Source organism: Streptomyces sp. NPDC001970 (assembly GCF_053594115.1).
This window is the reverse complement of sequence record NZ_JBSFDW010000003.1, coordinates 106955-162876: the sequence shown is the minus strand read 5'-3', so window position 1 is coordinate 162876 and position 55922 is coordinate 106955. Positions and strand designations below refer to the sequence as shown.

The following is a 55922-nucleotide window of genomic DNA, read 5'->3' as shown; positions in this document are numbered from 1 at the left end:
AACCGCTCCGAGATCCGCGACATCTTCCGCACGAAGATGGCGGACTGGGGCCGCCCTGCCCCCGACGGTCTCACCGACCGGCCCGAGGAGCTGGCCGAGGCTGCGCGGCTGCATCTGCGGGAGAAGTTCCTCCGCGCGAAGGTCGCGATCTCCGGGGCCAACTTCATGGTCGCCGAGACCGGCACCCTGGTCGTGGTCGAGTCCGAGGGCAACGGCCGGATGTGCCTGACCCTGCCCGAGACGCTGATCTCGGTCGTCGGTATCGAAAAGGTGGTGCCGACCTGGCAGGACCTGGAGGTGTTCCTCCAGCTCCTGCCCCGCTCTTCCACGGCCGAGCGCATGAACCCGTACACGAGCATGTGGACGGGGACGTCGGACGGCGACGGCCCGCGGACCTTCCATCTGGTGCTGATCGACAACGGCCGCACCGACACCCTCGCCGACACGGTGGGACGGCAGGCGCTGCGCTGCATCCGCTGCTCGGCCTGCCTGAACGTGTGCCCGGTGTACGAGCGGGCGGGCGGGCACGCCTACGGGTCCGCCTACCCCGGCCCGATCGGCGCGATCCTCACGCCCCAGCTGCGGGGCACGGACAGCGAGGTGGACGCCTCGCTCCCGTACGCGTCGTCGCTGTGCGGCGCCTGCTACGAGGTGTGCCCGGTCGCCATCGACATCCCCGAGGTGCTGGTGCATCTGCGGGAACGGGTCGTCGAGGGCGGTGAGGTGACACGGCACGGCACGAAGGTCACGCTCCGCCCGGCGAAGGGTCACGCGGCGGAGCGGGCCGCGATGCGCGCGGCCCGCTGGACGCTGGACCACCCCGGCGCACTGCGCGCGGCCCAGCGCGTCGCCTCCCGTACCCGCCGGCTGCATCCGAAGCGGCTGCCGGGACCCGGCCGGGCCTGGTCCGACACCCGGGCCGTGCCGGTGGTGCCGGCCGAGTCGTTCCGCGACTGGTGGCAGCGCACGCGCGGTACCGAAGGGAGCGGCAAGTGAGCAGCAGGGACACGGTCCTCGGGCGGCTGCGCCGTGCGCTGGCGGACGTGCCGCGCGACGAGCGTCCAGAGGACGTACCGGTCGTCCGCGACTATCTCCGCGTCCACGGGGAACGCACGCCCGCGCAGACCGCGGACCTTCTCGCCGAGAACCTCGCGGACTACCGCGCGCTCGTGCACCGCGTCGCCTCTGCCGACGACCTGCCGGACCTGATCGGCCGGCTGCTGGCGGAGCGCGGGACCCGCACGGTCGTGGTGCCGGACGGGCTGCCGGAGGAGTGGCCGGCCACGGCGGTGGCGAACGGCATCGAGCTCGTGCCGGACACGCCGGGCTCCACGCCCGCCGAACTCGACACGGTGGACAGCGTGGTCACCGGCTGTGCGGTGGCCATCGCCGAGACCGGCACCATCGTCCTGGACGGCGGCGCGGCCCAGGGCCGCCGCCGGATCACGCTCGTGCCCGACCACCACATCTGCGTCGTACGCGTCCCGGAGCAGCTCGTCGACTCGGTGCCGCAGGGCCTGGAGCGCCTGGACCCGGCGCGCCCGCTGACCTGGATCAGCGGCCCGTCGGCGACGAGCGACATCGAGCTGGACCGGGTGGAGGGGGTCCACGGGCCCCGGACGCTCGAAGTGATCCTGGTCGAGGGCTGAGAGACTCCGTGCTCCTCTCGGTCGGTTCGCGGGCCCGAATCCGCCGGACGCAGCCGAGGCGGGCCGCCCCCATGCCTGGCGGCAGCTGCACAAGGTGGCCGGGATATTGCTGCGCCGGCGGCTGTGCACCATCTGCCCTGAGGAGCAGCTGCTACTGTGCCGGCGCGCCGGGGCGAAGCCCGATCTCGCGGAAGTCACCAAAGAAGCCCGAGCCCTCGGCGCGACGGGAGCCGTTGAGGTTGATGATCGCGCCATCATCGTGGAGGGACTGGACCAGCCGCCGCGCTACTTCCTTCGGCGCGGTTACGGCTACCAGTGCCACGACCGAGCGAAGCCTCACCACTACCGCCGGCACGGCCGCGCCCCCATCGGCTGGAAGGCGGAGAACGGAACTCCCACGCCATGAACTTCAGCACCTGGCCCCGACTGCTCGTAGTCGATGTCGAAGGCAACGGGCTCAACCCGCCGGACCTGGTCGAGGTCGCCGCACTGCCCGTAGGCGAGGGCAAGCCGGACACGAACATGGCCAGCGCATGGCTGATCCGCCCGCCTCGGCCCGTCACCCCCCTCGCGGCCCGCATTCACGGCCTGACGAACCAGGTCCTGGAGAGTGCGCCCCGATGGGAGGAAGTCGCCGGCCAGGTGCAAGAAGTCCTCGGCGACGTGTGGATCTGCGGCCACAACGTGAGCGGCGATTACCGCGTGCTGAAAGCTCACCTGCCGAAATGGGAGCCGACCGGAGTCATCGACACGCTGCGCCTGGCCCGGAACACGTACGCGGGCCTGCCCTCCTACGGGCTCGATGCCCTGATCGAGCACACTCGGCCGGATCTGACTCACGCGCCCGCTGTCGGACGGCACCGCGCCACCTACGACGCCTACGCCACGGCGCAGCTTCTCACCGCCATGGCCAACCGCTACGAGACCTGGGACCAGCTCATTGCCGTGGCCGTTCCGCCCGGCATGCCCGGCGCCCCCGAATCCGAAATGGATGCAACCCTGTGGTGACGACACCATTCCGCATTGGCGTGCTCGGAACCCACTCCACCGGCAGGACGACGCTACTGAAGCGGATCGAGAGGGAACTGCGCGGCCACGGTGTCACCGTGGCCCGCACCGGCCGTCTCGCAAAGCGCCGGCTGACATCGGCCTGCCGAAGATGCAGCACCACACAGAGACGTCCACCGTCCGGTGGGGTTCGTACCACCCACCGGGCCGCAGACGGCGGACTACGGGGGCGGGGCCGTGCAGGGTCGCCCCCGCAGAAATCGGCTGCCCGCGCCGGGTGACGCCGTACCCACCGATCTCGAAGAGGCGAGCCCGGAGGGCCCCGACCCCCACCCACCGACAGCAGCCGCACCCAGCCCGTCTGGGGGTCCCCCACGCCGCAGGGCGTAGGGGGCACTTGAGGACGGACACACCGGACGCCCATCACGGCACCGGGCACACCGCCCACCCCACACCCCGCACGGCCGGAGGCACCCCGCACCCCGCACCCCACACCCCGGCCCAGAGCGCTACCCCGCCCCGTACACCGGCTGCGGTGGCTCCGACTCCGCCAGGAGTTTCAGGGCCGCCTCCCCCGCCTCCGCGGCGGTCCAGCGGGAACCCTTGTCCGCGGTGGGGCCCGGGCGCCAGCCCTCCATCACGGTGATGCGGCCCGCCTCCGCCCCGAAGACGCGGCCCGTGACGCCCGCCGACGCCGTCGCGCCGAGCCAGACGACGAGCGGCGAGACGTTCTCGGGGGCCATCGCGTCGAAGGCCCCCGCCTCCTCCGGCGCCGCCATCGTCTCCGCGAAGGTCTGCTCGGTCATCCGTGTCCGTGCCGCCGGGGCGATCGCGTTGACCTGGACGCCGTAACGGGCCATCTCCGCCGCCGCGACGAGTGTGAGGCCGACGATGCCCGCCTTCGCCGCGCTGTAGTTGCCCTGGCCGACCGAGCCGAGCAGGCCCGCCCCGGAGGAGGTGTTCACCACCCGTGCGGCCGGCTCGCGGCCCGCCTTCGCCTCGGCCCGCCAGTACGCCGCCGCGTGCTTCAGCGGCAGGAAGTGCCCCTTCAGATGCACCCGCATCACCGCGTCCCAGTCGTCCTCGTCCAGGTTGACCAGCATCCGGTCGCGCAGGAACCCGGCGTTGTTGACGAGGGTGTCGAGCCGCCCGAAGGTGTCGAGCGCGGTCGCCACCAAGGACGCCGCGCCCTCGGCGGACGCCACGTCGCCTCCGTGCGCCACCGCTTCGCCTCCCGCCGAGCGGATCTCGTCGACGACCTGTTCCGCGGGGGTGCGGGACGTGCCCGAGCCGTCCGGGCCCACTCCGAGGTCGTTGACCACCACCTTCGCGCCCTCGGCGGCGAAGGTGAGGGCGTGGGCCCTGCCCAGCCCGCGACCGGCGCCGGTCACGATCACGACGCGTCCCTCAGTGATTCCGGTCATCACGTTCTCTCCTCACGTCACCGGTCGGCATTCGCCGCGTCCAGGAACGCGGGGCGCTCGCCGCCCCCGTGCACCAGCAGCGACGCCCCGCTCACGTACCCCGCCCGATCCGACGCGAGGAACACGGCCGCGTCCCCGATCTCGTCCGGTTCGGCGAGCCGGCCCAGCGGCACGGTGCGGCCGACCGCCGCGATCCCCGCCTCGTCGCCGTAGTGGAGGTGCGACAGTTCGGTGCGCACCATGCCCAGCACCAGGGTGTTCACCCGGACTTCGGGCGCCCACTCGACGGCCATGGAGCGGGCCAGGTTCTCCAGGCCCGCCTTGGCGGCCCCGTACGCGGCCGTGCCCGGCGAGGGTCGCGTACCGCTCACGCTGCCGATCATCAGGAGCGAGCCGCGCGCCGCGCGCAGGTGCTCGTACGCGGCCAGGGACGCGGTCATCGGCGCCACCAGATTGAGCTGCACCACCCGCGCGTGGCGCTCGGCGTCCCCCTCGCCGAGCAGCCGGTACGGCGTCCCGCCCGCGTTGTTGACGAGGGCGTCGAGCCGCCCGTACCGGCGCCCGACATCGGCGAAGAGGTCCGAGACGGCCGCCCCGTCGCGCAGGTCGACGGGCATGAACTCCGCCTTGCGTCCGCCCGCTTCGACCGGGGCGTCCGGCGGTCTGCGGGCGCAGACGACGACCTCCGCACCGGCCGCAAGGAACGCCCGCGCGATCCCCGCGCCGACGCCCCGCGTGCCGCCGGTGACGACGGCGACCCTCCCGTCCAGCTCCATCGGCTGCTACCTTCCTGACGCAGCATCACCTAACAAATGTTTGGTGGAAAGGTAGCTGATCCGCTCATGGGTGTCTCCACCTCAGGCCCGGAGAAGGGCGTATCCGTCGTCACGGTCGACTTCCCGCCCGTCAACGCCCTGCCCGTGCAGGGCTGGTACGACCTCGCGGACGCCGTCCGCGCGGCCGGCCGCGACCGGGAGATCCGCTGCGTCGTCCTCGCCGCCGCGGGCCGCGGCTTCAACGCGGGCGTCGACATCAAGGAGCTCCAGCGCGACGCGGGCACGCACCGCGCCCTCATCGGCGCCAACCACGGCTGCTACGAGGCCTTCGCCGCGGTCTACGAGTGCGAGGTGCCCGTCGTCGCCGCCGTGCACGGCTTCTGCCTCGGCGGCGGGATCGGGCTCGTCGGGAACGCCGACGCGATCGTGGCGTCCGAGGACGCCACCTTCGGGCTGCCGGAACTGGACCGCGGCGCTCTCGGCGCGGCCACCCATCTCGCCCGGCTGGTGCCGCAGCATCTGATGCGCGCCCTGTACTACACCTCACGTACGGCCACGGCCGCCGAACTGCATGCCCACGGTTCGGTGTGGAAGGTCGTCCCGCGCGAGGAACTCCCCACCGCGGCCCTGGAGCTGGCGCGCGAGATCGCGCGGAAGGACGGCCATCTGCTCCGGCTGGCCAAGGCCGCCATCAACGGCATCGACCCCGTCGACGTACGCCGCAGCTACCGCTTCGAGCAGGGCTTCACCTTCGAGGCGGGCCTCAGCGGGACCGCCGACCGCGTCCGCGACACCTTCGGCAAGGAGGCGTGATCCATGGCCGACAAGACCATGTCCGTCGATGACGTCATCGGGCGGCTGCGCAGCGGCATGACCCTCGGCATCGGCGGCTGGGGCTCGCGGCGCAAGCCGATGGCCCTGGTGCGAGCGCTGCTCCGGAGCGGGATCACCGACCTGACCGTCGTCTCGTACGGCGGCCCCGACGTGGGCCTCCTCGCCGCGGCGGGCCGCATCCGCAGGCTCGTGGCACCGTTCGCGACGCTCGACTCGATCCCGCTGGAGCCGCACTTCCGCGCCGCCCGCGAGCGCGGCGCCTTCGAGATGACCGAGCTCGACGAGGCCATGTTCATGTGGGGCCTGCACGCCGCGGCCAACCGGCTGCCGTTCCTGCCCGTGCGGGCCGGACTCGGCTCGGACGTCATGCGGGTCAACCCCGGGCTGCGGACGGTGACATCGCCCTACGACGACGGGGAGGAGTTCGTCGCCGTACCCGCCCTGCGCATGGACGCGGCCCTCGTCCACATGAACCGCGCCGACCGGCTCGGCAACGGCCAGTACCTCGGTCCCGACCCGTACTTCGACGACCTCTTCTGCGAGGCGGCCGACGAGGCGTACGTGTCGTGCGAACAGCTTGTCGAGACGGCCGAGCTGACCAAGGACGCCGCCCCGCAGACCCTCCTCGTCGGCCGGCACAGCGTCACGGGCGTCGCCGAGACCCCGAACGGTGCGCACTTCACCTCCTGCGTGCCCGACCACGGGCGCGACGAGGCGTTCCAGAAGCTGTACGCGACCACGCCGTGGGAGGACTTCGCCGGGCGCTTCCTGTCCGGCCCTGACGAGCACGCCTATCAGTCGGCCGTCCAGGCCTGGCACGAGGAGCAGCGATGACCGTCTCTCGTTCCGAGTACTGCGTGATCGCCTGCGCCGAGGCCTGGCGGGACGACGGCGAGGTGCTGGCCAGTCCCATGGGCCTGATCCCCTCCATCGGCGCGCGCCTCGCCAAGCGCACCTTCTCGCCCGATCTGCTGCTCACGGACGGCGAAGCGATGCTCGTCGGCCTCGACGGCACGGTCGAGGGCTGGCTGCCGTACCGCCGCCACCTCACGATGGTCACCGGCGGGAAGCGGCACGTCATGATGGGCGCCGGCCAGATCGACCGGTACGGCAACCAGAACATCTCCTGCATCGGTGACTGGGCCCGACCGGCCCGCCAGCTGCTCGGTGTGCGCGGAGCGCCGGTCAACACCCTCAACAATCCGGTCAGTTACTGGGTGCCGCGGCACTCCACCCGTGTGTTCGTCGAGAAGGTCGACATGGTGAGCGGTGTGGGGTACGACAACGCGGCGGGTGCTCGCTTCCACCGCATCCCGCGGGTGGTCAGCGACCTCGGGGTCTTCGACTTCGCGACGCCGGACCGGTCCATGCGGCTGGCCTCCCTGCATCCCGGGGTGACGGTGGAGCAGGTGCGGGAGGCGACCGGATTCGGGCTGGTGATCGATGACGACGTCCCGTGCACGCGGGAGCCGACCGCAGCCGAACTGACGCTGATCCGCGACGTCATCGACCCGGACGGGATGCGCGACCGCGAGGTCAGGGCCTGATGGAGACCGCGCTCACCAAGCTCGTCGGCGTGCGCCACCCCATCGTCCAGACCGGCATGGGCTGGGTCGCGGGCCCTCGACTGGTGACCGCCACCGCCGAAGCCGGGGCGCTCGGCATCCTCGGCTCCGCGACCATGACCACCGGGCAGCTCCGACAGTCCGTGCGCGAGGTCAAGTCCCGTACGGACGCGCCCTTCGGCGTCAATCTGCGCGCCGACGCCGGGGACGCACGGGAGCGGGTGCGGATCATCATCGACGAGGGCGTACGCGTCGCCTCCTTCGCCCTGGCCCCCTCGCGCGAGCTGATCGCCGAGCTCAAGGACGCGGGCGTCGTGGTCATCCCGTCCATCGGCGCCCGCCGCCACGCCGAGAAGGTCGCAGCGTGGGGCGCGGACGCGGTGATCGTGCAGGGCGGCGAGGGCGGTGGCCACACCGGGGACGTCGCCACGACCGTGCTGCTGCCGCAGGTCGTGGACGCCGTGGAGATCCCCGTGGTCGCGGCGGGAGGTTTCCACGACGGGCGAGGTCTGGTGGCGGCGCTCGCCTTCGGGGCGGCGGGCGTCGCCATGGGCACCCGTTTCCTGCTCACGTCGGACTCGACGGTCCCGGACGCCGTCAAGGCCCGTTATCTGGCGGCGTCGGTGAGGGACATCACCGTCACGACGGCCGTCGACGGCCTGCCGCACCGCATGCTCCGTACGGAACTCGTCGACGCGCTCGAACGGTCCGGCCGCACCCGGGCCCTCCTGCACGCCGTCCGCCGGGCTGCCCGTTTCAGGAAGCTCTCGGGACTGTCCTGGGCCGCAATGATCCGTGACGGGCTCGCGATGAAACACGGCAGGGACCTGTCCTGGAGCCAGGTCCTGCTCGCCGCGAACACGCCGATGCTCCTGAAGGCCTCCATGGTCGAGGGCCGCACCGACCTCGGCGTCATGGCGTCCGGGCAGGTCGCGGGCCTGATCGAGGACCTCCCCAGCTGCGCGGAGCTGGTCGCCCGCGTGATGTCCGAGGCCGACCACGCACTCCGCGCCCTACCGCCCCTTCCGAGTCCGTCCGCCGACTGACGACGAACAACCGGCCGCACCGCACCGCACCCGACCGCCGACTGACGACGAACAACCGGCCGCACCGCACCGAACCCGACCGCCGACCGACGACGAACAACCGGCCGCACCGCACCGAACCCGACCGCCGACTGACGACGAACAACCGGCCGCACCGCACCGCACCCGACCGCCGACCGACGACGAACAACCGGCCGCACCGCACCGAGCCCGACCGCCGACTGACGACGGACACCCAGGCCCACCACACCGAACCCTTCCGGCCATGGAGGACGGACACCCGGGCCCACCGAACAGCACCGGGCACCGCACGCCCCGGCGGGCGGGCCCGACGGGTGCGCCTAGCGGCCCGCGGCCCGGTGGTGGCGGCCGGTCTGCGTGCGCCGACCCGACCCCGTACCGCCGCCCTGCTGCGGACGCGGCGCCCGGCGCCGCGACCGCGCGGACCGCGCCGCCGTCTGCTGCGGCTGCGGCTGCTGCGGCACCTCGATGGTGACGGCCACACCCGACGGCTCGCGGGCCCCGGTCAGCCGTGCCAGCTCCTCGTCGCTGGACTTGATCATCGCCGTGCGCGGGCTGATGCCCGCATCCGACATCAGCCGGGCCATCTCGCGCTTCTGGTCGGGCAGGACCAGCGTGACGACGCTGCCCGACTCGCCCGCCCGCGCGGTGCGCCCGCCCCGGTGGAGATAGTCCTTGTGGTCCATCGGCGGATCGACGTTCACGACGAGGTCCAGGTCGTCGACATGGATGCCACGGGCCGCCACATTGGTCGCCACCAGCGCGCTGACCTGCCCGTTCTTGAACTGGTCGAGGGTGCGGTTGCGCTGCGGCTGCGACCGCCCGCCGTGCAGGCCCGCCGCCCGTACGCCGCTGGCGAGCAGCCGCTTGACGAGCCGGTCCACGGACCGCTTGGTGTCCAGGAACATGATGACCCGGCCGTCACGGGCCGCTATGCGCGTCGTGACCGCCTTCTTGTCCGTCTCGTCGGCGACGTACAGCACGTGGTGGTCCATCGTGGTCACGGCGCCTGCGGACGGGTCGACCGAGTGCACGACGGGGTCGGTCAGGAACTGCCGTACGAGCCGGTCGATGTTCCGGTCCAGGGTGGCCGAGAACAGCATGCGCTGCCCGTCCGCCTCCACCTGCTTCAGCAGGGCGGTGACCTGCGGCATGAAGCCCATGTCGGCCATCTGGTCGGCCTCGTCCAGCACGGTGATCGCCACCTGGTCGAGCCGGCAGTCGCCGCGCTCGATGAGGTCCTTGAGCCGGCCGGGCGTCGCCACGACCACCTCGGCGCCGCGCCGCAGCGAGCCCGCCTGCTTGGTGATCGACATTCCGCCGACGACCGTGGCGAGCCGCAGGTTGACGGCCGTCGCGTACGGGGTGAGGGCATCGGTGACCTGCTGGGCGAGCTCCCGCGTGGGCACGAGGACCAGGGCGAGCGGGGCCCCGGACTCGGCCCGCCGCCCGGCGGTGCGGGCGAGCAGCGCGAGACCGAAAGCGAGGGTCTTGCCCGAGCCGGTGCGCCCGCGTCCGAGCAGGTCACGCCCGGCGAGCGAGTTCGGCAGCGTGGCGGCCTGGATCGGGAAGGGTGCGGTCACCCCCTGCGCGGAGAGGGTCTTCAGCAGCGCCGCGGGCAGTTCCAGCTCGTCGAACGACGCGACGGCGGGCAGGGCGGGCGTGCTGGTTTCCGGCAGCGTGAATTCCTGCGGAGGCGTCACGGCACGGCGCACACTGCCGGAGCGTTTGGCCGAGCCGTTCGCGGAGCCCTTTGCGGGACTCTTGGCAGAGCTCTTGGCGGACCGTCGCGCGGGCTGTTTCGACGGCTCGTTCGCGGACCGGTTCGCGGAGGAGCCCGCGGACCTGTCCACGGGCTCGTTCGCGGTGCGCTTGACGGGTCGCGTCGCCGGTCGCCGGCGTGCGGGACTTTCGGAGCGAGTCATTCGGGAATGCCTTCCTGGGCCTGAGGACAGCACAAGCCGGGGCCCGCACCGCGAAGGTGCGGGCCCCGGCTGCGTGGTACGCGTCCGGGTGTCAGGCCGGGACGATGTTCTCCGCCTGCGGGCCCTTCTGGCCCTGCGTGACGTCGAAGGTGACCTTCTGGCCTTCCTGGAGCTCACGGAAGCCCGAGGAGGCGATGTTGGAGTAGTGCGCGAAGACGTCGGCGCCGCCGCCGTCCTGCTCGATGAAGCCGAAGCCCTTTTCCGAGTTGAACCACTTCACGGTTCCAGTGGCCATGTCATTCTCCCGATAGGTAAGAGGTCCCATCCGGAGAAAGCCGGAAAAACAGTAATGCGCCCAGCGGATCATTTCCCGTCAGGCGCACATAAAGTTCATGGGTACCAAAACTGCAACGTCGAGAACTGTAGCACGCCCGGTCGCCGTGCGGGATCACGAAACGGCGGAGCCGCGGCAGGTCTTTATTGTCATGAACACCATCGAAGCCGCCGCCGGCCTCGCCCACACCATGTGGCCCCTGGCCGAGCCCGTCCACGGCGTCACCTCCCTCGCCCCGAAAGCCCACGCCGCTTTCGAGGACGCGGCCCGTCCCACCGACATGTCCGCCGCGCCCTCAGGGAATGGCGGCGCTACAGCCGCTCGATGATCGTCACGTTCGCCTGGCCCCCGCCCTCGCACATCGTCTGAAGCCCGAACCGCCCACCCGTGCGCTCCAGTTCGTGCAGCAGCGTCGTCATCAGCTTCACACCCGTCGCACCCAGCGGATGGCCCAGGGCGATCGCGCCGCCGTTCACGTTCACCCGCGCGGGGTCCGCACCGGTCTCCTTGAGCCAGGCGAGCACCACGGGGGCGAAGGCCTCGTTGATCTCGACGAGGTCGATGTCGTCGATGGACATACCGGTCTTCTTCAGCGCGTGTGCGGTGGCCGGGATGGGGGCGGAGAGCATCCGGACGGGGTCCTCGCCGCGCACCGAGAGGTGGTGGACGCGGGCGCGTGGGGTGAGCCCGTGTTCGCGTACGGCACGCTCGCTCGCGAGGAGCATCGCCGCCGCGCCGTCCGAGACCTGGGAGGAGCAGGCCGCGGTGATCGTGCCGCCGTCCAGGACGGGGCGCAGGCCCGCCATCTTCTCCAGGGTCGTGTCGCGGCGAGGGCCTTCGTCCACCGTCACGTCGCCGTGGGCGACGGTCTCCCGCTCGAAGCGGCCCTCGTCGATCGCGCGGACGGCCCGCTGGTGGGAGCGGAGGGCGAACTCCTCCATGTCGAGGCGGGAGATGCCCCACTTCTTCGCGATCAGCTCGGCGCCGTGGAACTGGTTGACGGGCGCGTCGCCGTACCGGGCACGCCAGCCCTGCGAGCCGTGGAAGGGGCCCTCGGTCAGCCCGAGCGGCTCCGCGGCCTGTCGGGAGGCGAAGGCGATCGGGATCTGCGTCATGTTCTGCACGCCGCCCGCGACGACGAGGTCCTGGGTGCCGGACATGACGCCCTGGGCCGCGAAGTGCACCGCCTGCTGGGAGGAGCCGCACTGGCGGTCGACGGTGACGCCCGGCACCTCCTCGGGCAGGCCCGCCGCCAGCCAGCAGGTGCGGGCGATGTCACCTGCCTGCGGGCCCACGGTGTCCAGGCAGCCGAAGACGACGTCCTCGACGGCGGCCGGGTCGATCCCCGACCGGGCGACCAGAGCGTTGAGGACGTGTGCGCCCAGGTCGGCGGGGTGGACACCGGCCAGGCCTCCCTTGCGCCGGCCGACCGGGGTGCGTACCGCTTCGACTATGTAGGCCTCGGCCATGACTGCTGCTCCTTCGTCGTAATGCCGTCGAGCACCATCGACAGGTACTGGCGGGCGATCTCGTCGGGGCTGTGCCGCCCGCCCGGCCGGTACCAGGACGCCGCGACCCACACCGTGTCGCGGACGAACCGGTACGTGAGCCGGACGTCCAGGTCGTCGCGGAAGACCCGCGCGGCGACCCCGCGCTCCAGCGTTCCCAGCCACGCCTTCTCGAACTTCTGCTGCGAGTCGGCGAGATAGCGGAAGCGGGGCTGTGCGGAGAGGTGCCTGGACTCCTTCTGGTAGATCGCGACGGCGGCGCGGTGCCGGTCGATCTCCCGGAACGACTCGGTGACGAGTGCCTCGATCGTCTCCCTCGGCCCGAGCCCGGCCGCAAGGACGGTGTCGTACCCCGCCCACAGTTCGTCGAGGAAGGTGGAGAGGATCTCGTCGAGCATCGATTCCTTGGAATCGAAGTGGTAGTAGAGGCTGCCGGCGAGCATGCCCGCCGCGTCCGCGATCTTGCGGACGGTGGTGGCGTTGTAGCCCTGGGCGGCGAACACCTCGGCCGCGATGCCGAGCAGTTCGCGGCGCCGCTCCGGCGAGGCGGTCACCTGGGTCTTCTTCTTCGTCGTTGGCACGTGCCCATTCTGGTCCTGCCCGGTCCTGCCCGATCTACGGATGCTGGGAGCTGACGGACACCGTTTCGCCCGTCATGTACGAGGAGTAGCCGCTGGCGAGGAAGACGATGACGTTGGCGACCTCCCAGGGCTCGGCGTACCGGCCGAAGGCCTCGCGGGCGGTGAGCTCCTCCAGCAGCTCGGCCGAGGTGACCTTCACCAGGTGCGGGTGCATGGCGAGGCTCGGCGAGACCGCGTTGACGCGGACCCCGTACGCCGCCGCCTCGACCGCCGCGCACCGGGTCAGCGCCATGACGCCGGCCTTCGCGGCGGCGTAGTGGGCCTGGCCGGCCTGGGCGCGCCAGCCGACGACGGAGGCGTTGTTGACGACGACGCCGCCGCGGCCGGCCGCCCTGAACGCCCGGAGGGCGGCCCGGGTGCAGCGGAAGGTGCCGTTCAGCGTGACGTCCAGCACGCGGGACCACTGCTCGTCGGTCATGTCGACGAGTTCGGACGTGCCGCCGAGGCCCGCGTTGTTGACGACGAGGTCGAGGCCCCCGTGGATCCGTACGGCCTCGTCGAAGAGGGCCTGCACCTGGGCCTCGTCGGTGACGTCGCACACCCGCGAGTCCACGGCCGCCGCCCCGAACTCGGCAGCGAGCGCGTCCTCGCTCTCCTTGAGGCGGCGCGCGTGCGCGTCGCTGATCAGGACCCGTGCACCTTCCTCGAGGAAGCGGCGCGCGGTCGCCCCGCCGATCCCGGCCCCCGCGGCCGCGGTGATGACGGCGGTACGGCCGTCCAGCAGCGCATGCCCGGGTACGTACTGAGCCTTGATGTCCGTCACACCGGCACGCTAACCTACCAAACACTTGTTAGGGAAGGTTCCCGGGGAGGGGAGCGGGCGCTTCATGGACCTGACGCACACGGCGGACGAGGACGCGTTCCGCGCGGAGGCCCGCGCGTGGCTGCGTGCGCACGTCCCGGCCGGGCCGCTGCCGTCGCTGGAGACGGAGGAGGGCTTCGCCGCGCACCGGGCGTGGGAGGCGGAGCTGTACGCCGACCGCTGGTCGGTGGTGTCCTGGCCGCAGCGGTACGGCGGCCGCGGCGTCGATCTCTTCCACTGGCTGGTCTTCGAGGAGGAGTACTACGCGGCGGGCGCGCCGGGCCGGGTGTCGCAGAACGGCATCAACCTCCTCGCCCCGACCCTCTTCGACCACGGGACCGAGGAGCAGCGGGCCCGCATCCTGCCGTCCATGGCCGGCGGCGAGGCGATCTGGGCGCAGGCCTGGTCGGAGCCGGAGTCCGGTTCCGACCTCGCGTCGCTGAAGTCCCGGGCCGTGCGGACGGACGGCGGCTGGCTGCTGTCGGGCCAGAAGACGTGGTCGTCGCGGGCGGCCTTCGCGGACCGGGCGTTCGGCATCTTCCGGACCGACCCCGATGCCGGCAAGCCGCACCGGGGCCTGACGTACCTGATGTTCGACCTGCGCGCGCCGGGCGTCACGGTCCGCCCGATCGGCCGGCTCGACGGCAAGCCGGCCTTCGCCGAACTGTTCCTGGACGACGTCTTCGTGCCGGACGAGGACGTGATCGGCGAGCCCGGGCAGGGCTGGCGTATCGCCATGTCGACGACCGGCAACGAACGCGGCCTCACGCTCCGCTCCCCCGGCCGCTTCCTGGCCGCGGCCGACCGGCTCGTACGGCTCTGGCGGTCGGCCGGGGACCCCTCCGACACGGCGCTGAGGGACCGGGTCGCGGACGCGGTGATCGGCGCGCGGGCGTACCAGCTCTTCACGTACGCCAACGCCTCACGCTTCGCGGCGGGTTCGGCCATCGGTGCCGAGTCCAGCCTGAACAAGGTCTTCTGGTCCGAGTACGACATCGCCCTGCACGAGACCGCGCTCGATCTGCTCGGCGTGGACGGGGAGTTGGCGGACGGCCCGGGCGGGTGGGCCGAGGGGTACGTCTTCTCGCTGGCCGGGCCCCTCTACGCCGGAACGAACGAGATCCAGCGCGACATCATCGCCGAGCGCCTGCTCGGACTTCCGAAAGGCCGCCGCTGATGCGCTTCCTGCTCGACGACGAACAGCGGGCCTTCGGGCGCTCGCTGGACGCGATGCTGACGGCCGCGGACACGGTGGCGGCAGCGCGGGCCTGGGCGGCGGGCGACCCAGCGCCGGGTCGCGCACTGTGGTCCCGCCTGGCCGGCGCGGGGGTCTTCGCGCTGGCCGTTCCGGAGGCGTACGAGGGCGTGGGCCCGCTCCCCGTCGATCTCGCCGTCGCCTTCGTGGAGCTCGGCCGCCATGCGGTACCGGGCCCGCTGGCGGAAACCGTCGCCGCGGCCGCGCTGCTCGCGGAGCTCGGTGAGCCCGGCCCGGCGAAGCGGCTCCTGCCGGGGATCGCGGCGGGCGAGGTGATGGCGACGCTGCGGCTTCCGGGGGCGGGGCGGTACGTGCTGGACGCGGATGCGGCGGGCTGGGTGCTGGTGGTCGAACCGGATGGCGGCGAGGGCGCCGACGGCTCCGGCCCGCCCCGCGCGAGGCTGCGTGTCGCGCCCGGGCACGGACCGGTCCGGACGTCGGCCGATCCGGTGCGGCGGCTTGCTGTGCCGGACGCGGGCGGGGAGGTCATCGCCGCCGGGACCGCCGTCGCCGCGGCGGCCCGGCGCGCCGGGGACTGGGCGCGTCTCGCCACGGCCGCGCAGTCGCTCGGCACCGGGCTCGCCTTGCTGGAGCGAACCGTCGCGTACGCCGGGCAGCGCACCCAGTTCGGCGCCCCGATCGGGTCGTTCCAGGCGGTCAAGCACCGGCTGGCGGACACGCTGGTCGCGCTCGAGTTCGCCCGGCCGCTCCTCCACGGGGCGGCGCTCTCGCTGGCCCCCGCCGAGGTCGCCGCGGCGAAGGTGGCCACGGGCGAGGCCGCGTACGCCGCCGCCCGCACCGCCCTCCAGGTGCACGGCGCCGTCGGCTACACCGAGGAGCTGGACCTCTCCCTCTGGCTGCGCAAGGCCCGCCCGCTGCGGGACGCGTGGGGCACGCCGGCCCAGTGCCGGGCCGCGGTGCTGTCCGGCTGACTCACGGCGCGGTCCCCGGCGCGGTCACGTGGCGTCCGGGCGCGCCGGGCTGTCGTCGTTGCCGCGCCGGACGGTCCGCAGCCCTCGCCCCGGCCGCCAGGACCGGACCACGAGCTCGTCGCCCTCGACCCCCGTCCGTACGACCTCGGTCGGCTCCACCCGGAACAGATGGAACGGCTGCGGCGCCTCGACCGCCTCCTGGAACCGTGCCATCACCTCCGGATCGGTCACCTCGACGGCCCGTCCGGCGACCCGCACGTCCCCGTCCTCCATGGACGCACCGGCCCCGGGATTGGCATGGATCGCGAACCTCGGGTCACGCCGCAGGTCCAGTGCCTTGCGCGAGTTCGGCATCATCCCGAGCCACAGCTCCCCGAACCTGAAGTTCACCTCGAGGCCGGTCACGCGCGGTGAGCCGTCCTTGCGCAGCGTCGCGAGGACGTGGTGCGTGTACTGCTCGAAGCGCTGCTGCACGGTCGCGGCGAAGTCCGGCTCCGCCTCACTGAAATCTGTCCAGCTGTTTCCCATGGCTCCAGACAACCCTGGATACCCGACATCTTCTGTCGGGATTGCGGCGGGCAGGGCTGCGCATGCCCGGGAAGCGGTCGCCGTGGTCGGCAGACCGCCGCCGGTTCAGGTCTCCTGGCCGATGCGGGCACGGCACGCGCTGTCGCGCCCCACCGCGTGCGGCCGAACCGCAGCGGCCGGCGACGGTGCAGCGTGGGGGATCCACCCGCGCGGCGCGCCGAACGGTTCCTTGAGCCGGTGGACGGCGGGGCGTCCGCGCACACGGGAGCCGAGGTGCTGCTCGGTGGTCACCCGGGCGACCGCAGCCCGGCCCTCGGGGGCGACGTGGAAGCGCGAGCGGAGCGGCGTCGTCCGGCACGGGCCCGTCGGCGTCACGGCAGAGACGGACAGCCCCGCCCTCCCGGGCCACCGCCGGCGGGGACGCCGCGTACCTCGTCTCCCAGGATCACCCGCTCCTGCGGCGCCACGTACTCCCCTCCCGTGCCACGGCAGTCGGGCGCCCGTGCGCTCACCATGATCACCGAAGGCAGCGGGCGGAGCCGCCCGGTCTCCTGCGCTCTGCACGGTGCCGGTGACCTGGGCACACGGCGGCGCGGCGGCCAGGCATGACGGGCCCGTACGGTCAGGAGCGCACGATGCCCTGCGCGCGGGCGGCGGCCAGCCAGGACGGGAACTCGGCGACGAGCCGGTCGTACAGCTCCGCGTCCGGGACCCGGCGCGGGTCCTGGCCCGCGTGGAAGAAGCCGGCGTTGTCGACCGGACGCTTCGCCGGGACGGCCAGCTCGTCCAGCTTGCGCAGGAACTCGAACTGCCGGCTGCCCGGATCGCCGAAGCCGATGAACTGCCAGAACAGCGGCAGCTTCGCCGCCTTGCACAGATAGCGCTCCGCGGCGAGCTTGTTGATGGGCCCGCCGTCCGTCTGGAAGACGACGAGGGCGGGGGCCGTGGACCCGCTGTCCAGGTAGTGGTCGATGACCGCGTCCATCGCCGCGTGGTAGCTGGTCTTGCCCATGTGCCCGAGCCCGGCCACGATCCGGTCGATCCGGCCCTCGTGGTCCGCGAGGGCGATCTCGGTCTCCGCGTCGATGTCCGTGGAGAAGAAGACGACGGGCACGCTCCCGTCGTCGTCCAGGTTCGCCGACAGCCCCAGCACCCGGTCGGCGAGGGCCTGGACGCTGCCGTCCTTGTAGTACGGCTTCATCGAGCCGGAGTAGTCCACCACCAGATAGACCGCGACGCGCTGCCCGCGCAGCCCGTGCTTCTCCAGCGAGACGCCCGCGGTCTTGTAGAGGCTGACGAGGGCCGGGGCGGACTCCTCTATCTTGCGGAGGCTGATCGCCGCCATTGCGCGTCTCCGTTTCGCCGGGTGTGCCAACGCGCAGGAATGTACGGGAAGTCGAGCGGATGACGCAGCCGCCCGATCGGCTGTCGGACCTGGCCGGTACCGTGCGGCCGGGACCTCTGGCATTCCACGGACCTGTCCCGGCAGTACTGCGAGACCTGCGGTCAGGAGCTGCGGCTGCTGCTGACCGTCGATTCGCGCGGGTGGGACGGGGGCTCGCGCAGCCGGCGCCCCGTGGAGGACGCCGAGGACGGCAGGGTGGATCCGACGAAGGTCGTCGTGGGCCGCTGTGGCGAGTACAACGTGTTCGTCCGCCCCGCCCACCCCCGCCACCCGCACCGGATGAGCCTGCAGTAGCGGCACCCGCCGCAAAGCACCGCGACGCCTGCCCGTCGTCCGGTCGGGGACAGTGGGCAGGCGCCGCGATCAGTTCCGTACGCCGTTGTACGGGACGTATATGAGGGAACGTCAGACCATCAGGGCACGGTCCGTCGGGCGGATCGGGGCCGGCAGGTGGCTCGCGCCCGTGAGGTAGCGGTCCACCCCGCGTGCCGCGGAGCGGCCCTCGGCGATGGCCCAGACGATCAGGGACTGGCCGCGGCCCGCGTCGCCGGCGACGAAGACGCCGTCGACGTTGGTCGCGAAGTCCGCGTCGCGCGCGATGTTGCCGCGCTCGTCCAGCTCCAGGCCGAACTGGGAGACCAGGCCGTTCTCGACGTCCGTGCCGGTGAAGCCCATGGCGAGGGTGACCAGCTGGGCCGGGATGACGCGCTCCGTGCCCGGCTTCTGCTGGAGCTTGCCGTCGACGAACTCGACCTCGATCAGGTGCAGGGACTGGACGTTGCCGTCCTCGTCGCCCTCGAAGTGGGTGGTGGAGACGGAGTAGACCCGCTCGCCGCCCTCCTCGTGCGCGGACGTCACCTTGTAGAGCATCGGGAACGTCGGCCAGGGCTGGTTGGCGTTCCGCTCCTCGCCCGGCCGGGGCATGATCTCCAGCTGTGTGACGGACAGCGCGCCCTGGCGGTGGGCGGTGCCGACACAGTCCGCACCGGTGTCGCCGCCGCCGATGACGACGACGTGCTTGCCCTCGGCGGTGATCGGCGGGGCCACGAAGTCGCCCTCGACGACCTTGTTGGAGAGCGGCAGGTACTCCATCGCCTGGTGGATGCCCTTGAGCTCGCGGCCCGGCACCGGCAGGTCGCGGGCGGTCGTGGCGCCGGCCGCGACGACGACGGCGTCGTACCGGCGGCGCAACTTCGCCGCGTCGGTGTCGCGGCCGATCTCCACGCCCGTGCGGAACTTGGTGCCCTCCGCGCGCATCTGCTCGATCCGGCGGTTGATGTGCCGCTTCTCCATCTTGAACTCGGGGATGCCGTAGCGCAGCAGTCCGCCGATGCGGTCGGCGCGCTCGAACACGGCGACCGTGTGGCCCGCCCGGGTCAGCTGCTGGGCGGCGGCGAGACCCGCCGGGCCCGAGCCGATGACCGCGACGGTCTTGCCGGACAGCCGCTCCGGCGGCTGCGGCTTGACGTCGTTGGCGTCCCACGCCTTGTCGATGATGGAGACTTCGACGTTCTTGATGGTGACGGCGGGCTGGTTGATGCCGAGGACGCACGCCGACTCGCACGGGGCGGGGCAGAGCCGGCCCGTGAACTCGGGGAAGTTGTTCGTGGCGTGCAGCCGCTCGCTCGCGGCCTGCCAGTCCTCGCGGTAGGCGTAGTCGTTCCACTCGGGGATCAGGTTCCCCAGGGGGCAGCCGTTGTGGCAGAACGGGATGCCGCAGTCCATGCAGCGCCCGGCCTGCTTGCTGATGATCGGCAGCAGGGAGCCGGGGACGTAGACCTCGTTCCAGTCCTTCACCCGCTCGCCCACCGGGCGGGTCCTGGCGACCTCGCGCCCGGTGGTCAGGAAGCCCTTGGGGTCAGCCATTGGTCGCCGCCTCCATCATCTTCTCGGTGGTCTCCTGATCGGAGAGACCGGCGAGCTCAGCGGCGTCCTTGGCGGCGAGCACTGCCTTGTACGTGGTCGGGATGATCTTGCTGAACCGGTCGACCGCCGCGGACCAGTCGGCAACCAGCTTCTCGGCGACGGTGGAGCCCGTCTCCTCGTGGTGGCGGCGCACGACGTCGTGCAGCCACTGCTTGTCGGTGTCGTCCAGCGCCTCGACGGCGCCCGCGTTTCCGGCGTTGACGTTGTCCTTGTCGAGGTCGATGACGTACGCGATGCCACCGGACATGCCGGCCGCGAAGTTGCGTCCCGTCTCGCCGAGGACGACGGCGTGGCCGCCGGTCATGTACTCGCAGCCGTGGTCGCCCACGCCCTCGGAGACCACCAGCGCACCGGAGTTGCGGACGCAGAAGCGCTCGCCGGTGCGGCCGCGCAGGAACAGTTCGCCGCCGGTCGCGCCGTAGGCGATGGTGTTGCCCGCGATGGTCGAGTACTCGGCCAGGTGGTCGGCGCCGCGGTCCGGGCGGACGATGACACGGCCGCCGGAGAGGCCCTTGCCGACGTAGTCGTTGGCGTCGCCCTCCAGGCGCAGCGTGACACCGCGCGGCAGGAAGGCTCCGAAGGACTGGCCGGCCGAGCCGGTGAAGGTGATGTCGATGGTGTCGTCGGGCAGGCCCGCACCGCCGAACTTCCTGGTCACCTCGTGGCCGAGCATCGTGCCCACGGTCCGGTTGATGTTCCGGATCGGGACCTGGGCGCGGACCGGCTGGGCCTCCTCGGCGGAGGGCGCGGCCAGCGCATCGGCCGACAGCTTGATCAGCTCGTTGTCCAGGGCCTTCTCCAGGCCGTGGTCCTGCTCGACCAGCTGGTGGCGTACGGCACCGTCGGGCAGGTCGGGAACGTGGAAGAGGGGCTCGAGGTCGAGGCCCTGCGCCTTCCAGTGGTTCACGGCCCGGGTGGTGTCGAGCAGCTCGGCGTGGCCGACGGCCTCGTCGAGCGTGCGGAAGCCGAGCTCGGCGAGGAGCTCGCGGACCTCTTCGGCGATGAACCGGAAGAAGTTCACGACGAACTCGGCCTTGCCGGCGAACCGTTCCCGCAGGACCGGGTTCTGCGTGGCGATGCCGACCGGGCAGGTGTCCAGGTGGCAGACGCGCATCATGACGCAGCCGGAGACGACGAGCGGCGCGGTCGCGAAACCGAACTCCTCGGCGCCGAGCAGCGCGGCGATGACGACGTCACGGCCGGTCTTCAGCTGGCCGTCGGTCTGCACGACGATGCGGTCGCGCAGGCCGTTGAGCAGCAGCGTCTGCTGGGTCTCGGCGAGGCCGAGCTCCCAGGGGCCGCCCGCGTGCTTCAGCGACGTGAGCGGGGACGCGCCGGTGCCGCCGTCGTGGCCGGAGATGAGGACGACGTCCGCATGGGCCTTGGAGACACCCGCGGCGACCGTGCCGACACCGACCTCGGACACCAGCTTCACGTGGATGCGGGCGGCCGGGTTGGCGTTCTTGAGGTCGTGGATCAGCTGAGCCAGGTCCTCGATGGAGTAGATGTCGTGGTGCGGCGGCGGGGAGATCAGACCGACACCGGGCGTGCTGTGCCGGGTCTTGGCGATCCACGGGTAGACCTTCTGGCCGGGCAGCTGGCCGCCCTCGCCGGGCTTGGCGCCCTGGGCCATCTTGATCTGGATGTCGTCCGCGTTGACCAGGTACTCGGACGTGACGCCGAAGCGGCCGGAGGCGACCTGCTTGATCGACGAACGCCGCGCCGGGTCGTACAGGCGCTCCGGGTCCTCGCCACCCTCACCGGTGTTGGACTTGCCGCCCAGCTGGTTCATGGCGACGGCGAGGGTCTCGTGGGCCTCCTTGGAGATGGAGCCGTACGACATGGCGCCGGTGGAGAAGCGCTTGACGATCTCGGAGACCGGCTCGACCTCGTCGAGCGGGACGGGCTCGCGGTCGGACGTGAAACCGAACATGCCGCGGAGCGTCATGAGGCGCTCGGACTGCTCGTTCACGCGCTCCGTGTACTTCTTGAAGATGTCGTACCGCTTGGAGCGCGTGGCGTGCTGCAGCCGGAAGACCGTCTCCGGGTCGAAGAGGTGCGGCTCGCCCTCGCGGCGCCACTGGTACTCGCCGCCGATGTCCAGCGCGCGGTGCGCCGGGGCGATGCCGCTGGCCGGGTACGCCTTGGCGTGCCGGGCGGCGACCTCCTTGGCGATGACGTCGAGGCCGGGTCCGCCGATCTTCGTCGCCGTGCCGTCGAAGTACTTGTCGACGAAGGCCTCGTCGAGACCGACGGCCTCGAAGACCTGCGCGCCGCGGTAGGAGGCGACCGTGGAGATGCCCATCTTGGACATGACCTTGAGGACGCCCTTGCCCAGAGCCTTGATCAGGTTGCGGATCGCCTGCTCGGGCTCGATGCCCTCGATGAACGTACCGGCGCGCAGGAGGTCCTCGACGGACTCCATCGCCAGGTACGGGTTGACGGCGGCGGCGCCGTAACCGATGAGCAGCGCGACGTGGTGCACCTCGCGGACGTCACCGGCCTCGACCAGCAGGCCCACGTGGGTGCGCTGCTTGGTGCGGATGAGGTGATGGTGCACGGCGGCGGTGAGCAGCAGCGACGGGATCGGCGCGTGCTCGGCGTCGGAGTGCCGGTCGGAGAGCACGATCAGCCGGGCGCCGCTCTCGATCGCGGCGTCGGCCTCGGCGCAGATCTCGTCGATACGGGCGGCCAGCGCGTCGCCGCCGCCGGAGACCCGGAAGAGGCCGGAGAGCGTCGCGGCCTTCATGCCGGGCATGTCGCCGTCGGCGTTGATGTGGATGAGCTTGGCCAGCTCGTCGTTGTCGATCACCGGGAAGGGCAGGGTGACCGACCGGCAGGAGGCCGAGATCGGCTCCAGCAGGTTGCCCTGGGGGCCGAGGGACGAGCGCAGCGAGGTGACGAGCTCCTCGCGGATGGCGTCCAGCGGCGGGTTGGTGACCTGCGCGAACAGCTGGGTGAAGTAGTCGAAGAGGAGACGGGGCCGCTCGGAGAGGGCCGCGATCGGGGAGTCCGTACCCATGGAGCCCAGCGGCTCGCCGCCGGTGCGGGCCATCGGCGCGAGGATGACGCGCAGCTCCTCCTCGGTGTAGCCGAAGGTCTGCTGGCGGCGGGTGACCGAGGCGTGGGTGTGGACGATGTGCTCGCGCTCGGGAAGGTCCTCGAGCTCGATCTCGCCGGTCTCCAGCCAGTCCTGGTACGGGTGCTCGGCGGCGAGGGCGGCCTTGATCTCGTCGTCCTCGATGATGCGGTGCTCGGCGGTGTCGACGAGGAACATCCTGCCGGGCTGGAGGCGGCCCTTGCGGACGACCTTCGCGGGGTCGATGTCGAGGACACCGACCTCGGAGGAGAGGACGACGAGGCCGTCGTCGGTGACCCAGTAGCGGCCGGGACGCAGACCGTTGCGGTCCAGGACCGCGCCGACCTGGGTGCCGTCGGTGAAGGTGACACAGGCCGGGCCGTCCCAGGGCTCCATCATCGTGGAGTGGTACTGGTAGAAGGCGCGCCGGGCCGGGTCCATGGAGTCGTGGTTCTCCCACGCCTCGGGGACCATCATCAGGACGCTGTGCGGCAGCGAGCGGCCGCCGAGGTGGAGCAGCTCCAGGACCTCGTCGAAGGAGGCGGAGTCGGAGGCGTCCGGCGTACAGACCGGGAAGATCCGCTCCAGCTTGTCGCTCCCGAACAGCTCCGAGGCGAGCTGGGACTCGCGGGCGCGCATCCAGTTGCGGTTGCCCTTGACCGTGTTGATCTCGCCGTTGTGCGCGACGAAGCGGTACGGATGGGCGAGCGGCCAGCTCGGGAAGGTGTTCGTGGAGAACCGGGAGTGGACGAGCGCGACGGCGGTGGCGAAGCGGCGGTCGGACAGGTCCGGGAAGAAGGGCTCCAGCTGGCCGGTGGTCAGCATGCCCTTGTAGACGATGGTGCGCGCCGACAGCGACGGGAAGTACACGCCCGCCTCGCGCTCGGCGCGCTTGCGCAGCACGAACGCCTTGCGGTCGAGGGCGATGCCGGTGGCGGTGCCGTCCGCGTCCGCGACGAACAGCTGGCGGAAGGCCGGCATCGTCGAGCGGGCGGTGGCGCCGAGAAGGTCGGGGGCGACGGGGACCTCGCGCCAGCCGAGGACGGTCAGTCCCTCCTCGGCGGCGAGCGTCTCGATCCGTGAGACGTTCTCTTCCTGGCCGTCCACGGGCAGGAAGGCGATGCCGACGGCGTACGAACCGGCCTCGGGAAGCCCGAATCCGGTGGCCTCGCGCAGGAACGCGTCCGGGACCTGGAGGAGGATGCCGGCGCCGTCGCCCGAGTCGGGCTCCGAGCCGGTGGCGCCGCGGTGCTCCAGGTTGCGCAGAACGGTCAACGCCTGCTCGACCAGCTCATGGCTGGCTACACCGGTGAGGGTGGCCACGAACCCGACACCGCAGGCGTCGTGTTCGTTACGAGGGTCGTACATCCCCTGCGGGGCGGGGCGACCGTCCATGGGCGACCAGGCGTACGAACGCATCGGCTCTCCCGTCGTCGTCGTGGCATGTGGTGGTGCCGAGGGACGACGTTGGCCCTCTGCTGAAATTTCGTGCAGGTTACATGATGCGATGCTTCTCGGGAAGCGGATAGCCCATTCCAACATGCGGACACCGCGATCTGGGGTCTGGTAACGGCGCAGGTGGGGAGGGGTCCGGACAGATCGGCGTCCGCGATCCCGGATGCAGAGCAGGCTTCATTGCCCACAGCGCTTACGGCTCATGCCCGGTCGTTAAGGACTCGAAACCGCGAGGTAACGGCTACTTATGTGGAGCCATGCATAGTGTCGCACCGGGTGCCGGGTTTCGGCACCGGGATGTACGTCACAAGGGTACTGGGCGCGGAGGCGGAACGTCGGGGCCGAAGGTCCGGGGCAGACGGCCGGGGCCCGGGGCGGCGGCGGACCCGGGCCACTCGGGACGGATCGGAGGCCGGGCCGCCCCGCGGGGTCAGACGGCCGCCCCGACGAGGACCCCGATCCCGTAGGTCAGCGCGGCCGCGGCCCCGCCCAGCGCGAGCTGCCGCAGACCGCTGAACCACCAGCTGCGCGCGGTGACCTTGGCGACGAGCGCGCCGCAGCCGAAGAGCCCGGCGAGCGCGAGCAGGACAGCGGGCCACAGGACGGTGGCACCGAGGAGATACGGCAGTACGGGCAGCAGGGCGCCCAGCGCGAACGAGGCGAAGGACGAGACCGCGGCGACGGCGGGCGACGGCAGGTCGTCCGGGTCGATGCCGAGCTCCTCGCGGGCGTGGATCTCCAGCGCCTGCTCGGGGTCGCGGGACAGCTGCGTGGCCACCTCGCGGGCGAGCCGGGGCTCGACGCCACGGGCCACGTACAGCGCGGCGAGCTCCTCCATCTCGTCGACCGGGTGCCTGCGCAACTCACGACGCTCGACGTCCAGTTCCGCCTGGACGAGCTCGCGCTGCGAGGCCACGGAGGTGTACTCGCCGGCGGCCATCGAGAACGCACCGGCGGCGAGCCCTGCGAGCCCGGTGATCACGATGGTCTGCTGGGACGCGGCACCACCCGCGACACCGGTCATCAGGGCGAGGTTGGAGACGAGTCCGTCCATCGCGCCGAACACCGCGGGGCGCAGCCAGCCGCCGTTCACATCGCGGTGCGTGTGATTGTCGCGGTGCGCCTCGTGAAGCGTCGCTTCGGTATCGATGACGGACACAGTTCTCCCCTTGCAACCGGTTGCCCCCAGGGGCGGGTTCGTGTGCACCCGCGCCCTCTCAACGCCTCGAAAGTACGCGCGATGTAAGGGGCGCGCCAGCAAGGCAGGCTTTACTTACCTGCGGTCAGCCGAGTGACAGGCGGCTCTCCGGCAGCGCGCGGCGCACCCGGCGTGGCAGAGATCCAGGACAGGCTCGATGCCGCACGAAGGAGTGACGCGTTGGAGTGGATTGCATGCGATCGGGCTCGCGGCGCACTGCTCGGACTGGCTGTCGGCGACGCGCTCGGCGCCCCCGCGGAGAACATGCGGCCGTCCGAGATCCGGCGCCGGTGGGGCCGGATCGAGGGCTTCGTGGCGGACAGCCCCGCGGGTACGGACGACACGGAGTACGCGATCTTCTCCGGACTGCTGCTCGCCCGGCACGGCTCGGCGCTGACCGTCTCACATGTCGAGCAGGCCTGGCACCACTGGATCGCGGACCTCGACGAGGGTCCGTTCCGGGGCGCGGGCTTCAGCGAGCGGGGCACGCTGGAGAACCTCCGCCGCGGTCTGGCGGCCCCCATCACGGCCCAGCACCGGCACGCGTGGAGCGACGGGCTCGCGATGCGCGCGGCGCCCTTCGGCGTCTTCGCGGCGGGCGATCCCGCCGAGGCCGCGCGGCTGGTCGCCATCGACGGCTGCGTCAGCCACGACGGGGAGGGCATCTACGGCGGCCAGGCGGTGGCGGCGGGGGTCGCCGCGGCCGTGGCGGGCGAGGGACCGGCCGGAATCATCGGTGCCGCGCTCTCGGTCGTCCCGATGGACTCCTGGACCGCGCGCTCCATGCGGCGCGCGGTCGTCGCGGCGGAGCGGGCCGAGCCCGAGCCCCTCGCCCGCGAACGTACGGTCCGCTCCGCGGTGGTCATCGGCGGCTATCCCTGGACCGACCTGGCCCCCGAGGCCGTCGGCCTGGCCTTCGGCGCCTTCGCGGCGGCGCGCGGCGACTTCCGTACGTCCGTCCTGACCGCGGTCAACATGGGCCGCGACGCCGACACCACGGCGGCGGTCGCGGGCGCCCTCGCCGGGGCCATGTCCGGCGCGTCCGCCATCCCCCGGGACTGGGCCGCGGCCATCGGCCCGGTCCGCGGCAGCTGCCTTCCCGCCATGCGCGGCTACCACGTGCTGGACATCGCCGACCTCCTCACCCCCGACGACGACACCGAGGCCCTCCCATGCCCCCCGGCCCACTAGACCCCACCCCCCAGCCCGCCCCGGGCCCCCCGGACTCCCCTCCGGACCTCTCCCCCGGGACGCCCGACGCGCTCCCGGACTCCCCTCCGCCCGACCCCGCCACCGAGGCATCTCCCGCCCCGCGCGAGACCGAGGACGACACCCCCGCCCCTGGAGGCCCCGGACCACGCGAGCCCGAGGACACCCCGGCGCCGGGACGGCACACGGTCATCGGGCCGGACCGGCACCGCCACCGCCCCGGTACCCGGGCCCGGATCGAGGGCCTGCTCCTCGGGCTCGCCTCCGGGGACGCCGCCGGGTGGCCCGCCGCCCGCCACCGGGCCAGCCGGATGCCCGAGTGGACCCGGCGCCTCACCCGCGAGCTCGACACCTTCGCCGAGCAGAACGCCACGACCACCCTCCCCGTTCCCATCGCCCTCAATCAGCCGCCCGAACCCCTGCGCCTCGGCCCGTCCGACGACGCCGAGTGGGCCGCGTTCGCCGCCGAGACCGTGCTCACCGCCGCCGGTGAGCACTTCCACGGCCTGGACCTCGGCCGCCGTATGCGCGCGGCGGTCGACCTCGCCTGGAACTCGCTCGCCGGCAACGTCGCCGCGGCCGCCGCCCGCGCCCCCGAGGTCGAGTCCGCCGTGCTCCCCCTCCGCGCACGTATCTCCGTGCGCGCCGGACTGGGCAACCTGGCCACCGGTCTGCGCCCGCCCGCCACCGGTCACGACAACCCGCACTACTTCGACGACGCGGCCTGCGTCCGCGCCGTGGTCCTCGCCGTCGTCCATCCGGGGAATCCGCAGGCCGCCGCCGAACTCGCCGAGTTCGACGCCCGCTACACCCAGGACGGCGACGGCGTCCACGGTGCCCGCGCCATGGCGGCGGCGGTCGCGGCCGCCCTCGGCGGCGCGCACGTCGACCTCGCCGTCGACGCCGCCCTCGCCCAGCTCCCGGACGCCACCGAGATCGGCCGCAACGCCCGGCACGCCGTCAAGCTCGCCCGCGACGCCGAGGACGCGTTCTCGCTCGTGCCCCTCCTGGAGCACCAGATCGTCGACCACGTCTACAGCTACGGCATCGCCGCGGCCGAGACCGTCCCCGTCGCCCTCGCCCTCGCGATCGCCTCCCGCGGCGAAGTCGCCGGCTCGATCCCCGCCGCCGCCTGCCTGTCCCGCGTCGCCGACTCCGCGCCCGCCCTGGCCGGGGCGCTGACCGGTGCGCTCGGCGGCGGCGCGGCCGTGCCGGCAGCATGGCGGGACGCCTGCCGCACCCTCGCCGGCTGCGCCCTGCCCCGGCTCGCCGGCACCGATCTCGTGGAACTCGCCGGGCTCCTCGCCGACACGTTGCGCCCACCCGGGGCACGGCCCGAGTGACCCGTCCCGTCAGACACGAATCCCCGACTCGGCATACCCCGCCCGCGACCACCCCGGGTGGACAATTCCGGCATGACACTCTCAGCGCTCCCGACGGTCGCGACACTCGACGACCGGATCACGGGCTCCCTCGTCGGCGCGGCGGTCGGCGACGCCATCGGCGGCCCGGTCGAGGGCTACACCCCGGAGCAGATCGTGGAACGGCACGGCGGCCGCGTCCACGGCATCGTCGGCCCGTGGCACGGCGACGACTGGCGCACCGCCCGCCCCATCGCGCCGTACCACAAGGGCGACGGGCACGTCACCGACGACACCCTGATGACCCACGCCCTCGTCCGTGTCTACGCGACGGTGCGCGACCACCTCGACGCCTACGCGGTCGCCGACCACCTCGTCCCCGACCTCGTCTCCCACCCTCGCTGGATCCCTGAGCTGGAGGCCGAGGCCCTCCCCCTCCAACGGATCTTCCTGGCCGAGAAGTGGCTCGTCGCCCGCCTCCACTACGGCCACGTCGACCCGCGCGAGGCGGGCACCGGGAACATCGTCAACTGCGGTGCCGCGATGTACATGGCACCCGTCGGCCTGGTCAACGCCGCCCACCCTGCGGCCGCCTACGCCGAGGCCGTGGACGTCGCGGGCGCCCACCAGTCCTCGTACGGGCGCGAGGCGGCGGGCGTCTTCGCGGCGGCGGTCGCCGCGGCCTGCACCCCGGGTGCGACCCCGGCCTCCGTCGTCGAGGCCTGTCTCACCCTCGCCAAGGACGGCACCCGTTCGGCCATCGAGGCGGTGGCCGATGTCGCCGACCGTCACCGCGACTTCGAGTCCGCCCTCGCCCCGCTGCGCGCGGCGGTCGCTCCTTTCGACACGGTCGGCCCCGACTACCGTGCGCCCTCCCTCGCGGCCCGCCGCCCGTCCCGGCTGCACGCCATCGAGGAACTCCCCGTCGCCCTGGGCATGCTGCTCGTCGGCGGCGGCGACTACCGCCGTACGGTCCTCGGCTCCGTCAACTACGGGCGGGACTGCGACTCGATCGCCACGATGTCCGGCGCGCTCGCGGGCGCGCTCCACGGCGAGGAGCCGATCCCGCCGGACTGGGTCAAGACCGTCGCCGAGGCCAGCCGTCTCGACCTGCACGCCCCGGCGCGGACGCTGACGGAGGTCACGTACGAGGTCTTCGCCCGCGACACCGAACGACGCCGCGCCCATGAAGCGGCGTTCGCCCGTCTGACGGAGAACCCGACGGAAACCCGATGAACCTCCGCCTCACCTGGGTCCAGCCCGAGGACCTCATCGGCCACGAACTGCGCCAGGCGGCGGAGGACGGCCGCGACGCCGCAGGGATCGCCCGCCGCTGGCAGTCGGCGGGCGGCCACCCCGCACCGCACTCGGCCGGGGCCTCCTCCGCCCCCGCGCCGCCCGGCCTCCGCGCCCTGGCCACCCGTCTGCTGGACGAACTGGCCGGCCTGCCCGGCCGTTCGGCGGCGGACGAACCCACGGACCTCCCGTCCATCAGGGCCGCCTGTCCCGACTGGCCGGAGCCGGCGGCGTCCGACCCGGCTCCCGGCCAGGCGCCGCGCCCGCCGCATGGCGAGGCCCTTGCGGGCGACGGGCCCGACCTGCCGCCCGGATCCCTCGAGCCTGCCGCCGCACGGGACGGAGCCCCTGCGCCCGGTACCGCCCGCAGGCCGACGCGCGCCTCACCCGGCGGTCCCACCCCCGGGCGCACGGCCGGGCCCGAAGCCCCGAGGACGCAGGCCGCCGGGGCCCCGCCCCCGCACGGCGAAGCCCGCGCAGCAGGAGGGCCGGGGGCCTGGGGCCGGGACAGGGCGGGGTGGGGAAACGACCCCCTCCTGCACCGGCTCCACGCCGCCTGGCTCGGCCGCGCCGCCGGTTGCCTGCTCGGCAAACCGGTCGAGAAGCTCCCTCTCCACGCCATCCGCGCCCTCGCCCGTGCCACCGGCAACTGGCCGCTCACCACCTGGTTCACCGCCAAGGGCGTCCCCGCCGAGCTGCTGGCCGCCCACCCCTGGAACCGTCGTTCCGCGGCCACCTCGCTCGCGGAGAACATCGACGGCATGCCCGAGGACGACGACCTCAACTACCCCCTCCTCAACCTGCTCCTCCTCCAGCGGTACGGACACGGCTTCCGCACCTGCGACGTCGCCCGGCTCTGGCTCGACGAACTCCCCGCCGGCCGTACCTTCACCGCCGAGCGCGTCGCCTTCCGCAACCTGCTCGCCGGTCTCGAGCCGCCGCTCACCGCCGCCCGCCACAACCCGTTCCGCGAGTGGATCGGGGCCGCCATCCGTGCCGATGTGCACGGCTGGACGCATCCCGGCGACCCCGCCGCGGCCGCCGCCCAGGCGCACCGGGACGCGACGCTCACGCACACCGCCAACGGGGTGTACGGCGCGATGTTCGTCGCCGCGGCCCTCGCCGAGGCGGCAACCGGCACCGCGGACGTCCACCGGTGCCTGCGTACCGGCCTCCGCGTCGTCCCGCCCCGCTCGCGCCTCGCCGAAGCCGTCCGCTTCGGCATCGAGACCGCCACCGTGCACCCCGGCTTCGACGACGTCGTGGACCGTCTGCACGCCGTCTACGGCACGTACCACTGGGTACACGTCATTCCCAACACCGCCCTGCTCTCCGCCGCCCTGACCCACGCCGACGGCGACTTCACCGGCTCCATCTGCCGTGCCGTGTCCGGCGGCTGGGACACCGACTCCACCGGAGCCACCGCCGGGTCCCTCGCCGGGCTGCTCGCCGGACAACCGGACCGGCTGCCCGAGCGGTGGACCGCGCCGCTGAAGAACCGGCTCGCCACCACCGTCGGCGGGTTCGACGGCACCGGCTTCGACTCCCTCGCCCACCTGACCTTCCAGGAGGTTGTCCGCCCATGACCGGCATCGTGGTGCTCGGCAGCACCAACATGGACCTCGTCGCCTATGTCGCGAAGGCGCCGCAGCGCGGAGAGACGGTGACGGGACGCGAGTTCCGTACGGTCCCCGGCGGCAAAGGCGCCAACCAGGCCGTCGCAGCGGCCCGCGCGGGCGGCGCCGTGTCGATGATCGGCGCCGTGGGGACCGACGACTTCGGCGTACGCCTGCGCGCCACGCTCGACGGCGCCGGGGTCGACACCGACCTGCTCCGCACCGCCGAAGGCCCCTCCGGCACCGCGCACATCGTCGTCGACGACGAGGGCGGCAATGCGATCGTCGTCGTCCCCGGCGCCAATGGCACCGTCGACCACCTCACCCCCGGCGACGAGGCTCTCATCGCCACCGCGGACGCTCTCCTCCTTCAGCTCGAACTCCCCTTGGACGGCGTGATCGCCGGCGCCCGGGCCGCCCGACGCCATGGCGTACGCACCGTCCTCACGCCGGCGCCCGTGCAACCACTGCCGCCCGAACTGCTTGCCGTCACGGATCTGTTGGTGCCGAACGAGCACGAGGCCGCCGCCCTCGCGGGCATCGCCGACCCGCACGCCGCCGCCGAGGCGCTGCTCCGCCAGGTGCCGGAGGTGGTGATCACCCTCGGCGCGGCGGGCAGCCTCTACGCGGCCCGCGGCGCCGAGCCCGTCCCCGTGCCCGCCCCGCGCGTCCGAGCCGTCGACACGACCGCCGCGGGCGACACCTTCGTCGGCGCCCTCGCCGTGGCCGTCGTCGAGGGCAGGCCGATGCCCGCCGCGCTGGCCTGGGCCTCCGCCGCCGCCGCGCTCTCGGTCCAGCGTCCCGGCGCCTCCTCCTCGATGCCGTGCCGCCCGGAGATCGACGAGGCGGCGGAGGCCCAGAGCCCGGTCAACCACTAGGCCGCCACAAGGCCCTCCAGCCCACAAGCCGTATCGCCCTCGCCCGCTCGCCCGCAGAGAAGTACCCCCGCCGGAGCCTCGCAAGGAGCTTGGAGCCCCCATGCACGACCCCGACGCCGACGGTGTCGCCGCCCCCCACCCCACCGGAAACCCCGGCACCACCGGTACGACCGGAACCGCCGGCGCCGCCGAAAACACCGGAACCACCGGAACCACCGGAACCACCGGAAACGGTCCGCTCTCCGGGCTGCGCGTCCTCGATCTCGCCACCCTCTTCGCCGGACCGCTCGCCGCGACGATGCTCGGCGACTTCGGCGCCGACGTCATCAAGGTCGAACACCCCCGCAGACCCGACCCGTCACGCGGGCACGGCCCGGACAAGGACGGTGTCGGCCTGTGGTGGAAGCTGCTCGGCCGCAACAAACGCACCATCACACTCGACCTGTCCACGCCCGGCGGCCGCGAGACGCTCCTGCGGCTGGCCGCCACCGCCGATGTGGTCATCGAGAACTTCCGCCCCGGCACCCTGGAGAAGTGGCAGCTCGGCTGGGAGCAGCTGAGCGCCGCCAACCCCCGCCTCGTCCTCGCCCGGGTCACCGGCTTCGGTCAGTTCGGCCCGTACTGCCACCGCCCCGGCTTCGGCACGCTCGCCGAGGCGATGAGCGGCTTCGCCGCCATCACCGGAGAACCCGACGGTCCGCCGACCCTCCCGCCCTTCGGTCTCGCCGACTCCATCGCCGCGCTCGCCACCTCCTACGCCGTGATGACCGCGCTGACCGCCCGGGCCGCGTCCGGCCGCGGCCAGGTCGTCGACATGGCCATCATCGAACCGATCCTCACCGTGCTCGGCCCGCAGCCCATCTGGTACGACCAGCTCGGCTACGTCCAGCCGCGCAGCGGCAACCGCTCCCGCAACAACGCTCCCCGCAACACCTACCGGGCGGCCGACGGGAGCTGGCTCGCCGTCTCCACCTCCGCCCAGTCCGTCGCCGAGCGCGTCATGCGGCTCGTCGGCCGCCCGGAGCTGACGGGCGAGCCGTGGTTCGCGACGGGCAGCGGGCGGGCCGAGCACGCAGACGTACTCGACGAGGCGGTGGGCACATGGATCGCACGGCACACCAGGGACGAGGTCCTCGACGCGTTCGAGAAGGCGGAGGCGGCGATCGCACCCGTCTACGACATCCGCGACGTCATGGCCGATCCCCAGTACCGCGCGCTGGACAGCGTCACCGAGGTCCCCGATCCGGAACTCGGGCCGATCCGTATGCAGAACATCCTCTTCCGCCTTTCCGAGACTCCTGGGGGGATTCGCTGGGCGGGCCGGCCGCACGGCGCGGACACCGATGCGGTGCTCGGCGAGCTCGGGCTCACGCCTGCCCGGATCGCCGCGCTGCGCAACGAAGGCGTGCTATGACCGCCCCCTCGGACACCTCTCTCGGCGGCATGCCCGAAACCACCCCGCTCACCTGGCTGTACGCCCCCGGGGACCATCCCGACGTCGTCCGCAAGGCGCTCTCCTGCGGCGCGGACATCGTGATCGTCGATCTCGAGGACGCGGTCCCACCCGACCGCAAGGCGTACGCCCTCGCGGCGACCGCCGAACTGCTCACCTCCCCCCAGCCGGTGCCCGTCCACGTCCGGATCCACGCAGAGCAGGACATCGCCGCACTGGCCGGACTTCCCGGCCTGTCCGCTCTGCGGATCCCCAAGGTGACACACGCCACTGACATCCGGGGTCCGGCGTCGCTCGCCCCGGGGACGGAGCTGTACGCGCTGCTGGAGTCCGCGTCCGGCGTCGAGCACGCGTACGCCATCGCGACCGCCGATCCCGCGGTCCGCGGGATCGCCCTCGGAGAGGCGGACCTCCGGGCCGACCTGGGGGTACGGGACGACCGTGGCCTCGACTGGCCGCGCAGCCGCATCGTGGTCGCGGCCCGCGCGGCCGGGCTCGCGCCACCGCCGCAGTCGGTGTTCCCCGACATCCGCGACCTGGACGGGCTCGCGGAGTCCTGCGCCCACGGCCGCGCCGTCGGCTTCTTCGGCCGGGCGGCGATCCACCCCCGCCAGCTGCCGGTCATCGAGCGGGCCTACCTCCCCAGCCCCGAGGAGATCGAGGCGGCCGAGGAGATCGTCAAGGCGGCCGAGACGGACGCGGGCGCGCTGGCCCTCCCGGACGGCCGTTTCGTCGACGCGGCCGTGGTCACCACGGCGCACCGCACCCTCGCCCTGGCACGCCGCGGCGAGTGACCCCCGGACATCCGCCCCGTCCGGGACCGCGGCCGCGGCCACCTTCCATGGGCACCCTCACCCGTGCCCTGAGCAGCACGCACAAGGGCCGCCCGACCTTCGTGGTCGGGCGGCCCTAGGCACGCGTGAGCGGAGCCGTCAGCTCTTGGGGGCTGATCCGGAGTCCGCCGGATCGCCGTCGGAGGCCTTGTCCAGGTCCAGCGGGGCGGCGTCGGCCTCCGGCTCCCGGTCCGTGGACGAGGGGTCCGACGGGGCGGGGACGGTGGGCTTCGGGGGCTCGACGACGTCCTCCCGGCCCGGCCGCAGCCGCGCCGAGATCACGATGTACGCCACGGCCAGGGCGCCGACCACGATCGCGGTCCACACGTTCAGGCGCAGGCCCAGGACATGGTGGGCCTCGTCGACCCGCATGTACTCGATCCAGCCGCGGCCGGCGCAGTACGCGGCGACGTACAGCGCGAAGGCGCGCCCGTGGCCGAGCCTGAAGCGGCGGTCGGCCCAGATGACCAGCAGGGCGACACCGATGCACCACAGCGACTCGTAGAGGAACGTCGGGTGGTACAGGCCCGCCTCGCGGTTCACACCCTCGCTGATCTCGAGGGCCCAGGGCAGGTCCGTGGGCCTGCCGTACAGCTCCTGGTTGAACCAGTTGCCCCAGCGGCCGATGGCCTGCGCGAAGGCGATACCGGGCGCGATGGCGTCGGCGTACGCGGGCAGCGGGATGCCCCGGCGGCGGCAGCCGATCCAGGCGCCGACCGCACCCAGGGCGATCGCGCCCCAGATACCGAGGCCCCCCTCCCAGATCTTGAACGCGTCGACCCAGTTCTCACCCTCGCTGAAGTACAGCTGGTAGTCGGTGATCACGTGGTACAGACGGCCGCCGACAAGGCCGAACGGCACCGCCCAGACGGCGATGTCGGCCACCGTGCCGGCTTTGCCGCCGCGGGCGATCCAGCGCTTGTTGCCGTACCAGACGGCGACGAAGACACCGATGATGATGCAGAAGGCATAGCCACGCAGCGGAACCGGTCCGAGGTTGATCACACCGGTCGACGGGCTGGGAATGTAGGCAAGGTCCATGGCAGGTCCGACGCTACCTTGCCGGGCGGGACGCGTCGCACCCCACCCGGCAACGTCTGCATAACGAGCAGCCGACCGGCCGTACCCTCAGGAACCCGCCGGGCTCGGCTGCGCCGTGCCCGGCTGCTTGCCCGCGTTGGCCGCGGCGACCCACTTCTTCAGGTTGTCCGGGGAGATCTGCTCGCCGTCCTTCCGGGGGAACACCGGCTTCCCGTTCAGCAGCACGGTCGGCGTACCGGTGAAGCTGCCCTCACGGAAGGCCTGTGCCGACTTGTTCACCCAGCTGTTGTGCCTGCCCTCCTGCACACAGCTGCGGAACGCAGGCGTGTCCAGCCCCTCGACCTTCCCGGCCAGCTCGATGAGCTTCTTGGTGTCCGCGAAGCCGTCCTCGGTCTCCGGCGGCTGGTTCTGGTAGAGCACGTCGTGGTACGGCACGAATTTTCCGGCGTCCTGGGCGCACGCCGCCGCGTTCGCCGCGCGCAGGGATCCGGTGCCGCCCATATTTCCGTCGATGATCGTGGCGAGGTGGTACTCGACCTTGAGCTGACCGGAGTCCGTCAGCTCGTGGATCGTGTCCCGGAACCCGTTCTCGAACCCGGCGCACGCCGGGCAGCGGAAGTCCTCCCAGATCGTGAGCGTGGACGGCGCGTCGCTCGCGCCGGCAGGAAGTGCGAGCTGCTCCTCGCCCTCGGCGCCGCTGGGCGCGACGACCGGCCCGGCTTCCGTGCTGTCGTCCTTGCTTCCGGAGTTGGCCGCGATCACGCCGATGACCGCGGCCAGCCCGAGCACGCCGACCACGGCCGCGGACACGATCAACAGGCGCCGTCGCTTCTCACGCGCCTTCTCCAGCTCACGTTCCTGCAGGAGCCGCTCGCGCGCGGCCCGCCTTCCGTCACGGTTCTTCTCGCTCACGCCCACAGCAACGAACCGGGGAGGCGCCTATGCGCCTCCCCGGTACGAGGTCCACCCGGACGGGTGAGCCGGTCCGATCAGATCCCTGCGCGGGCCCGGACCGGTGGCACCGTCAGCGCTTGCGGACGCCCTCCGCCAGCTCGCCCGCGAGCGCGCGCACCGCCGTGATGCCCGCCGCGGGGTCGTCCGCGTCGAGCAGCCGCTTGACGAAGGCCGAACCGACGATGACTCCGTCGGCGAAGCCCGCGACCTCGGCGGCCTGCTCCGCGTTGGAGACACCGAGGCCGACGCAGACGGGGAGTCCACCGCGGTCGGCAGTGGTGGCACGGGTGCGCCGGACCAGGTCCTGGGCCTGCGCGCCGACCGACTCGCGGGTGCCGGTGACGCCCATCAGCGAAGCGGCGTAGACGAAGCCGGAGCCCGCCGCCGTGATCGTGGCGAGGCGCTCGTCCCTGCTGCTGGGTGCGACCACGAAGACCGTGGCGAGCCCGTGCTTCTCGGCGTGCTCGCGCCACACCGCGGATTCCTGGACCGGCAGGTCGGGCAGGATGCAGCCCGCGCCGCCGGCTTCGGCCAGTTCGGCGGTGAAGCGCTCGATGCCGTACCGGTCGATCGGGTTCCAGTACGTCATCACGAGCACCGGCTTGCCGGTGGCCTCGTGGGCCTCGCGGACCGTGCGCATGACGTCCGCGATCTTCACGCCCCCGCGCAGGGCGATGTCGTCGGCGGTCTGGATGACCGGGCCGTCGAGGACGGGGTCGGAATGCGGCAGACCGATCTCGACGATGTCGGCGCCGCCGTCGAAGACGGCCTTGACCGCCTCGATGCCGCCGTCGACGGTGGGGAAGCCGGCCGGGAGGTAGGCGATGAGCGCGGCCCGGTTCTCGGACTTCGCCTGCGCCAGGGTGTCGCTCAGCAGCTGAATGTTCCCGCTCACTTGGCGTCCCCCTCGATCTCCGCGACCTCGCCGGCCGCGTCCGCCTCGACGACGGCGGCGGCGGCGTCCTTGTCGTACAGCCCGAAGTAGCGGGCAGCCGTGTCCATGTCCTTGTCGCCGCGGCCGGACAGATTGACCACGATCAGCCCGTCCTTGCCGAGCTCCTTGCCGAGCTCCAGGGCTCCGGCGAGCGCGTGAGCGGACTCGATCGCCGGGATGATGCCCTCCGTACGGGACAGGAGACGCAGCGCCTGCATCGCGGCGTCGTCGGTGACGGCCCGGTACTCGCCGCGTCCGCTGTCCTTGAGGTAGGAGTGCTCGGGGCCGATGCCCGGGTAGTCGAGCCCCGCGGAGATCGAGTACGGCTCGGTGATCTGGCCCTCGTCGTCCTGGAGGACGTAGCTGCGCGAGCCGTGCAGGATTCCGGGCTCGCCCGCGGTCAGCGTGGCCGCGTGCTCGCCGGTCTCCACGCCGTGGCCCGCGGGCTCGCAGCCCACCAGGCGTACGCCCGTGTCCGGGATGAAGGCGTGGAACAGGCCGATCGCGTTGGAGCCGCCGCCGACGCAGGCGACCGCCGCGTCCGGGAGGCGGCCCGCGCGCTCCAGGATCTGGCGGCGGGCCTCGACGCCGATCACCCGGTGGAAGTCGCGGACCATGGCCGGGAACGGGTGCGGGCCCGCGACCGTGCCGAAGAGGTAGTGGGTGTGGTCGACGTTGGCGACCCAGTCGCGGAAGGCCTCGTTGATGGCGTCCTTGAGGGTGCGGCTGCCGGACTTCACCGGGACGACCTCGGCGCCGAGCATCCGCATCCGGGCGACGTTCAGCGCCTGGCGCTGGGTGTCGATCTCGCCCATGTAGACGGTGCAGTCGAGGCCGAAGAGGGCGCAGGCGGTCGCGGTGGCGACGCCGTGCTGGCCGGCGCCGGTCTCGGCGATGACGCGGGTCTTGCCCATGCGCTTGGTGAGCAGGGCCTGCCCCAGCACATTGTTGATCTTGTGGGAGCCGGTGTGGTTGAGGTCCTCGCGCTTGAGGAAGACCCGAGCGCCGCCCGCGTGCTCGGCGAAGCGGGGCACCTCGGTCAGCGCGCTGGGCCGGCCGGTGTAGTGGACGAGCAGTTCGTCGAGCTCGGCCGCGAAAGCGGGGTCGGCCTTGGCCTTGTCGTACTCGACGGCCACCTCGTCGACCGCGGCGACGAGGGCCTCGGGGATGAACTTGCCGCCGAAGGCGCCGAAGTAGCCCTCGGCGTTGGGCACCAGGCCCTCGGGGTCGGGAATGAAGTAATCGCTGGGCATGCCGGAACTCCTCAAGAGCGTCAGCTGAAGAGAAAGTGGGAGTGAGGACGTGGGGTCGCCGAGCCGGGGTCCTGTCCTGCGGACAAGGCCCTGGTGGCTCAGCGACGGCGCCATCGCATGCCGTTGACCTGACCGGGCTCGTCCCCGATCACGTACCGGACGCGCCGTCCGTGCACCCGGCGGGCCGGGGCGCGGCAGCCGCGCGGGCGGCAGCCGCGTGCCAGCGGCGCGTGCGGCACGCGCGCGGACGCGGACGCGCCGGCCGGGCGGCGAAGGCCCGGCCGGAGCGACGGTGCGCGCCGGACGTGGGTGGTCATGGGCGGGAGGTCAGCCTCTCCCGTGCCGCAGCGCCGGGTGGGCGCCCGCGGCGACCAGATCGGCCACGGCGGCCTTCGGGTCGCGACCGGTGACCAGGGACTCGCCGACGAGGACGGCGTCGGCGCCGGCGTTGGCGTACGCGATCAGGTCGTGCGGGCCGCGGATGCCGGATTCGGCGATCTTGACGATGCCCGCGGGGATCTCGGGGGCGACCCGTTCGAAGGTGGAACGGTCGACCTTGAGGGTCCTGAGGTCGCGGGCATTGACACCGATGATCTTGGCTCCGGCGTCCACGGCGCGCTCGACCTCGTCCTCGTCATGGACCTCGACGAGCGGGGTGAGGCCGATCGACTGGGCACGCTCGATCAGGGAGACGAGCGCCTCCTGGTCGAGTGCGGCGACGATCAGCAGAACCAGGTCGGCGCCGTACGCACGGGCCTCCCACAGCTGGTACGACGTGACGATGAAGTCCTTGCGGAGCAGCGGGATGTCCACCCGCGCCCGCACGGCTTCCAGGTCCGCGAGCGAGCCGCCGAAGCGGCGCTGTTCGGTGAGGACGGAGATGACGGCCGCGCCGCCTGCCTCGTAGTCGGCGGCGAGTCCGGCAGGGTCGGCGATCGCGGCGAGCGCGCCCTTGGAGGGGCTGGAGCGCTTCACCTCGCAGATGACCTTGACCCCGTCACCGCGCAGCGCGGCGACGCCGTCCTTGGCCTGGGGCGCCTTGGCGGCACGCTCCTTGAGCTCGTCGAGGCTGACCCGCGCCTGCCGCTCTGCGAGGTCGGCGCGCACGCCTTCGATGATCTCGTCGAGCACACTCACGCGAGCGGCCCCCTTCCGGGAGGTTGATGGTGGATCACTGTCAGCAATCTCGATGGTATCCGTAGGAGGGCGTAGGCCCCGCATCCGGTTGACGGGCGTCCCACTACCTGGAACCGCTTGCTGCTGGTCATGGCGCGAGGAACGCCCCGAACGGAAGATTCCGTACGACGGTGAAGACCAGCAGAATCCCGCCGAGCCCCCACCACCAGACGGGTCGGACGGCGATCCGCAGCGGCTGTGCCCGGGCGGCGCGGACGAGCCAGACGAGCCACACGACGGCGAAGACTCCGTAACCGACGGTGGCGACGGCGTTGGCGCCCAGGGCGGCGCCGAGGTCGCCGGTGATGAAGGCGTGGGCGCTGCGCAGACCGCCGCAGCCGGGGCAGAGGACCCCGGTGAGCCGCAGCAGGGGGCAGACCGGATAGTGCCCGGGCTCATTGGGGTCCACGGTGCCGACGTACGCGAAGGCCGCGGCGACCGCGGCCATGGCGCCCACCGGCGAGGCCAGCCGCCGCAGGAGCGGCGCGGGACCGGGGGCGGACCCCGGTACGCGGGGACCGGTCTCCGGTACGCCCTGAGCGGTCACCGGCCCCGGCACCGGGCCGTGCGCGGCGATGGGCGCGGCAGCGCGCGCGGGGTGCGTCGCGGGCCCCGGTACGGAGGGCTCGCCCGGACCGGGAGCGGCGGCAGGAATGACATCCACCACACGATTGTCCCCCGGGCATGCGGAGAGGCGCAGCCCGGGCCCGCCGGACTGCGCCTCTCGGCGCGCTCGGGTGCCCTCGGCGGTCCCGGGGGCCCGAGGGAAGCTCGCTCGTGGCGTCAGGAGGCCGCCGTGGCCTCGGCCGGCACGCGCTGTGCGACCGGGGCGGTCGCCTGGACCCGGATGGCCTGCTGCTTCGGCATCCCGAGACCCGCAGCCTTCATCGCACCGCCCACGACACCGCCGAGCAGCGTCACGACGATTCCGGCCCAGAAGCCGAGCGGATTGGCCGCCACCATGAAGACTCCCGCGATGCAGAAGCCGATGAAGCTGATGGTGACACCGGTCCAGGCGGCCGGGGTGTGTCCGTGGCTGCTGCCCGCCATGAGTTGCTCCTCGTTCGTCTTGCGCTGTGGGGTGAGCCGGACGCTCGTACCCTATTGTCCCGTACGCGCGGGGGTGTCGGGACGTGGGGGTCGTCACTGATCGCGAGTGGGGTCCTCGCCTCGGTCGAGGGCCTTCCACAGGTCCTCGGGCCTGTCCGGATCGGTCGCCGGGGCCGCCTTGCGCGGGCTCGCGCCCTCTCGTTCGTAGCGGCCCGACATCGCGGGCCAGGAGGCGCCGTAGCGCAGGGCCAGCAGTCCGGCCAGCAGGATCAGCAGTCCGGCTGCGGCGGTGACGAACGGCCAGGCGGTGTGCGTGAGCGAGTCCACCGCGGCGGCACTGTCCCCCGTGGCCCGCCGTGCCTGCTCGTCGAGGGCCGCGGTCCCGGAGACGCTGCCGTAGGCGGCGATCGCCGCGCCGGCACCGCTGAGGGTGAGCAGGACGGCGACCAGCAGCCGGGGCTTGCCGCGGACGGCGAAGACGGCGACGAGCGCGGCCAGGCCGACGACGGCGAGGGCGGCCGGAACACCGGTGACATCACGGCCGTCGGCCTCCAGGGACACACTGCTGCCGAGGACCGCAGCCGTGCCCTCGGCCCAGATCTGCCCGGAGGCGAGCAGCACCACGGCGGCGCCGACGGCGCCGAGCAGCAGGGCGGCGGCGAGACTGCGCCGGCTGCCTGCGGCGGCCGGGGTGCTCTCGGTACGGGGCTGGGGTACGGGTACAGCAGTCACGTACCCCACTATCCCTCACCCGTTCAGTGGCCGTTCAGCCGGTTCGCCGTGTGCACGGCCCGCAGCACCGCGGCCGCCTTGTTGCGGCACTCCGTGTCCTCGGCGACCGGGTCCGAGTCGGCGACGATCCCGGCGCCGGCCTGCACATACGCGGTGCCGTCACGCAGCAGGGCCGTACGGATGGCGATGGCGGTGTCGGAGTCGCCCGCGAAGTCGAGGTAGCCGACGCAGCCGCCGTACAGTCCGCGCCGCGACGGCTCCAGCTCCTCGATGATCTGCATCGCCCGGGGCTTCGGGGCGCCGGAGAGCGTGCCGGCGGGGAAGCAGGCGGTCAGGACGTCGAAGGCGGTACGGCCTTCGGCGACGTTGCCGGTCACGGTCGAGACGATGTGCATCACATGCGAGTACCGCTCGATGGACATGAAGTCGACCACCTCGACGGAGCCCGGCTCGCAGACCCGGCCCAGGTCGTTGCGGCCGAGGTCGACGAGCATGAGGTGCTCGGCGCGCTCCTTCGGGTCGGCGAGCAGCTCCTCGGCGAGGTCGTGGTCCTCCTGCGGGGTGGCGCCGCGCGGCCGGGTGCCGGCGATGGGGTGCAGCATGGCGCGCCCGTCCTCGACCTTGACCAGGGCCTCCGGGCTGGAGCCGACGACGTCGAAGCCCTCGAAGCGGAGCAGGTACATGTACGGGCTCGGGTTGGTGGCCCGCAGCACCCGGTAGACGTCCAGGGCGCTCGCCTCGCACGGCGTCTCGAAGCGCTGCGAGGGCACGACCTGGAAGGCCTCGCCCGCGCGGATGCGCTCCTTGATGTCCTCGACGGCCTCCTGGAACTGCTCGCCGCCCCACAGCGGCGCCGTGTACGGGGGCAGCTCGGACGGCGGCAGGGCGTGCGGCTCGTACGCGGCGGGCCGGGAGAGGTCGGCCTCCATGGCGTCGAGGCGGGCCACGGCGTCCGCGTACGCCTCGTCCACGCCCGTGTCGAGGTCGTTGTGGTTGATCGCGTTGGCGATCAGCAGGACGGTGCCGGCCCAGTGGTCCAGGACGGCGAGGTCCGAGGTGAGCAGCATGGTCAGCTCGGGCAGCTGCAGGTCGTCCCGGCCGTGCTCGCCGATCCTCTCCAGCCTGCGGACGATGTCGTAGCCGAGGTAGCCGACCATGCCGCCGGTGAAGGGCGGCATCCCGGAGGCCAGGTCACGCGGGGTGTGCAGGGCGTCGACGGTGGCGCGCAGCGCCGTCAGCGGGTCCCCGTCGACCGGGACGCCGACGGGCGGGGTGCCGAGCCAGTGGGCCTCGCCGTCGCGGGTGGTGAGGGTGGCGGCTGACCGTACGCCGACGAAGGAGTAGCGGGACCAGGAGCGCCCGTTCTCGGCGGATTCGAGGAGGAAGGTGCCCGGCCGCTCCGCCGCGAGCTTGCGGTAGAGGCCGACCGGCGTGTCGCCGTCGGCGAGGAGGCGGCGGCTGACGGGGATGACCCGGCGGTCGGCCGCCAGCTTGCGGAAGGTCTCGAGATCCATGGCGTACGACCCTACTGGCCGACCGGCAGCACGTCGGCGTCGAAGCAGGTACGGGCGCCGGTGTGGCAGGCGGCGCCGATCTGGTCCACCTTGACGAGGACGGTGTCGGCGTCGCAGTCGAGCGCGACCGACTTGACGTGCTGGACGTGGCCGGACGTGTCGCCCTTGACCCAGTACTCCCGGCGGCTGCGGGACCAGTACGTGGCGCGGCCGGTGGTGAGGGTGCGGTGGAGTGCCTCGTCGTCCATCCAGCCGAGCATGAGCACCTCGCCGGTGTCGTACTGCTGGGCGATGGCCGGAACCAGGCCGTCGGGGCTGCGCTTGAGGCGGCCGGCGATGGCGGGGTCGAGTGCGCTGGAGCTGCTGCGCGTGCTGGGCGTGCCTGTCATGGGGTCATTGTGCCGCTTAGGCGCCCCCCGTCCGGCGGTGCGTCCACTGGGCGGACTCGGGCCGACGGCCGTAGGCTGACGAGCATGTCGACCCATGCCAAGCGTGAACGGCTCCTGCTCGCCGATCTGTTGGAGGCTGCGGGACCGGATGCCCCCACCCTGTGCGAGGGGTGGAACACCCGCGATCTGGCGGCGCATGTCGTGGTGCGCGAGCGTCGCCCCGAGGCGGTCGGGATCGTGCTGAGCCCGCTGAGGAGCAGGCTGGAGCGGGTGCAGGCCGAGTACGCCGCGAAGCCGTACGAGGAGCTGATCCAGCTGATCCGTACGGGCCCGCCGCGGATGTCGCCGTTCTCGATCAAGCCGGTCGACGAGGGGGCGAACACGGTCGAGTTCTATGTGCACGCCGAGGACGTACGGCGGGCGCAGCCCGACTGGACGCCGCGGGAGCTGGACCCGGTCTTCGCGGACACGCTGTGGACGCGGCTGGAGCGGGGGGCCAGGCTGCTCGGCCGGAGGTCTCCGGTGGGGCTTGTGCTGCGCCGCCCGGACGGACAGACGGCGGTGGCGCACCGGGGCACCCCGGTGGTGACGGTGACCGGGGAGCCGGGTGAGCTGACGCTGTTCTCCTTCGGGCGGCAGGACGCGGCGAAGGTGGAGATCGAGGGCGACAAGGACGCGGTCGACCGGGTCGGCAGGGCCCAGCTCGGGATGAGCTGATCCGCCGGCCGGTCCACGGTCCCGGGTCCGGGGTCCCGGCTCTCAGGTTCCGCCGGGGGCCGGGTGTCCCGGGGCGAGGGCCGTCGCGATCCGGTTCATGATCACCTGAGCGGCATTGCCTTCCGGCGTGTCCTTGGTCTTGGTGGTCGCGACCGCGATGGCGAGGCGTTCGGCGGGGAGATAGGCCTGCACGGCGGCGTAGCCGGAGAACGACGGGTTCGTCATGATCCAGTCGTTCTGCACGAGGACACCGACGCCGAAGTGCTTGGCCGCGGTGTTCTTCAGGCAGACCGTGGCCGGGCAGGTCTTCGTACCGCCGCCGAGCCCGACCGTGCCGGGGTCGAGCTGGGTCCGGAAAGCGGCCGGGGACAGCAGGTCGCCCGAGCCGACGCCCTCCGCCGAGCGGGCCAGGTCGCAGATGTGGGAGGTGACGACGGCGCCGGGCGCGGTCGTCCACGACGGGTTCCAGAACGTGGACTCCTCGTAGGGTCCGCGTTCCGAGGTGAAGGCGTGCAGGACCGGCTGCGGGATCTCGGGGGTGGTGCTGTTGCGGGTGTCGTCCAGCCCCAGTGGGCCCATGACGCGCTGCTCCAGCAGCTGGTCGAGCGGGATTCCGGCGATCTTCTCCAGGGCGGCGCCGAGGAGCACGAAGTTGGCGTGGGAGTAGCTCCAGCTGGTGCCCGGCTCGTACCAGAGAGGGTGCGCGGCCGGGTAGGCCACCAGTTCCTCGGGCGTCCACTGACGGAAGGGGGCCGCCTCCAGCGCGGCGAGGAACTTCGGGTCGGTGACGTAGTCGTGGAGTCCCGAGGTGGAGTCGCCGAGCATGCGCAGGGTGATCTTGTCGGCGTGAGGGGCGTCGGGCAGCCAGCGGGACACCGGGTCGTCGAGACGCGCCTTCTTCTCGTCCACCAGCTGCAGCAGCGTGATGCCCATGTACACGATGGCGACCGAGCCGGCGCGGAAGTGCATACCGGGCTGCGCGGGAACGCCGGTCATCGATTCGCCCAGCGCCGCCGTGAGGACTTCCTCGCCGTCCTTCGTGACGCGCAGCACGACCGAGTTGAGGTGCAGTTCGGTCCTGGCCTGCTGGGCGAGGTTCAGGACCTCACGGGCGGGGCCGCCCCTGGGCGGCGGGGAGCTGACGCACGGTCGGCCGCTCACGGCCTCGCCGGGAGCGGCGGTTGCGGTGCCGGCGACGGCCGTTGCCTGGAGGCTCGCGGCGACGAGCGTCGCGGCGCAGAGGAGTGGGGCCACGCATGTGCGCCTCATCGCCTCATTGTCGGCGAACAACCCCGGCACGGCACGCCGGAGAGATCCGGCTCCGGCGTCAGCCCGCGGAGCCCTGCGTGGCGCCGCGCGGTGCGCACGAGGGCGGCGTCTGCCGCGAGGTGCCGCCGCAGCGCGGCCTCGCGCTCGGCCGGATCCCCGGACACCCGTCCGCGGGTCCAGCCGAGTCGGCTGTCTCAGGAATCCGTCACCGCCCGGTCACCGGACGGGGTGTCCGGCTTCCCGCAGGGTCTCCTTGACCTCGGCGATCCGCAGATCACCGAAGTGGAACACGGACGCCGCCAGCACCGCGTCCGCGCCCGCCACGATGGCCGGTGCGAAGTCGGCGAGCCTGCCCGCACCGCCGGAGGCGATCACCGGGACCGTGACGTGCTTGCGGACGGCCGCGATCATCTCGGTGTCGTAGCCGTCCTTGGTGCCGTCGGCGTCCATCGAGTTGAGCAGGATCTCGCCGGCGCCCAGTTCGGCGGCCCGGTGCGCCCATTCGACGGCGTCGATGCCGGTGCCGCGGCGGCCGCCGTGCGTGGTCACCTCGAAGGAGCCGGAGGGAGTGCGGCGGGCGTCCACCGACAGGACCAGCACCTGGCGGCCGAAGCGTTCGGCGATCTCACGGATCAGCTCGGGGCGGTCGATGGCGGCGGTGTTGACGCCGACCTTGTCGGCACCGGCCCGCAGCAGCCTGTCGACGTCGTCGGCCGAGCGGACGCCGCCGCCGACCGTGAGCGGGATGAAGACCTGCTCGGCGGTGCGGCGCACCACGTCGTACGTCGTCTCGCGGTCGCCGGAGGACGCCGTGATGTCGAGGAAGGTCAGCTCGTCGGCGCCCTCGGCGTCGTACAGCTTGGCCATCTCGACCGGGTCGCCCGCGTCCCGCAGGTTCTGGAAGTTGACTCCCTTGACCACCCGTCCGTTGTCCACGTCCAGGCAGGGGATGACTCGGACCGCGAGGGTCATGACTGCGGACCTCCGCTCTCTCCGGCCGGCCGGTACGCCTCGACCTCGACCTCCACGACCAGCCGCGGGTCGGCGAGGCCGGCGACGACGACCAGCGACGCGGCGGGGCGGACGGTGTCGAACAGCGCCTTGTGGGCGCGGCCGACCTCCTCGAGGTCCCGGGCGTGCGTGATGTACATCCGGGTGCGCACCACGTGCTCGGCGCCGAGGCCGAGCTCCTTCAGCGCGCCGAGGGCGACGTTGAAGGAGTTGACCGTCTGGTCGTACGGGCCGCCGTCGGCGAAAGCGCCGTCGATCATCGACGTACAGCCGGAGACGAGGACCAGGCCGTTCGGCAGCTCCACCGCACGGGAGCAGGCGAAGGCCTCCTCCCACGGTCCGCCGGAGGTGATGCGGCGTACGTCTGTCATCGGGAGACTGCCTCCAGGGCTTCTTCCAGGGTGAACGCCTCGGCGTAGAGCGCCTTGCCGACGATCGCGCCCTCGACACCCTCCGGGACCAGCGAGGCGAGCGCGCGCAGGTCGTCGAGCGAGGAGACGCCGCCGGAGGCGACGACGGGCTTGTCGGTGGCGGCGCAGACATTGCGCAGCAGCTCCAGGTTGGGGCCCTGGAGGGTGCCGTCCTTGGCGATGTCGGTGACGACGTAGCGGGCGCAGCCCTCGGAGTCGAGGCGGGCCAGCGTCTCGTAGAGGTCACCGCCGTCGCGGGTCCAGCCGCGCCCGCGCAGGGTCGTGCCGCGTACGTCGAGACCGACCGCGATCCGGTCACCGTGCTCGGCGATGACCTTGGCGACCCACTCGGGGGTCTCCAGGGCCGCGGTGCCGAGGTTGACGCGGGTGCAGCCGGTGGCGAGGGCGGCGGCGAGCGTCCCGTCGTCGCGGATGCCTCCGGAGAGCTCGACCTTGATGTCCATGGCCCCGCTGACCTCGGCGATGAGCTCACGGTTGTCACCAGTGCCGAAGGCCGCGTCCAGGTCGACCAGGTGGAGCCATTCGGCGCCCGCGCGCTGCCAGGTGAGGGCGGCCTCCAGCGGGGAGCCGTAGGACGTCTCCGTACCGGACTCGCCGTGGACGAGGCGGACGGCCCGGCCGTCGCGGACATCGACGGCGGGGAGGAGTTCAAGCTTCTGAGCCATGATCAGAGGGTCTCGATCCAGTTGGTGAGGAGCTGGGCGCCGGCGTCACCGGACTTCTCCGGGTGGAACTGGGTCGCCCACAGCGCACCGTTCTCGACGGCCGCGACGAACGGCTCGCCGTGGGTCGCCCAGGTGACCTTCGGGGCCCGCATCGCGGGATTGGTGATCTCGAGGGACCAGTCGTGCACGGCGTACGAGTGCACGAAGTAGAAGCGGGCGTCGGGGTCGAGACCGGCGAACAGCTCGCTGTCCTCGGGCGCATCGACGGTGTTCCAGCCCATGTGGGGCACGACCGGGGCCTTGAGCGGTGCGACCGTGCCGGGCCACTCGTCGAGGCCGTCCGTCTCCACGCCGTGCTCGATGCCGCGGGCGAAGAGGATCTGCATGCCGACGCAGATGCCCATGACCGGGCGGCCGCCGGAGAGCCTGCGGTCGACGATCCAGTGCCCGCGGGCCTCCTGGAGGCCGGTCATGCAGGCGGAGAAGGCGCCGACGCCGGGGACGAGGAGCCCGTCGGCGTTCATCGCCCTGTCGAAGTCGCGGGTGATCTCGACGTCCGCGCCGACCCGGGCGACGGCCCGCTCGGCCGACCGGACGTTGCCGAAGCCGTAGTCGAAGACGACGACCTTCTTGCGCGCGCTCATGACCACACGTCCAGGCGCAGGACGCCTGCGGCGAGGCACATCGCGGCGCCGACGGAGAGCAGCGCGATCAGGCCCTTGGGCATCTGCTGCTTGGCGAACGAGATGATGCCGCCGATCAGGAAGAGCCCGACGACGATCAGAACCGTGGAAAGACCGTTCACGACTACAGGGCGCCCTTCGTGGAGGGAAGGATTCCGGCAGCGCGCGGGTCGCGCTCGGAGGCGTAGCGCAGGGCCCGGGCCAGCGCCTTGAACTGGCACTCCACGATGTGGTGGGCGTTGCGCCCGTACGGCACGTGGACGTGCAGCGCGATCTGCGCCTGGGCGACGAAGGACTCCAGGATGTGCCGGGTCATCGTCGTGTCGTACGCGCCGATCATCGGCGCCATGTTCTCCGGCTCGGTGTGCACGAGGTAGGGGCGGCCGGACAGGTCCACGGTCACCTGGGCGAGCGACTCGTCCAGCGGGACGGTGCAGTTGCCGAACCGGTAGATCCCCACCTTGTCGCCGAGGGCCTGCTTGAAGGCGGCGCCCAGCGCGAGGGCGGTGTCCTCGATGGTGTGGTGGCTGTCGATGTGCAGATCGCCGTCGGTCTTGACCGTGAGGTCGAACAGGCCGTGGCGGCCGAGCTGGTCGAGCATGTGGTCGTAGAAACCGACCCCGGTCGACACATCGACCTTTCCGGTGCCGTCGAGGTTGATCTCGACGACGACCGAGGTCTCCTTCGTGGTGCGCTCGACCCGTCCTACGCGGCTCATGAGCTCTGCTCCTTCTTCAGTGCGCGAACCGCATCGAGGAACGCGTCGTTCTCTGCGGGCGTGCCGGCGGTGACCCGCAGCCACCCCGGTACGCCGTTGTCACGGACGAGGACGCCCCGGTCGAGGATCTTCTGCCACATGCCGTGGGTGTCCTCGAAGCGTCCGAACTGGACGAAGTTGGCGTCGGATTCCGTCACTTCGTAACCGATGGCGCGGAGCTCGGCGACCAGCCGGTCCCGTTCCTCCTTGAGCTGCTCGACGTACCCCAGCAGCGTGTCGGTGTGCTCCAGGGCGGCGAGCGCCGTGGCCTGGGTGACGGCGGAGAGGTGGTACGGCAGCCGGACGAGCTGGACGGCGTCGACCACGGCCGGGTGCGCGGCGAGATAGCCGAGACGCAGTCCGGCCGCGCCGAAGGCCTTGGACATGGTGCGCGAGACGACGAGATTCGGCCGACCCTCGATCAGCGGCAGCAGCGAGGGGCGGTGGCTGAACTCGACGTACGCCTCGTCGACGACCACGAGCGACGGCTTCGCCTTCTGGGCCGCCTCGTGGAGCGCGAGGACGGTCTCGGCGTCGGCCGCCGTGCCCGTCGGGTTGTTCGGCGAGGTGATGAAGACGACGTCGGGCCGGTGCTCGGCGATGGCGCGCCCGGCCGCCGCCACATCGATGGTGAAGTCGTCGTTGCGGGGGCCCGAGATCCAGCCCGTGCCGGTGCCGCGGGCGATCAGTCCGTGCATCGAGTACGAGGGCTCGAAGCCGATGGCCGTGCGCCCCGGGCCGCCGAAGGTCTGCAGCAGCTGCTGGATGACCTCGTTGGAGCCGTTGGCCGCCCAGACGTTGGCGAGGCCGACCGGGTGCTTCCCGGTGCGCGTGAGGTACTTCGCGAGCTCGGTGCGGAGCTCGACGGCGTCCCGGTCGGGGTAGCGGTTGAGGCCGCGCGCGGCTTCCCTGACCCGTTCGGCGATGCGCTCGACGATCGGCTCGGGCAGCGGGTAGGGGTTCTCGTTGGTGTTCAGCTGTACGGGAACGTCGAGCTGGGGCGCGCCGTACGGGGACTTGCCGCGCAGCTCGTCGCGGATGGGGAGATCGTCGATGCCGGTCACTTGCTGTCGGGCACCTTCCTCCCCCGCTGCGCTTCGCGCGTGGGGGTACCCCCGAACCTTGCCTTGAGCGCGGCTCCGTGCGCCGGGAGGTCCTCCGCCTCCGCCAGGGTCACCACGTGGTGGGTGACCTCGGCGAGTGCATCGCGCGTGTAGTCCACGATGTGGACGCCGCGCAGGAAGGACTGGACGGAGAGACCGGAGGAGTGGCAGGCGCAGCCGCCGGTGGGCAGCACGTGGTTGGAGCCCGCGCAGTAGTCGCCGAGGGAGACGGGCGCCCAAGGGCCGACGAAGATCGCGCCCGCGTTGCGGACCCGGTCGGCGACGGCCGCGGCGTCGGCGGTCTGGACCTCCAGGTGCTCGGCGCCGTACGCGTCGACGACGCGCAGGCCCTCCTCGATGCCGTCGACGAGGACGATCGCGGACTGCTTCCCGGAGAGCGCCGGGACGATCCGGTCCTCGACGTGCTTGGTCGCGGCGATCTGCGGCTCCAGCTCGCGCTCGACCGCGTCGGCGAGCTCGGGCGAGTCGGTGACCAGGACGGCCGCGGCCAGCGGGTCGTGCTCGGCCTGGCTGATCAGGTCGGCGGCGACGTGGGCCGGGTCGGCGGTGGCGTCGGCGAGGACGGCGATCTCGGTCGGGCCGGCCTCGGTGTCGATCCCGATGCGGCCGGTGAAGTAGCGCTTGGCGGCGGCGACCCATACGTTGCCGGGGCCGGTGACCATGTTGGCGGGGGCGCACCCGTCAGGTCCGGAGGTCCCGTACGCGAACATCGCGACGGCCTGGGCGCCTCCGGCCGCGTACACCTCGTCGACGCCGAGCAGCGCACAGGCGGCGAGGATCGTCGGGTGCGGCAGGCCGCCGAACTCCTTCTGCGGCGGGGACGCGAGCGCGATGGACTCGACGCCGGCCTCCTGCGCCGGCACCGCGTTCATGATCACGGAGGACGGGTATACGGAACGCCCGCCCGGTGCGTACAGCCCGACGCGCTCGACCGGAATCCACTTCTCGGTCACCGTGCCGCCCGGCACGACCTGCGTGGTGTGCGTCTCTCGGCGCTGCGCGCGGTGGACAGTCCGGGCGCGCCGGATCGACTCCTCCAGGGCGGACCTGACCTCGGGGTCGAGCTGCTCCAGCGCCTCGGCGAGTGCCTTCGCGGGCACCCGTACCCGCTCCAGCCTCACGCCGTCGAACTTCTCCGCGTAGTCGATCAGCGCCGCCGTGCCGCGATGATGCACGTCCTCGCAGATGGGCCGCACCTTCTCGAGGGCGGCCTCCACGTCGAACTCGGCGCGGGGCAGCAGGTCGCGCAGGGCGCCACCCTCCGGGAGGGCATCGCCACGCAGATCGATTCGAGCCAGAGAAATTGATCGCAGCACGGGTCAATTCTCGCAGACGTGCTCCGAGGACCGGTCGCCCGTATCACTGGCTGATACGTGTCCCACAACTCGCTCATGACCACTAGCGTTCAGTCCGTCACGCAGCGGGAAGAACGGTTGTACGAAAACCGGGGAAGCGAGGGGGCGGCCTTGACCGAGCCGCAGGGCATGGACATGCCCAATGATCTGACCACGGCGGAGCACACCCTGTGGACGTCGTTCGAGAGTGGCAGAACCTGCGACCTGCGTGATCGTGATCCGCTGCTGAACGATCCCTTCTCGGGCGGGGCCTGGGGCCGGGAGCGCAGTGTGCGCGCCGATGTGATCGCGATGCTGCTGCTCAGCGGCCCGCCCGCGCGGCCTGGCCGGGTCAGCGCGCTGAAACTGCGCGGCGCGTTCATCACGGGGAAGCTGATGCTCGCGGGCGGGACCGTCGGACCGTACGTCGAGCTGACCGGCTGCCGCTTCGAGCAGGAGATCGCGCTCCCCGAGGCCCGGTTCACCACACTGCGCATGGTCGGCTGCCTGATCCCGCGACTGGAGGCCGCCCGGCTGCACACGGAGGGCGATCTGCATCTGCCGCGCTGCCGGGTCGAGCGCGGGATGCGGCTCACGGACGCGCAGATAGGCACGGATCTGCTGATCAACCAGATCCAGGTGCGGCCGGACCGGCGCGGCCGTGCGATCGCCGCGGACGGGCTGTCCGTGGCGCAGGACCTCCAGGCCGAGCTGATCGAGACGTACGGCGAGGTCAGCCTGCGCGGCGCCAAGGTCGGCGTGTCGCTGAGCCTGCGCGGCAGCCGGCTGCGGGCGGCGGAGGGGCGGCGCGCGCTCAACGCCCCGCAGCTGACCGTGGAGCGCACGCTGTACATGACGTACGCCTGGGTGAACGTGACGGGCAACCAGGGCACCACTCCCCCGTTCGGCATCGCCAACGCGGTCGGCGGCCGGGCGCCCGGCGCGCAAGAACAGCGCTTCGAGTGCCACGGCGGGGTGCGGCTGGACGACGGACGGTTCGGCGACGCGGTCGACTTCCACAAGGCCCGCTTCGTCCTGTCGGACGCCCGCCGGGAGGAACTGTCGCTGCGCAGGATCGTCACGCCGGAACTGCGCTTCAACGGGGAGCGGCCGGATGAGGGCCGTGTCGTGCTCAACGGCGCGAAGGTCGTCACGCTCATCGATCTGTCGACGAGCTGGCCGGGCCCCGGCGGGCTCGCGATGGGCGGCTTCGCGTACGAGAACCTCGTCCCGTACAGCCGTTTCCCGCTCGCACGCCGGCTGGAGTGGGTCGCCGCGGCCACTCCGGAGTACGCGCCGGAGCCGTACGAACGGCTGGCGACGGTGCTGCGCAACAGCGGCGAGGACGCAGACGCGCGCGAGGTGCTGCTCGCCAAGCAGCGCCGGCGCCGGGAGACCCTGCCGCTGGCCGCGAAGCTCTGGGGCTATCTGCAGGACTGGACGGTGGCCTACGGCTACCGGCCCGGGCGGGCCGCGCTGTGGATGGCGATCCTGTGGGCGGCGGGAGCGGTGGCGTTCTCCCGCTTCGAGCCCGCGGCGATCAAGCCGGACGAACACCCGGAGTGGAACGCGTCCCTCTTCGCCCTGGATCTGCTCCTTCCCGTGATCAACCTCGGCCAGGACGGCTACTGGCGCCTGGAGGGCCGCTGGCAGTGGGCCGCTGCGGCGCTGATCCTGCTCGGCTGGATCCTCGCGACGACGGTGGCGGCGGGCGCGTCGAGGCTGCTGAGGAGGGGCTGAGGAACGGGCGACGGGGCCGAGGAACGGGATGACGGGGCCGAGAGAGGCGCGGCGGGGGCCGGCAGAGGGTGGCGCGGGCTGAAAGAGGGGTGACGTGTGCGCCGGAGCGTTCGCTCCTTTACTCTTTCTTGACCTGCCGCAGGACAACCATTCCACCTGCTACCAAAACTTCACAGATGCCCCCTGGCGCGGCCCCCACCTGCGGCTTTCAATGGTCCGCACCATGTCTCTGCTCCGCGCCCTGATCAGCACCGCCCGCATGGTCCGGCACACCCCGCGGCTCGCCGACGGGCTGTCCCCGGACGACACGGTTCTGCTCGACGCGCCCGATGGGCGGCTCGGGCCCGCGCTCGTCTCCGCCGCGCTCGGCGATCACGAGCCGGCGGCCAAGCTGCTCGCCGTCACGCGCGAGGCGGCCGAATGGGAGAACCGCGACCGCTACGTCATGCGGCTCGCGGCGTTCGCGTACCACCGCGGCGACTGGCTGGCCGGCTGGCTCGCCGCCGCACCCCGTGATCCGGACGCGCTGCTGGTGAAGGCGGAACTGGAAGTGCGCAGGGCATGGAGCTCACCCGCGCGCGCCGAGCGGCTCCGCGAGGTCGGGCCCCTGATCGACGCGGCGGCCGCGGCGACTCCGCAGGACCCTGTGCCGTGGCGGATCGCGCTCGACCACGCCCGCGCCACCCACGCCACGCACACCGCGTTCGAGTTGCTGTGGGAGCAGGCCGTGCGCCGCGCCTCGCACCACTACGGCTGTCATGTGGCGGCGCTCCAGTACCTCTCCGCCGTCTGGTACGGCTCGCACCGCGAGTGCTTCGACTTCGCCGAGCGCGCCGCCGAGGACGCGCTGCCGGGTTCGCTGGTGCAGGCGCTGCCCGTGCGGGCGGCGTTCGCGCTGCTGGTGACCGGGGACCCCACCGCCGTACAGGCCGACCGGATCGACGCGGCAGCCGATCTGGCGATCGCACTGTCCGCCGAGTACGGGCCGGGCGACCCGTGGCCGTCGGAGGTCCGCAATCTGCTGGTGTACGTGCTGATCGCGCGGGGCCGCTGGGCGGAGGCGCTGGAGCAGTTCCGGCTGATCGGTCCGCACGCGACGTCGTTCCCGTGGAACTGCGTGACGGACGATCCGCTGGGCCAGTTCCTGGAGGCGCGGGACGGCGTACGGATCGAGGTGGCCTCGACGAGGCCGCTCCGGCGGACGGCACCGCGGGCGGCCCGGCCGGCCAGGACCGCCCGCTTTTCGGGGGCGCAGGACACGTCCGGCACCACCGGCCCGGCGGGCCCCCTCGGTCCGATCCGCAGACAGGCAGGACAGAGCCCGTCCGGCGGCCATTACGCTTAGCCGCTGTGACCACCGCAAGCCTGCCCCTCTTCCCGCTCAACGCGGTGCTCTTCCCCGGACTCGTTCTGCCGCTGAACGTCTTCGAAGAGCGCTATCGCGCCATGATGCGCGAGCTTCTGAAGACCGACGAGTCCGAACCCCGCCGGTTCGCCGTGGTCGCCATCCGCGACGGCCGCGAGGTCGCGCCGACCGCACCCGGGATGCCGGACCAGACGGCACAGCCCGAGAAGGGCCCGGCGGCGGGCTTCGGCACGGACCCGATCCAGGCGTTCCACCGGGTGGGGTGCATCGCGGACGCCGCGACGATCCGCGAGCGCGCGGACGGCAGCTTCGAGGTGCTGGCCACCGGTACGAACCGCATCAAACTGCTCTCCGTCGATGCGAGCGGTCCCTTTCTGACCGCCGAGGTCGAGGAGATCCCCGAGGAGCAGGGCGAAGGGGCTGGTGCCCTCGCCGAAGGGGTGCTGCGGGCGTTCCGCAGCTACCAGAAGCGGCTGGCGGGTGCGCGGGAGCGTTCGCTGTCGACGGGCGCCGACCTGCCGGACGAGCCGTCGGTCGTGTCGTACCTGGTGGCTGCCGCGGCCGTCCTGGACACCCCGGCGAAGCAGCGGCTGCTGCAGGCGCCGGACACGGCGACGCGGCTGCGCGAGGAGCTGAAGCTGTTGCGCTCCGAGACGGCGGTGATCCGGCATCTCCCGTCGTTGCCGGCGGTCGAGCTGACGCGCGCGCCGACGAGCCCGAACTGAGACGAGGACGAGGACGAGGACGAGGGCGAGGGCCGGCACCTTGGCGAAGAAGGCGAAGAAGCAGCAGGGCGGCGGAGGCACCCCGGCGACGGTGGCGCTGACGGCGGCGGGCACGGACTTCGCCGTCCACGCGTACGAGCACGACCCGGCGTCCGCGTCGTACGGCGAGGAGGCGGCCGAGGCCCTCGGCGTCTCCCCCGAGCGGGTCTTCAAGACCCTCGTCGCGGACGTGGACGGCGAACTCACGGTCGCCGTCGTCCCGGTCGCCGGCCAGCTCGACCTGAAGGCCCTCGCGGCGGCGGTCGGCGGCAAGCGGGCGGTGATGGCCGACCCGGCGGCCGCGGAGCGCACGACGGGCTATGTGCGGGGCGGCATCTCGCCGCTGGGCCAGCGCAAGCGGCTGCGGACGGTTCTGGACGCCTCGGCCTCCGCCCACCCGACCATCTGCGTCTCGGCCGGCCGCCGCGGCCTGGAGGTCGAACTCGCCCCCGCCGACCTGGCCATGCTCACGAACGCGGTCCTGGCTCCGATCGGCCGGGCGTAGATCCTGTCCGGACCTGTCCGGTCCGGGCCCACGCGACCCCTCGACGGCGGGCCTGTCCTCCGCTACGACCGAAGGACACCCGACCTGAGGGGGTCCGCATGTCGAAACGCACCCGGAAACGCAAATGGCGCCTCCGCAAGCGCCGCGCGAACCACGGCCGCCGCCCGGCGTGACGCCGGGCCCCACGGCCGCGCGAGGCGCGGGAGGCGCGGGAGGCGCGGGAGGCGCGGGAGGCGCGGGAGGCCTGCGGCGGGCCCACACGGCGGAGCCGCAGATCGACCCAGCCCCGCCCCTTCCCGAACCGGGGCTCCGCCCCGTTCGTGCGGGAGCTCCGCACCCTGGACTCCCGCTCGTCACTGGCCGCAGGTGCTGATTCCGGGCCCGTCCGCCGGCACCGGATGCACTCCCAGCCCCTCCGGCACTTGAGGACAGACACACCACCCCACCCGCCGACACCGGATGCACTCCCAGCCCCTCCGGCACTTGAGGACGGACACACCACCCCACCCGCCGACACCGGATGCACTCCCAGCCCCTCCGGCACTTGAGGACGGAC

56 protein-coding genes (1 of these 56 cut by a window edge) are annotated in these 55922 nt (G+C 72.4%); 23 read left to right on the top strand and 33 right to left on the bottom strand.

Features of this window, described 5'->3' with window-relative positions:
• The 4 genes from ACWCP0_RS05310 to ACWCP0_RS05295 all read left to right on the top strand — a co-directional run.
• Nucleotides 1-996 carry the 3' portion of a lactate utilization protein B gene (locus tag ACWCP0_RS05310; RefSeq protein WP_451077522.1) on the top strand. 483 nt of this gene lie to the left of the window's left edge, so the window shows 996 of its 1479 coding nt (coding positions 484-1479); the start codon falls outside the window, past its left edge; it ends in the stop codon at nucleotides 994-996.
• A complete protein-coding gene (locus ACWCP0_RS05305) occupies nucleotides 993-1649 on the top strand; it encodes a LutC/YkgG family protein (RefSeq protein WP_451077521.1) in 657 nt (218 codons plus the stop codon). The genes ACWCP0_RS05310 and ACWCP0_RS05305 overlap by 4 nt, the downstream gene beginning before the upstream one ends.
• Nucleotides 1650-1743: 94 nt before the next feature.
• On the top strand, nucleotides 1744-2055 hold the full coding sequence (locus tag ACWCP0_RS05300) for a hypothetical protein (RefSeq protein WP_451077520.1): 312 nt from the start codon (nucleotides 1744-1746) through the stop codon (nucleotides 2053-2055).
• Nucleotides 2052-2657, top strand: coding sequence for a 3'-5' exonuclease (locus tag ACWCP0_RS05295; protein WP_451077519.1), 606 nt, complete (start codon nucleotides 2052-2054; stop codon nucleotides 2655-2657). The genes ACWCP0_RS05300 and ACWCP0_RS05295 overlap by 4 nt, the downstream gene beginning before the upstream one ends.
• Before the next feature lie 509 nt (nucleotides 2658-3166).
• Here ACWCP0_RS05295 and ACWCP0_RS05290 read toward each other — a convergent pair.
• Both ACWCP0_RS05290 and ACWCP0_RS05285 read right to left on the bottom strand, forming a co-directional pair.
• Nucleotides 3167-4081: an SDR family oxidoreductase gene (locus ACWCP0_RS05290; protein ID WP_451077518.1), complete on the bottom strand. Its 915-nt coding sequence runs from the start codon at nucleotides 4079-4081 to the stop codon at nucleotides 3167-3169.
• Nucleotides 4082-4098: 17 nt separating this feature from the next.
• Entirely contained in the window at nucleotides 4099-4857 is a 759-nt protein-coding gene (locus ACWCP0_RS05285) for an SDR family oxidoreductase (protein WP_451077517.1), read from the bottom strand.
• Between the two features lie 66 nt (nucleotides 4858-4923).
• Between ACWCP0_RS05285 and ACWCP0_RS05280 the strand changes: the two genes are divergently transcribed.
• The 4 genes from ACWCP0_RS05280 to ACWCP0_RS05265 are packed head-to-tail and all read left to right on the top strand — an operon-like array spanning nucleotide 4924 to nucleotide 8302.
• Nucleotides 4924-5670, top strand: coding sequence for an enoyl-CoA hydratase family protein (locus tag ACWCP0_RS05280; RefSeq protein WP_451077516.1), 747 nt, complete (start codon nucleotides 4924-4926; stop codon nucleotides 5668-5670).
• Nucleotides 5671-5673: 3 nt separating this feature from the next.
• Nucleotides 5674-6525 carry a CoA transferase subunit A gene (locus ACWCP0_RS05275; RefSeq protein WP_451077515.1) on the top strand — a complete coding sequence of 284 codons (852 nt, stop codon included), beginning with the start codon at nucleotides 5674-5676 and terminating at the stop codon, nucleotides 6523-6525.
• The gene (locus tag ACWCP0_RS05270; RefSeq protein ID WP_451077514.1) at nucleotides 6522-7238 is read left to right on the top strand and encodes a CoA-transferase subunit beta; all 717 of its coding nucleotides are present in this window, start codon (nucleotides 6522-6524) and stop codon (nucleotides 7236-7238) included. Before ACWCP0_RS05275 ends, ACWCP0_RS05270 begins: the two co-directional genes overlap by 4 nt.
• A complete protein-coding gene (locus ACWCP0_RS05265) occupies nucleotides 7238-8302 on the top strand; it encodes an NAD(P)H-dependent flavin oxidoreductase (protein WP_451077513.1) in 1065 nt (354 codons plus the stop codon). Before ACWCP0_RS05270 ends, ACWCP0_RS05265 begins: the two co-directional genes overlap by 1 nt.
• Before the next feature lie 341 nt (nucleotides 8303-8643).
• Here the strand turns inward: ACWCP0_RS05265 and ACWCP0_RS05260 are convergent, their stop codons facing one another.
• The 6 genes from ACWCP0_RS05260 to ACWCP0_RS05235 all read right to left on the bottom strand — a co-directional run bounded on the left by ACWCP0_RS05260 (nucleotide 8644) and on the right by ACWCP0_RS05235 (nucleotide 13494).
• Entirely contained in the window at nucleotides 8644-10248 is a 1605-nt protein-coding gene (locus tag ACWCP0_RS05260) for a DEAD/DEAH box helicase (RefSeq protein WP_451077512.1), read from the bottom strand.
• Between the two features lie 91 nt (nucleotides 10249-10339).
• Nucleotides 10340-10543: a cold-shock protein gene (locus ACWCP0_RS05255; protein WP_030707104.1), complete on the bottom strand. Its 204-nt coding sequence runs from the start codon at nucleotides 10541-10543 to the stop codon at nucleotides 10340-10342.
• Between the two features lies 1 nt (nucleotide 10544).
• Nucleotides 10545-10799, bottom strand: coding sequence for a hypothetical protein (locus ACWCP0_RS05250; protein WP_451077511.1), 255 nt, complete (start codon nucleotides 10797-10799; stop codon nucleotides 10545-10547).
• A 94-nt stretch (nucleotides 10800-10893) separates the two neighbouring features.
• Nucleotides 10894-12051, bottom strand: a complete 1158-nt coding sequence (locus ACWCP0_RS05245; RefSeq protein WP_451077510.1) for an acetyl-CoA C-acetyltransferase — start codon at nucleotides 12049-12051, stop codon at nucleotides 10894-10896.
• Nucleotides 12033-12671, bottom strand: coding sequence for a TetR/AcrR family transcriptional regulator (locus tag ACWCP0_RS05240; protein ID WP_351225548.1), 639 nt, complete (start codon nucleotides 12669-12671; stop codon nucleotides 12033-12035). Before ACWCP0_RS05240 ends, ACWCP0_RS05245 begins: the two co-directional genes overlap by 19 nt.
• Before the next feature lie 34 nt (nucleotides 12672-12705).
• Nucleotides 12706-13494 (bottom strand): SDR family oxidoreductase, encoded by a 789-nt coding sequence (locus ACWCP0_RS05235; RefSeq protein WP_451077509.1) that lies wholly within the window; start codon nucleotides 13492-13494, stop codon nucleotides 12706-12708.
• Nucleotides 13495-13558: 64 nt separating this feature from the next.
• Here ACWCP0_RS05235 and ACWCP0_RS05230 point away from each other — a divergent pair, with 64 nt between their 5' ends.
• Both ACWCP0_RS05230 and ACWCP0_RS05225 read left to right on the top strand, forming a co-directional pair.
• Complete coding sequence (locus tag ACWCP0_RS05230; RefSeq protein WP_451077508.1) at nucleotides 13559-14710, top strand: acyl-CoA dehydrogenase family protein; 1152 nt, start codon at nucleotides 13559-13561, stop codon at nucleotides 14708-14710.
• A complete protein-coding gene (locus ACWCP0_RS05225) occupies nucleotides 14710-15720 on the top strand; it encodes an acyl-CoA dehydrogenase family protein (protein ID WP_451077507.1) in 1011 nt (336 codons plus the stop codon). Before ACWCP0_RS05230 ends, ACWCP0_RS05225 begins: the two co-directional genes overlap by 1 nt.
• A 24-nt stretch (nucleotides 15721-15744) precedes the next feature.
• Here the strand turns inward: ACWCP0_RS05225 and ACWCP0_RS05220 are convergent, their stop codons facing one another.
• Complete coding sequence (locus ACWCP0_RS05220; protein WP_451077506.1) at nucleotides 15745-16248, bottom strand: pyridoxamine 5'-phosphate oxidase family protein; 504 nt, start codon at nucleotides 16246-16248, stop codon at nucleotides 15745-15747.
• Nucleotides 16249-16870: 622 nt separating this feature from the next.
• Nucleotides 16871-17593, bottom strand: coding sequence for a vWA domain-containing protein (locus ACWCP0_RS05215; RefSeq protein ID WP_451077505.1), 723 nt, complete (start codon nucleotides 17591-17593; stop codon nucleotides 16871-16873).
• 231 nt (nucleotides 17594-17824) lie between these two features.
• On the opposite strand from ACWCP0_RS05215, the gene ACWCP0_RS05210 reads away from it, so the two are divergent.
• Entirely contained in the window at nucleotides 17825-17947 is a 123-nt protein-coding gene (locus ACWCP0_RS05210; protein ID WP_451077504.1) for a hypothetical protein, read from the top strand.
• A gap of 111 nt (nucleotides 17948-18058) precedes the next feature.
• On the opposite strand, the gene ACWCP0_RS05205 is transcribed toward ACWCP0_RS05210, so the two are convergent.
• The 3 genes from ACWCP0_RS05205 to ACWCP0_RS05195 all read right to left on the bottom strand — a co-directional run bounded on the left by ACWCP0_RS05205 (nucleotide 18059) and on the right by ACWCP0_RS05195 (nucleotide 25272).
• On the bottom strand, nucleotides 18059-19519 hold the full coding sequence (locus ACWCP0_RS05205; protein WP_451077503.1) for a glutamate synthase subunit beta: 1461 nt from the start codon (nucleotides 19517-19519) through the stop codon (nucleotides 18059-18061).
• A complete protein-coding gene (gene gltB / locus ACWCP0_RS05200; protein ID WP_451077502.1) occupies nucleotides 19512-24077 on the bottom strand; it encodes a glutamate synthase large subunit in 4566 nt (1521 codons plus the stop codon). The genes ACWCP0_RS05205 and gltB overlap by 8 nt, the downstream gene beginning before the upstream one ends.
• Before the next feature lie 466 nt (nucleotides 24078-24543).
• A complete protein-coding gene (locus ACWCP0_RS05195) occupies nucleotides 24544-25272 on the bottom strand; it encodes a VIT1/CCC1 transporter family protein (protein ID WP_451077501.1) in 729 nt (242 codons plus the stop codon).
• A gap of 219 nt (nucleotides 25273-25491) precedes the next feature.
• Between ACWCP0_RS05195 and ACWCP0_RS05190 the strand changes: the two genes are divergently transcribed.
• The 7 genes from ACWCP0_RS05190 (at nucleotide 25492) to ACWCP0_RS05160 (ending at nucleotide 33918) form a co-directional block, all read left to right on the top strand.
• The gene (locus ACWCP0_RS05190; protein ID WP_351225566.1) at nucleotides 25492-26502 is read left to right on the top strand and encodes an ADP-ribosylglycohydrolase family protein; all 1011 of its coding nucleotides are present in this window, start codon (nucleotides 25492-25494) and stop codon (nucleotides 26500-26502) included.
• Nucleotides 26484-27863 (top strand): ADP-ribosylglycohydrolase family protein, encoded by a 1380-nt coding sequence (locus tag ACWCP0_RS05185; RefSeq protein ID WP_451077500.1) that lies wholly within the window; start codon nucleotides 26484-26486, stop codon nucleotides 27861-27863. The genes ACWCP0_RS05190 and ACWCP0_RS05185 overlap by 19 nt, the downstream gene beginning before the upstream one ends.
• A gap of 72 nt (nucleotides 27864-27935) precedes the next feature.
• Nucleotides 27936-29117, top strand: a complete 1182-nt coding sequence (locus ACWCP0_RS05180) for an ADP-ribosylglycohydrolase family protein (RefSeq protein WP_451077499.1) — start codon at nucleotides 27936-27938, stop codon at nucleotides 29115-29117.
• Entirely contained in the window at nucleotides 29114-30763 is a 1650-nt protein-coding gene (locus ACWCP0_RS05175) for an ADP-ribosylglycohydrolase family protein (RefSeq protein ID WP_451077498.1), read from the top strand. Before ACWCP0_RS05180 ends, ACWCP0_RS05175 begins: the two co-directional genes overlap by 4 nt.
• A complete protein-coding gene (gene rbsK, locus ACWCP0_RS05170) occupies nucleotides 30760-31671 on the top strand; it encodes a ribokinase (protein WP_451077497.1) in 912 nt (303 codons plus the stop codon). The genes ACWCP0_RS05175 and rbsK overlap by 4 nt, the downstream gene beginning before the upstream one ends.
• A gap of 100 nt (nucleotides 31672-31771) precedes the next feature.
• Nucleotides 31772-33085: a CaiB/BaiF CoA transferase family protein gene (locus ACWCP0_RS05165; protein WP_451077496.1), complete on the top strand. Its 1314-nt coding sequence runs from the start codon at nucleotides 31772-31774 to the stop codon at nucleotides 33083-33085.
• On the top strand, nucleotides 33082-33918 hold the full coding sequence (locus ACWCP0_RS05160) for an HpcH/HpaI aldolase/citrate lyase family protein (protein WP_451077495.1): 837 nt from the start codon (nucleotides 33082-33084) through the stop codon (nucleotides 33916-33918). Before ACWCP0_RS05165 ends, ACWCP0_RS05160 begins: the two co-directional genes overlap by 4 nt.
• A 138-nt stretch (nucleotides 33919-34056) precedes the next feature.
• On the opposite strand, the gene lgt is transcribed toward ACWCP0_RS05160, so the two are convergent.
• The 11 genes from lgt to hisI form a co-directional block, all read right to left on the bottom strand.
• Entirely contained in the window at nucleotides 34057-34998 is a 942-nt protein-coding gene (lgt, locus tag ACWCP0_RS05155) for a prolipoprotein diacylglyceryl transferase (RefSeq protein ID WP_451077494.1), read from the bottom strand.
• A gap of 87 nt (nucleotides 34999-35085) precedes the next feature.
• Entirely contained in the window at nucleotides 35086-35910 is an 825-nt protein-coding gene (locus tag ACWCP0_RS05150) for a thioredoxin domain-containing protein (RefSeq protein WP_451077493.1), read from the bottom strand.
• Nucleotides 35911-36022: 112 nt separating this feature from the next.
• The gene (gene trpA, locus ACWCP0_RS05145) at nucleotides 36023-36847 is read right to left on the bottom strand and encodes a tryptophan synthase subunit alpha (RefSeq protein WP_451077492.1); all 825 of its coding nucleotides are present in this window, start codon (nucleotides 36845-36847) and stop codon (nucleotides 36023-36025) included.
• Nucleotides 36844-38139, bottom strand: coding sequence for a tryptophan synthase subunit beta (trpB, locus tag ACWCP0_RS05140; RefSeq protein WP_451077491.1), 1296 nt, complete (start codon nucleotides 38137-38139; stop codon nucleotides 36844-36846). Before trpB ends, trpA begins: the two co-directional genes overlap by 4 nt.
• A gap of 98 nt (nucleotides 38140-38237) precedes the next feature.
• Nucleotides 38238-38456 carry a tryptophan biosynthesis modulator TrpM gene (gene trpM / locus ACWCP0_RS05135; protein ID WP_451077490.1) on the bottom strand — a complete coding sequence of 73 codons (219 nt, stop codon included), beginning with the start codon at nucleotides 38454-38456 and terminating at the stop codon, nucleotides 38238-38240.
• A 10-nt stretch (nucleotides 38457-38466) separates the two neighbouring features.
• Nucleotides 38467-39276 carry an indole-3-glycerol phosphate synthase TrpC gene (trpC, locus tag ACWCP0_RS05130; RefSeq protein WP_451077489.1) on the bottom strand — a complete coding sequence of 270 codons (810 nt, stop codon included), beginning with the start codon at nucleotides 39274-39276 and terminating at the stop codon, nucleotides 38467-38469.
• Between the two features lie 127 nt (nucleotides 39277-39403).
• Complete coding sequence (locus ACWCP0_RS05125; RefSeq protein WP_451077744.1) at nucleotides 39404-39970, bottom strand: DUF2752 domain-containing protein; 567 nt, start codon at nucleotides 39968-39970, stop codon at nucleotides 39404-39406.
• A 128-nt stretch (nucleotides 39971-40098) separates the two neighbouring features.
• Complete coding sequence (locus ACWCP0_RS05120; RefSeq protein ID WP_451077488.1) at nucleotides 40099-40365, bottom strand: HGxxPAAW family protein; 267 nt, start codon at nucleotides 40363-40365, stop codon at nucleotides 40099-40101.
• Between the two features lie 93 nt (nucleotides 40366-40458).
• Nucleotides 40459-41106 (bottom strand): TIGR02234 family membrane protein, encoded by a 648-nt coding sequence (locus ACWCP0_RS05115; RefSeq protein WP_451077487.1) that lies wholly within the window; start codon nucleotides 41104-41106, stop codon nucleotides 40459-40461.
• A gap of 14 nt (nucleotides 41107-41120) precedes the next feature.
• Nucleotides 41121-42611, bottom strand: coding sequence for an anthranilate synthase component I (locus ACWCP0_RS05110; RefSeq protein WP_451077486.1), 1491 nt, complete (start codon nucleotides 42609-42611; stop codon nucleotides 41121-41123).
• A gap of 11 nt (nucleotides 42612-42622) precedes the next feature.
• Nucleotides 42623-43000 carry a phosphoribosyl-AMP cyclohydrolase gene (hisI, locus tag ACWCP0_RS05105; protein ID WP_451077485.1) on the bottom strand — a complete coding sequence of 126 codons (378 nt, stop codon included), beginning with the start codon at nucleotides 42998-43000 and terminating at the stop codon, nucleotides 42623-42625.
• Nucleotides 43001-43084: 84 nt separating this feature from the next.
• Here hisI and ACWCP0_RS05100 point away from each other — a divergent pair, with 84 nt between their 5' ends.
• Nucleotides 43085-43717, top strand: a complete 633-nt coding sequence (locus ACWCP0_RS05100; protein WP_451077484.1) for a TIGR03085 family metal-binding protein — start codon at nucleotides 43085-43087, stop codon at nucleotides 43715-43717.
• 42 nt (nucleotides 43718-43759) lie between these two features.
• Here the strand turns inward: ACWCP0_RS05100 and ACWCP0_RS05095 are convergent, their stop codons facing one another.
• From ACWCP0_RS05095 to hisD, 9 genes are all read right to left on the bottom strand, one after another.
• A complete protein-coding gene (locus ACWCP0_RS05095; protein ID WP_451077483.1) occupies nucleotides 43760-44986 on the bottom strand; it encodes a serine hydrolase domain-containing protein in 1227 nt (408 codons plus the stop codon).
• A 216-nt stretch (nucleotides 44987-45202) separates the two neighbouring features.
• The gene (gene hisF / locus ACWCP0_RS05090) at nucleotides 45203-45958 is read right to left on the bottom strand and encodes an imidazole glycerol phosphate synthase subunit HisF (RefSeq protein ID WP_451077482.1); all 756 of its coding nucleotides are present in this window, start codon (nucleotides 45956-45958) and stop codon (nucleotides 45203-45205) included.
• The gene (locus ACWCP0_RS05085; protein ID WP_451077481.1) at nucleotides 45955-46368 is read right to left on the bottom strand and encodes a Rid family hydrolase; all 414 of its coding nucleotides are present in this window, start codon (nucleotides 46366-46368) and stop codon (nucleotides 45955-45957) included. Before ACWCP0_RS05085 ends, hisF begins: the two co-directional genes overlap by 4 nt.
• The gene (gene priA / locus ACWCP0_RS05080; RefSeq protein ID WP_451077480.1) at nucleotides 46365-47093 is read right to left on the bottom strand and encodes a bifunctional 1-(5-phosphoribosyl)-5-((5-phosphoribosylamino)methylideneamino)imidazole-4-carboxamide isomerase/phosphoribosylanthranilate isomerase PriA; all 729 of its coding nucleotides are present in this window, start codon (nucleotides 47091-47093) and stop codon (nucleotides 46365-46367) included. Before priA ends, ACWCP0_RS05085 begins: the two co-directional genes overlap by 4 nt.
• Nucleotides 47094-47095: 2 nt before the next feature.
• Entirely contained in the window at nucleotides 47096-47737 is a 642-nt protein-coding gene (gene hisH / locus ACWCP0_RS05075; RefSeq protein WP_451077479.1) for an imidazole glycerol phosphate synthase subunit HisH, read from the bottom strand.
• On the bottom strand, nucleotides 47734-47898 hold the full coding sequence (locus ACWCP0_RS05070; RefSeq protein ID WP_269730958.1) for a hypothetical protein: 165 nt from the start codon (nucleotides 47896-47898) through the stop codon (nucleotides 47734-47736). Before ACWCP0_RS05070 ends, hisH begins: the two co-directional genes overlap by 4 nt.
• 2 nt (nucleotides 47899-47900) lie before the next feature.
• Nucleotides 47901-48494 carry an imidazoleglycerol-phosphate dehydratase HisB gene (hisB, locus tag ACWCP0_RS05065; RefSeq protein ID WP_351570561.1) on the bottom strand — a complete coding sequence of 198 codons (594 nt, stop codon included), beginning with the start codon at nucleotides 48492-48494 and terminating at the stop codon, nucleotides 47901-47903.
• Nucleotides 48491-49597 carry a histidinol-phosphate transaminase gene (locus ACWCP0_RS05060; RefSeq protein WP_451077478.1) on the bottom strand — a complete coding sequence of 369 codons (1107 nt, stop codon included), beginning with the start codon at nucleotides 49595-49597 and terminating at the stop codon, nucleotides 48491-48493. Before ACWCP0_RS05060 ends, hisB begins: the two co-directional genes overlap by 4 nt.
• On the bottom strand, nucleotides 49594-50970 hold the full coding sequence (hisD, locus tag ACWCP0_RS05055; RefSeq protein WP_451077743.1) for a histidinol dehydrogenase: 1377 nt from the start codon (nucleotides 50968-50970) through the stop codon (nucleotides 49594-49596). The genes ACWCP0_RS05060 and hisD overlap by 4 nt, the downstream gene beginning before the upstream one ends.
• Before the next feature lie 153 nt (nucleotides 50971-51123).
• Between hisD and ACWCP0_RS05050 the strand changes: the two genes are divergently transcribed.
• From ACWCP0_RS05050 to ybaK, 4 genes are all read left to right on the top strand, one after another.
• Nucleotides 51124-52731 (top strand): oxidoreductase, encoded by a 1608-nt coding sequence (locus ACWCP0_RS05050; RefSeq protein ID WP_451077742.1) that lies wholly within the window; start codon nucleotides 51124-51126, stop codon nucleotides 52729-52731.
• Between the two features lie 211 nt (nucleotides 52732-52942).
• A complete protein-coding gene (locus ACWCP0_RS05045) occupies nucleotides 52943-54076 on the top strand; it encodes a hypothetical protein (RefSeq protein ID WP_451077477.1) in 1134 nt (377 codons plus the stop codon).
• A 5-nt stretch (nucleotides 54077-54081) separates the two neighbouring features.
• Complete coding sequence (locus ACWCP0_RS05040) at nucleotides 54082-54822, top strand: LON peptidase substrate-binding domain-containing protein (protein WP_451077476.1); 741 nt, start codon at nucleotides 54082-54084, stop codon at nucleotides 54820-54822.
• A 40-nt stretch (nucleotides 54823-54862) separates the two neighbouring features.
• Complete coding sequence (gene ybaK, locus ACWCP0_RS05035) at nucleotides 54863-55366, top strand: Cys-tRNA(Pro) deacylase (protein ID WP_451077475.1); 504 nt, start codon at nucleotides 54863-54865, stop codon at nucleotides 55364-55366.
• Nucleotides 55367-55922 lie beyond the last annotated feature (556 nt).

Coding starts and splice junctions, on each gene's coding strand:
- ACWCP0_RS05295 (WP_451077519.1), top strand. CDS start 2,052: ATGAACTTCAGCACCTGGCCCCGACTGCTCGTAGTCGATGTCGAAGGC.
- ACWCP0_RS05290 (WP_451077518.1), bottom strand. CDS start 4,081: ATGACCGGAATCACTGAGGGACGCGTCGTGATCGTGACCGGCGCCGGT.
- ACWCP0_RS05285 (WP_451077517.1), bottom strand. CDS start 4,857: ATGGAGCTGGACGGGAGGGTCGCCGTCGTCACCGGCGGCACGCGGGGC.
- ACWCP0_RS05280 (WP_451077516.1), top strand. CDS start 4,924: ATGGGTGTCTCCACCTCAGGCCCGGAGAAGGGCGTATCCGTCGTCACG.
- ACWCP0_RS05275 (WP_451077515.1), top strand. CDS start 5,674: ATGGCCGACAAGACCATGTCCGTCGATGACGTCATCGGGCGGCTGCGC.
- ACWCP0_RS05270 (WP_451077514.1), top strand. CDS start 6,522: ATGACCGTCTCTCGTTCCGAGTACTGCGTGATCGCCTGCGCCGAGGCC.
- ACWCP0_RS05265 (WP_451077513.1), top strand. CDS start 7,238: ATGGAGACCGCGCTCACCAAGCTCGTCGGCGTGCGCCACCCCATCGTC.
- ACWCP0_RS05260 (WP_451077512.1), bottom strand. CDS start 10,248: ATGACTCGCTCCGAAAGTCCCGCACGCCGGCGACCGGCGACGCGACCC.
- ACWCP0_RS05255 (WP_030707104.1), bottom strand. CDS start 10,543: ATGGCCACTGGAACCGTGAAGTGGTTCAACTCGGAAAAGGGCTTCGGC.
- ACWCP0_RS05245 (WP_451077510.1), bottom strand. CDS start 12,051: ATGGCCGAGGCCTACATAGTCGAAGCGGTACGCACCCCGGTCGGCCGG.
- ACWCP0_RS05230 (WP_451077508.1), top strand. CDS start 13,559: ATGGACCTGACGCACACGGCGGACGAGGACGCGTTCCGCGCGGAGGCC.
- ACWCP0_RS05225 (WP_451077507.1), top strand. CDS start 14,710: ATGCGCTTCCTGCTCGACGACGAACAGCGGGCCTTCGGGCGCTCGCTG.
- ACWCP0_RS05220 (WP_451077506.1), bottom strand. CDS start 16,248: ATGGGAAACAGCTGGACAGATTTCAGTGAGGCGGAGCCGGACTTCGCC.
- ACWCP0_RS05215 (WP_451077505.1), bottom strand. CDS start 17,593: ATGGCGGCGATCAGCCTCCGCAAGATAGAGGAGTCCGCCCCGGCCCTC.
- ACWCP0_RS05205 (WP_451077503.1), bottom strand. CDS start 19,519: ATGGCTGACCCCAAGGGCTTCCTGACCACCGGGCGCGAGGTCGCCAGG.
- gltB (WP_451077502.1), bottom strand. CDS start 24,077: ATGCGTTCGTACGCCTGGTCGCCCATGGACGGTCGCCCCGCCCCGCAG.
- ACWCP0_RS05185 (WP_451077500.1), top strand. CDS start 26,484: ATGCCCCCCGGCCCACTAGACCCCACCCCCCAGCCCGCCCCGGGCCCC.
- ACWCP0_RS05180 (WP_451077499.1), top strand. CDS start 27,936: ATGACACTCTCAGCGCTCCCGACGGTCGCGACACTCGACGACCGGATC.
- ACWCP0_RS05175 (WP_451077498.1), top strand. CDS start 29,114: ATGAACCTCCGCCTCACCTGGGTCCAGCCCGAGGACCTCATCGGCCAC.
- rbsK (WP_451077497.1), top strand. CDS start 30,760: ATGACCGGCATCGTGGTGCTCGGCAGCACCAACATGGACCTCGTCGCC.
- ACWCP0_RS05165 (WP_451077496.1), top strand. CDS start 31,772: ATGCACGACCCCGACGCCGACGGTGTCGCCGCCCCCCACCCCACCGGA.
- ACWCP0_RS05160 (WP_451077495.1), top strand. CDS start 33,082: ATGACCGCCCCCTCGGACACCTCTCTCGGCGGCATGCCCGAAACCACC.
- lgt (WP_451077494.1), bottom strand. CDS start 34,998: ATGGACCTTGCCTACATTCCCAGCCCGTCGACCGGTGTGATCAACCTC.
- trpB (WP_451077491.1), bottom strand. CDS start 38,139: ATGCCCAGCGATTACTTCATTCCCGACCCCGAGGGCCTGGTGCCCAAC.
- trpM (WP_451077490.1), bottom strand. CDS start 38,456: ATGACCACCCACGTCCGGCGCGCACCGTCGCTCCGGCCGGGCCTTCGC.
- ACWCP0_RS05120 (WP_451077488.1), bottom strand. CDS start 40,365: ATGGCGGGCAGCAGCCACGGACACACCCCGGCCGCCTGGACCGGTGTC.
- ACWCP0_RS05110 (WP_451077486.1), bottom strand. CDS start 42,611: ATGGATCTCGAGACCTTCCGCAAGCTGGCGGCCGACCGCCGGGTCATC.
- hisI (WP_451077485.1), bottom strand. CDS start 43,000: ATGACAGGCACGCCCAGCACGCGCAGCAGCTCCAGCGCACTCGACCCC.
- ACWCP0_RS05100 (WP_451077484.1), top strand. CDS start 43,085: ATGTCGACCCATGCCAAGCGTGAACGGCTCCTGCTCGCCGATCTGTTG.
- ACWCP0_RS05095 (WP_451077483.1), bottom strand. CDS start 44,986: ATGAGGCGCACATGCGTGGCCCCACTCCTCTGCGCCGCGACGCTCGTC.
- hisF (WP_451077482.1), bottom strand. CDS start 45,958: ATGACCCTCGCGGTCCGAGTCATCCCCTGCCTGGACGTGGACAACGGA.
- ACWCP0_RS05085 (WP_451077481.1), bottom strand. CDS start 46,368: ATGACAGACGTACGCCGCATCACCTCCGGCGGACCGTGGGAGGAGGCC.
- priA (WP_451077480.1), bottom strand. CDS start 47,093: ATGGCTCAGAAGCTTGAACTCCTCCCCGCCGTCGATGTCCGCGACGGC.
- hisH (WP_451077479.1), bottom strand. CDS start 47,737: ATGAGCGCGCGCAAGAAGGTCGTCGTCTTCGACTACGGCTTCGGCAAC.
- hisB (WP_351570561.1), bottom strand. CDS start 48,494: ATGAGCCGCGTAGGACGGGTCGAGCGCACCACGAAGGAGACCTCGGTC.
- ACWCP0_RS05045 (WP_451077477.1), top strand. CDS start 52,943: ATGGTCCGCACCATGTCTCTGCTCCGCGCCCTGATCAGCACCGCCCGC.